This is a genomic window from Citrobacter sp. GW821-FHT07H02 (assembly GCF_059418505.1).
Genome location: NZ_JBWKPZ010000002.1, coordinates 1 through 57,671 on the forward strand (window position 1 = coordinate 1; position 57,671 = coordinate 57,671).

The 57,671-nt window shown below is 52.3% G+C and carries 56 protein-coding genes and 1 other annotated feature (1 of these 57 running past the window's edge); of the genes, 35 read left to right on the forward strand and 21 right to left on the reverse strand.

Features of this window, described 5'->3' with window-relative positions:
• From AC07NP_RS03145 to mdtD, 3 genes are all read left to right on the forward strand, one after another.
• Positions 1-284 (forward strand): hypothetical protein (locus AC07NP_RS03145; RefSeq protein ID WP_494659559.1); only part of this gene is annotated, 284 nt, incomplete at its 5' end.
• Positions 285-411: 127 nt separating this feature from the next.
• On the forward strand, positions 412-1,116 hold the full coding sequence (locus AC07NP_RS03150; protein ID WP_203359485.1) for a FadR/GntR family transcriptional regulator: 705 nt from the start codon (positions 412-414) through the stop codon (positions 1,114-1,116).
• Between the two features lie 11 nt (positions 1,117-1,127).
• Positions 1,128-2,555 (forward strand): multidrug transporter subunit MdtD, encoded by a 1,428-nt coding sequence (mdtD, locus tag AC07NP_RS03155; protein ID WP_494659560.1) that lies wholly within the window; start codon positions 1,128-1,130, stop codon positions 2,553-2,555.
• Here the strand turns inward: mdtD and rbsR are convergent.
• The 7 genes from rbsR to kup form a co-directional block, all read right to left on the reverse strand.
• Entirely contained in the window at positions 2,521-3,519 is a 999-nt protein-coding gene (gene rbsR / locus AC07NP_RS03160) for a ribose operon transcriptional repressor RbsR (protein ID WP_494659561.1), read from the reverse strand. The two genes, mdtD and rbsR, sit on opposite strands and share 35 nt — an antisense overlap.
• A 3-nt stretch (positions 3,520-3,522) precedes the next feature.
• A complete protein-coding gene (gene rbsK, locus AC07NP_RS03165; protein ID WP_494659562.1) occupies positions 3,523-4,452 on the reverse strand; it encodes a ribokinase in 930 nt (309 codons plus the stop codon).
• Between the two features lie 147 nt (positions 4,453-4,599).
• Positions 4,600-5,490, reverse strand: a complete 891-nt coding sequence (gene rbsB, locus AC07NP_RS03170; RefSeq protein WP_494659563.1) for a ribose ABC transporter substrate-binding protein RbsB — start codon at positions 5,488-5,490, stop codon at positions 4,600-4,602.
• A 24-nt stretch (positions 5,491-5,514) separates the two neighbouring features.
• Positions 5,515-6,480 carry a ribose ABC transporter permease gene (gene rbsC, locus AC07NP_RS03175; RefSeq protein WP_271445614.1) on the reverse strand — a complete coding sequence of 322 codons (966 nt, stop codon included), beginning with the start codon at positions 6,478-6,480 and terminating at the stop codon, positions 5,515-5,517.
• A 5-nt stretch (positions 6,481-6,485) separates the two neighbouring features.
• A complete protein-coding gene (gene rbsA / locus AC07NP_RS03180; RefSeq protein WP_494659564.1) occupies positions 6,486-7,991 on the reverse strand; it encodes a ribose ABC transporter ATP-binding protein RbsA in 1,506 nt (501 codons plus the stop codon).
• A 7-nt stretch (positions 7,992-7,998) separates the two neighbouring features.
• The gene (gene rbsD, locus AC07NP_RS03185; protein ID WP_192614005.1) at positions 7,999-8,418 is read right to left on the reverse strand and encodes a D-ribose pyranase; all 420 of its coding nucleotides are present in this window, start codon (positions 8,416-8,418) and stop codon (positions 7,999-8,001) included.
• A gap of 192 nt (positions 8,419-8,610) precedes the next feature.
• A complete protein-coding gene (kup, locus tag AC07NP_RS03190; RefSeq protein WP_494659565.1) occupies positions 8,611-10,479 on the reverse strand; it encodes a low affinity potassium transporter Kup in 1,869 nt (622 codons plus the stop codon).
• A gap of 221 nt (positions 10,480-10,700) precedes the next feature.
• On the opposite strand from kup, the gene ravA reads away from it, so the two are divergent.
• A complete protein-coding gene (ravA, locus tag AC07NP_RS03195; protein ID WP_494659566.1) occupies positions 10,701-12,197 on the forward strand; it encodes an ATPase RavA in 1,497 nt (498 codons plus the stop codon).
• Positions 12,191-13,642, forward strand: coding sequence for an ATPase RavA stimulator ViaA (viaA, locus tag AC07NP_RS03200; protein WP_203359492.1), 1,452 nt, complete (start codon positions 12,191-12,193; stop codon positions 13,640-13,642). The genes ravA and viaA overlap by 7 nt, the downstream gene beginning before the upstream one ends.
• A 4-nt stretch (positions 13,643-13,646) precedes the next feature.
• On the opposite strand, the gene asnA is transcribed toward viaA, so the two are convergent.
• A complete protein-coding gene (asnA, locus tag AC07NP_RS03205; RefSeq protein ID WP_203359493.1) occupies positions 13,647-14,639 on the reverse strand; it encodes an aspartate--ammonia ligase in 993 nt (330 codons plus the stop codon).
• 151 nt (positions 14,640-14,790) lie between these two features.
• Here asnA and asnC point away from each other — a divergent pair, with 151 nt between their 5' ends.
• From asnC to phoU, 20 genes are all read left to right on the forward strand, one after another.
• On the forward strand, positions 14,791-15,249 hold the full coding sequence (asnC, locus tag AC07NP_RS03210; protein ID WP_013368348.1) for a transcriptional regulator AsnC: 459 nt from the start codon (positions 14,791-14,793) through the stop codon (positions 15,247-15,249).
• A gap of 88 nt (positions 15,250-15,337) precedes the next feature.
• A complete protein-coding gene (mioC, locus tag AC07NP_RS03215; protein ID WP_203359494.1) occupies positions 15,338-15,787 on the forward strand; it encodes an FMN-binding protein MioC in 450 nt (149 codons plus the stop codon).
• A 374-nt stretch (positions 15,788-16,161) separates the two neighbouring features.
• Complete coding sequence (gene mnmG / locus AC07NP_RS03220; protein ID WP_494659567.1) at positions 16,162-18,051, forward strand: tRNA uridine-5-carboxymethylaminomethyl(34) synthesis enzyme MnmG; 1,890 nt, start codon at positions 16,162-16,164, stop codon at positions 18,049-18,051.
• A gap of 104 nt (positions 18,052-18,155) precedes the next feature.
• Positions 18,156-18,779 carry a 16S rRNA (guanine(527)-N(7))-methyltransferase RsmG gene (gene rsmG / locus AC07NP_RS03225; RefSeq protein WP_203359496.1) on the forward strand — a complete coding sequence of 208 codons (624 nt, stop codon included), beginning with the start codon at positions 18,156-18,158 and terminating at the stop codon, positions 18,777-18,779.
• A gap of 615 nt (positions 18,780-19,394) precedes the next feature.
• Positions 19,395-19,775 (forward strand): F0F1 ATP synthase subunit I, encoded by a 381-nt coding sequence (gene atpI, locus AC07NP_RS03230; RefSeq protein ID WP_192614013.1) that lies wholly within the window; start codon positions 19,395-19,397, stop codon positions 19,773-19,775.
• An 8-nt stretch (positions 19,776-19,783) separates the two neighbouring features.
• The gene (atpB, locus tag AC07NP_RS03235; protein WP_203359497.1) at positions 19,784-20,599 is read left to right on the forward strand and encodes a F0F1 ATP synthase subunit A; all 816 of its coding nucleotides are present in this window, start codon (positions 19,784-19,786) and stop codon (positions 20,597-20,599) included.
• Positions 20,600-20,645: 46 nt separating this feature from the next.
• Entirely contained in the window at positions 20,646-20,885 is a 240-nt protein-coding gene (atpE, locus tag AC07NP_RS03240; protein ID WP_003023794.1) for a F0F1 ATP synthase subunit C, read from the forward strand.
• A gap of 59 nt (positions 20,886-20,944) precedes the next feature.
• Positions 20,945-21,415: a F0F1 ATP synthase subunit B gene (gene atpF, locus AC07NP_RS03245; RefSeq protein WP_073511767.1), complete on the forward strand. Its 471-nt coding sequence runs from the start codon at positions 20,945-20,947 to the stop codon at positions 21,413-21,415.
• Between the two features lie 14 nt (positions 21,416-21,429).
• Entirely contained in the window at positions 21,430-21,963 is a 534-nt protein-coding gene (gene atpH / locus AC07NP_RS03250) for a F0F1 ATP synthase subunit delta (protein ID WP_203359498.1), read from the forward strand.
• Positions 21,964-21,975: 12 nt separating this feature from the next.
• Positions 21,976-23,517 carry a F0F1 ATP synthase subunit alpha gene (gene atpA, locus AC07NP_RS03255; RefSeq protein ID WP_301699930.1) on the forward strand — a complete coding sequence of 514 codons (1,542 nt, stop codon included), beginning with the start codon at positions 21,976-21,978 and terminating at the stop codon, positions 23,515-23,517.
• A 50-nt stretch (positions 23,518-23,567) separates the two neighbouring features.
• Complete coding sequence (gene atpG, locus AC07NP_RS03260; protein WP_192614017.1) at positions 23,568-24,431, forward strand: F0F1 ATP synthase subunit gamma; 864 nt, start codon at positions 23,568-23,570, stop codon at positions 24,429-24,431.
• 26 nt (positions 24,432-24,457) lie between these two features.
• Positions 24,458-25,840, forward strand: a complete 1,383-nt coding sequence (atpD, locus tag AC07NP_RS03265; protein ID WP_162382300.1) for a F0F1 ATP synthase subunit beta — start codon at positions 24,458-24,460, stop codon at positions 25,838-25,840.
• A 20-nt stretch (positions 25,841-25,860) separates the two neighbouring features.
• A complete protein-coding gene (locus tag AC07NP_RS03270; protein ID WP_162382301.1) occupies positions 25,861-26,280 on the forward strand; it encodes a F0F1 ATP synthase subunit epsilon in 420 nt (139 codons plus the stop codon).
• A 325-nt stretch (positions 26,281-26,605) separates the two neighbouring features.
• On the forward strand, positions 26,606-27,976 hold the full coding sequence (gene glmU, locus AC07NP_RS03275; protein ID WP_494659568.1) for a bifunctional UDP-N-acetylglucosamine diphosphorylase/glucosamine-1-phosphate N-acetyltransferase GlmU: 1,371 nt from the start codon (positions 26,606-26,608) through the stop codon (positions 27,974-27,976).
• Positions 27,977-28,175: 199 nt separating this feature from the next.
• The gene (gene glmS, locus AC07NP_RS03280) at positions 28,176-30,005 is read left to right on the forward strand and encodes a glutamine--fructose-6-phosphate transaminase (isomerizing) (RefSeq protein WP_494659569.1); all 1,830 of its coding nucleotides are present in this window, start codon (positions 28,176-28,178) and stop codon (positions 30,003-30,005) included.
• Positions 30,006-30,317: 312 nt separating this feature from the next.
• A complete protein-coding gene (gene pstS / locus AC07NP_RS03285) occupies positions 30,318-31,358 on the forward strand; it encodes a phosphate ABC transporter substrate-binding protein PstS (RefSeq protein ID WP_203359501.1) in 1,041 nt (346 codons plus the stop codon).
• A 144-nt stretch (positions 31,359-31,502) separates the two neighbouring features.
• Entirely contained in the window at positions 31,503-32,462 is a 960-nt protein-coding gene (gene pstC / locus AC07NP_RS03290; RefSeq protein WP_490469198.1) for a phosphate ABC transporter permease PstC, read from the forward strand.
• Positions 32,462-33,352 carry a phosphate ABC transporter permease PstA gene (pstA, locus tag AC07NP_RS03295; protein WP_192614023.1) on the forward strand — a complete coding sequence of 297 codons (891 nt, stop codon included), beginning with the start codon at positions 32,462-32,464 and terminating at the stop codon, positions 33,350-33,352. The genes pstC and pstA overlap by 1 nt, the downstream gene beginning before the upstream one ends.
• 124 nt (positions 33,353-33,476) lie before the next feature.
• Positions 33,477-34,250 carry a phosphate ABC transporter ATP-binding protein PstB gene (gene pstB / locus AC07NP_RS03300; RefSeq protein ID WP_162382307.1) on the forward strand — a complete coding sequence of 258 codons (774 nt, stop codon included), beginning with the start codon at positions 33,477-33,479 and terminating at the stop codon, positions 34,248-34,250.
• Positions 34,251-34,264: 14 nt separating this feature from the next.
• On the forward strand, positions 34,265-34,990 hold the full coding sequence (gene phoU / locus AC07NP_RS03305; RefSeq protein ID WP_162382308.1) for a phosphate signaling complex protein PhoU: 726 nt from the start codon (positions 34,265-34,267) through the stop codon (positions 34,988-34,990).
• 103 nt (positions 34,991-35,093) lie between these two features.
• Here the strand turns inward: phoU and yieH are convergent, their stop codons facing one another.
• A complete protein-coding gene (gene yieH / locus AC07NP_RS03310) occupies positions 35,094-35,759 on the reverse strand; it encodes a 6-phosphogluconate phosphatase (protein WP_494659570.1) in 666 nt (221 codons plus the stop codon).
• A 167-nt stretch (positions 35,760-35,926) separates the two neighbouring features.
• On the opposite strand from yieH, the gene adeP reads away from it, so the two are divergent.
• Positions 35,927-37,264, forward strand: coding sequence for an adenine permease AdeP (gene adeP / locus AC07NP_RS03315; RefSeq protein ID WP_203359504.1), 1,338 nt, complete (start codon positions 35,927-35,929; stop codon positions 37,262-37,264).
• 139 nt (positions 37,265-37,403) lie between these two features.
• Here the strand turns inward: adeP and AC07NP_RS03320 are convergent, their stop codons facing one another.
• The 10 genes from AC07NP_RS03320 to AC07NP_RS03365 form a co-directional block, all read right to left on the reverse strand.
• Positions 37,404-37,970 (reverse strand): NADPH-dependent FMN reductase, encoded by a 567-nt coding sequence (locus tag AC07NP_RS03320; protein WP_494659571.1) that lies wholly within the window; start codon positions 37,968-37,970, stop codon positions 37,404-37,406.
• Positions 37,971-38,011: 41 nt separating this feature from the next.
• Positions 38,012-38,761 carry a 4'-phosphopantetheinyl transferase family protein gene (locus AC07NP_RS03325; RefSeq protein WP_494659572.1) on the reverse strand — a complete coding sequence of 250 codons (750 nt, stop codon included), beginning with the start codon at positions 38,759-38,761 and terminating at the stop codon, positions 38,012-38,014.
• A 147-nt stretch (positions 38,762-38,908) separates the two neighbouring features.
• Positions 38,909-39,868, reverse strand: coding sequence for an HTH-type transcriptional regulator YidZ (gene yidZ / locus AC07NP_RS03330; RefSeq protein WP_494659573.1), 960 nt, complete (start codon positions 39,866-39,868; stop codon positions 38,909-38,911).
• Entirely contained in the window at positions 39,837-41,018 is a 1,182-nt protein-coding gene (locus tag AC07NP_RS03335) for an MFS transporter (RefSeq protein WP_494659574.1), read from the reverse strand. Before AC07NP_RS03335 ends, yidZ begins: the two co-directional genes overlap by 32 nt.
• Before the next feature lie 181 nt (positions 41,019-41,199).
• On the reverse strand, positions 41,200-42,564 hold the full coding sequence (mnmE, locus tag AC07NP_RS03340) for a tRNA uridine-5-carboxymethylaminomethyl(34) synthesis GTPase MnmE (RefSeq protein ID WP_494659575.1): 1,365 nt from the start codon (positions 42,562-42,564) through the stop codon (positions 41,200-41,202).
• Positions 42,565-42,634: 70 nt separating this feature from the next.
• Entirely contained in the window at positions 42,635-44,281 is a 1,647-nt protein-coding gene (gene yidC / locus AC07NP_RS03345) for a membrane protein insertase YidC (RefSeq protein WP_203359510.1), read from the reverse strand.
• A gap of 2 nt (positions 44,282-44,283) precedes the next feature.
• Positions 44,284-44,541: a membrane protein insertion efficiency factor YidD gene (gene yidD, locus AC07NP_RS03350; RefSeq protein WP_001307474.1), complete on the reverse strand. Its 258-nt coding sequence runs from the start codon at positions 44,539-44,541 to the stop codon at positions 44,284-44,286.
• Positions 44,505-44,864 carry a ribonuclease P protein component gene (gene rnpA / locus AC07NP_RS03355; protein ID WP_042287256.1) on the reverse strand — a complete coding sequence of 120 codons (360 nt, stop codon included), beginning with the start codon at positions 44,862-44,864 and terminating at the stop codon, positions 44,505-44,507. The genes yidD and rnpA overlap by 37 nt, the downstream gene beginning before the upstream one ends.
• Positions 44,865-44,880: 16 nt before the next feature.
• Positions 44,881-45,021: a 50S ribosomal protein L34 gene (rpmH, locus tag AC07NP_RS03360; RefSeq protein WP_003849659.1), complete on the reverse strand. Its 141-nt coding sequence runs from the start codon at positions 45,019-45,021 to the stop codon at positions 44,881-44,883.
• Positions 45,022-45,250: 229 nt separating this feature from the next.
• Positions 45,251-45,406 (reverse strand): hypothetical protein, encoded by a 156-nt coding sequence (locus AC07NP_RS03365; protein ID WP_494659576.1) that lies wholly within the window; start codon positions 45,404-45,406, stop codon positions 45,251-45,253.
• A gap of 272 nt (positions 45,407-45,678) precedes the next feature.
• Here AC07NP_RS03365 and dnaA point away from each other — a divergent pair, with 272 nt between their 5' ends.
• The 5 genes from dnaA (at position 45,679) to yidA (ending at position 52,870) form a co-directional block, all read left to right on the forward strand.
• Positions 45,679-47,079, forward strand: coding sequence for a chromosomal replication initiator protein DnaA (dnaA, locus tag AC07NP_RS03370; RefSeq protein ID WP_162382320.1), 1,401 nt, complete (start codon positions 45,679-45,681; stop codon positions 47,077-47,079).
• A gap of 4 nt (positions 47,080-47,083) precedes the next feature.
• The gene (dnaN, locus tag AC07NP_RS03375) at positions 47,084-48,184 is read left to right on the forward strand and encodes a DNA polymerase III subunit beta (RefSeq protein WP_494659577.1); all 1,101 of its coding nucleotides are present in this window, start codon (positions 47,084-47,086) and stop codon (positions 48,182-48,184) included.
• Between the two features lie 144 nt (positions 48,185-48,328).
• Positions 48,329-49,402 (forward strand): DNA replication/repair protein RecF, encoded by a 1,074-nt coding sequence (gene recF, locus AC07NP_RS03380; protein ID WP_494659578.1) that lies wholly within the window; start codon positions 48,329-48,331, stop codon positions 49,400-49,402.
• 28 nt (positions 49,403-49,430) lie between these two features.
• Positions 49,431-51,845 (forward strand): DNA topoisomerase (ATP-hydrolyzing) subunit B, encoded by a 2,415-nt coding sequence (gyrB, locus tag AC07NP_RS03385; RefSeq protein WP_494659579.1) that lies wholly within the window; start codon positions 49,431-49,433, stop codon positions 51,843-51,845.
• Between the two features lie 212 nt (positions 51,846-52,057).
• On the forward strand, positions 52,058-52,870 hold the full coding sequence (gene yidA / locus AC07NP_RS03390; RefSeq protein ID WP_494659580.1) for a sugar-phosphatase: 813 nt from the start codon (positions 52,058-52,060) through the stop codon (positions 52,868-52,870).
• Positions 52,871-53,011: 141 nt separating this feature from the next.
• On the opposite strand, the gene cbrA is transcribed toward yidA, so the two are convergent.
• Entirely contained in the window at positions 53,012-54,130 is a 1,119-nt protein-coding gene (gene cbrA, locus AC07NP_RS03395; RefSeq protein WP_494659581.1) for a colicin M resistance lipid reductase CbrA, read from the reverse strand.
• A gap of 102 nt (positions 54,131-54,232) precedes the next feature.
• Between cbrA and AC07NP_RS03400 the strand changes: the two genes are divergently transcribed.
• The gene (locus AC07NP_RS03400) at positions 54,233-55,459 is read left to right on the forward strand and encodes a YidR family protein (RefSeq protein ID WP_494659582.1); all 1,227 of its coding nucleotides are present in this window, start codon (positions 54,233-54,235) and stop codon (positions 55,457-55,459) included.
• A gap of 1 nt (position 55,460) precedes the next feature.
• Here AC07NP_RS03400 and AC07NP_RS03405 read toward each other — a convergent pair whose 3' ends face one another.
• Positions 55,461-55,793, reverse strand: a complete 333-nt coding sequence (locus AC07NP_RS03405; RefSeq protein ID WP_494659583.1) for a YceK/YidQ family lipoprotein — start codon at positions 55,791-55,793, stop codon at positions 55,461-55,463.
• 240 nt (positions 55,794-56,033) lie between these two features.
• Positions 56,034-56,106: a sequence feature (ROSE (Repression Of Heat Shock gene Expression) occurs in the 5'-region of heat shock genes and acts as an RNA thermometer to modulate expression.), on the forward strand.
• Here AC07NP_RS03405 and ibpA point away from each other — a divergent pair.
• From ibpA to AC07NP_RS03420, 3 genes are all read left to right on the forward strand, one after another.
• Positions 56,100-56,513, forward strand: a complete 414-nt coding sequence (gene ibpA, locus AC07NP_RS03410; RefSeq protein WP_001532742.1) for a small heat shock chaperone IbpA — start codon at positions 56,100-56,102, stop codon at positions 56,511-56,513. Its footprint overlaps the feature before it by 7 nt.
• 112 nt (positions 56,514-56,625) lie before the next feature.
• Positions 56,626-57,054, forward strand: a complete 429-nt coding sequence (gene ibpB, locus AC07NP_RS03415) for a small heat shock chaperone IbpB (protein ID WP_276293415.1) — start codon at positions 56,626-56,628, stop codon at positions 57,052-57,054.
• 124 nt (positions 57,055-57,178) lie between these two features.
• A protein-coding gene (locus tag AC07NP_RS03420; RefSeq protein WP_494659584.1) for a putative transporter crosses the window boundary here: on the forward strand, positions 57,179-57,671 show its beginning. The gene runs 1,169 nt beyond the window's last position; only the first 493 of its 1,662 coding nucleotides appear in the window; its start codon is at positions 57,179-57,181; its stop codon lies off the right edge, out of view.

Consider the following 57,671-nt stretch of genomic DNA (forward strand, 5'->3'; position numbering starts at 1 on the left):
TTTTTCGTCTTGCGACGTTAAGAATCCGTATCTTCGAGTGCCCACACAGATTGTCTGATAAATTGTTAAAGAGCAGTGCCGCTTCGCTTTTTCTCAGCGGCGCGGGGTGTGCATATTACGCCATCCCGCTACAGAGTCAAGCATTTATTTTTGCTTTCTCTGCCGGCGTTCTCAGTGGAACCCCGCTGACCCGGCGGCTTGCGTGCCGTTGTTCCGTGTCAGTGGAGGCGCATTATAGGGAGTTATTTCAGGCTGACAAGCGGAAATTTAAAATAACTTTCTGACTGTCTCTTTTTTCACCAAAATGGCCATTAAGATGCCACAAAATAAGCAAATTGTCGTTTTTGCAGCCGCAATCACACTTCCTGGTGGCATACTAAAGAGTGAGAATTCGAGAAAGGAAGACCATTCATGCCTTTAAGCGCACAACAGTTAGCCGCACAGAAAAATCTTTCCTATGTTCTGGCCGAAAAGCTGGCGCAGCGGATATTAAAAGGTGAATACGCCCCCGGCACCATTCTGCCCGGTGAAATAGAGTTAGGTTCACAATTTGGCGTAAGTCGTACCGCAGTGCGTGAAGCCGTGAAAACGTTAACCGCCAAAGGCATGGTTTTACCACGTCCGCGAATTGGTACGCGGGTGATGCCGCAGGCGAACTGGAATTTTCTCGATCAGGAGTTGCTCACCTGGTGGATGACAGAAGAAAACGTCCATCAGGTCATCGAACATTTTCTGGTGATGCGCATTAGCCTGGAGCCTCAGGCATGTTTACTGGCAGCAACGATAGGTACAGCTGAACAGAAGGCATATCTGAACGCATTAATGGAAGAGATGGTCGCGCTGAAAAAGAACTTTAAGCGTGAGCGCTGGGTTGAAGTCGATATGGCCTGGCATGAGCACATCTATAAGATGAGTGCTAATCCCTTTCTTATCTCTTTTGCGACCTTATTCCATTCTGTCTACCACACCTACTTTACCTCTATTACCTATAACGACGTGGTGAAGCTTGATTTGCACCAGGCCATTGTCGATGCGATAGAAAAAAGCGATGGCGATCTCGCCTTTAAGGCTTGTCAGGCATTACTCATTGCGCCAAACGAGCAACCAGACAAATAACGAGATACTGAATGTCAGAAAAAAAAGCGCGCAGTATGGCTGGGTTGCCGTGGATAGCAGCCATGGCCTTTTTTATGCAGGCCCTGGATGCCACAATCCTTAATACTGCCCTCCCCGCCATTGCGCAGAGCCTTAACCGTTCCCCGCTGGCGATGCAGTCTGCCATTATCAGCTACACCCTAACAGTCGCAATGTTGATTCCGGTGAGTGGATGGTTGGCAGACCGTTTTGGCACCCGCCGCATTTTTATGATTGCCGTCAGTTTATTTACGATAGGCTCTCTGGCATGCGCGCTTTCGGGATCGTTAACCGAATTAGTCATTTTTCGCGTGATACAAGGGATCGGCGGCGCAATGATGATGCCGGTCGCCCGTCTGGCATTATTGCGGGCATATCCTCGCAGTGAACTGCTCCCGGTACTCAACTTTGTTACGATGCCAGGCCTGGTCGGTCCAATCCTCGGTCCCGTGCTGGGGGGAGTACTGGTAACCTGGGCAAGCTGGCACTGGATCTTCCTGATTAATATTCCTATTGGCGTGGCCGGTATTTTGTATGCACGCAAATACATGCCTAACTTTACGACGCCACGTCGCCGCTTCGATATGACCGGTTTCTTTCTTTTTGGCTTGAGCCTGGTGTTATTTTCCAGCGGAATGGAGTTGTTTGGCGAGAAGATTGTCGCAAGCTGGATCGCGCTGAGCATTATTGCCTGCAGTGTTGTATTGCTACTGACGTATATCCGTCATGCTCGCCGCCACCCTACTCCTTTAATCGCCCTACCTATTTTCAAAACGCGAACCTTTTCTGTCGGTATTGCAGGAAATCTCGCAACGCGCCTGGGTACAGGCTGTGTTCCTTTCTTAATGCCGCTCATGCTGCAGGTGGGGTTCGGTTATCCGGCGCTGATTGCCGGTTGTATGATGGCGCCGACGGCGTTGGGGTCCATTCTGGCTAAATCTACCGTTACGCAGGTGCTGCGTCGCCTTGGATACCGGAAAACACTGGTCGGTATTACCGTATTTATCGGCCTGATGATTGCTCAGTTTTCTCTGCAATCCCCCGCGATGCCAGTGTGGATGCTGATTCTGCCGCTGTTTGTGCTGGGGATGGCGATGTCTACCCAGTTTACCGCCATGAACACTATCACGCTTGCCGACCTGACCGATGACAATGCCAGTAGCGGGAATAGCGTACTGGCTGTCACACAACAACTGTCGATCAGTTTAGGCGTCGCTATCAGCGCCGCCGTGCTGCGCATTTATGAAGGAATGGAAGGCACCAACACGGTTGAGCAGTTCCATTATACCTTTATGACGATGGGCGCGATTACCGTGGTATCCGCACTCATGTTCATGCTGCTAAAAACCAAAGACGGTCGCAATCTGATCAAAGAGCGGCATACGTCTAAACCGACCCCCGCGCCATCAAAACCGGAGTAAGCTGCAAACGCTGCTGTTGCAATGCGGGCTGAGCCATACGATGAATTAACACATCGATGGCCAGTTCGCCCAACTCATCTTTGGCTTGATGAATCGTGGTGAGCGGTGGCGTCATATAACGCGCCAGTTCAATGTCGTCATAACCAATCACCGCCATATCCTGTGGAATACGCAATCCAGCCTGATATAACGCCTGATAAGCACCAACGGCCATTGCATCATTACCCGTGAAGACCGCTTGCGGTCGTTCCTGATGTGACAGTAGTGTTTGCATCGCTTCAAACCCACCGCCAAACTCAAAATCACCGGTGATCTCGTAACCTTCCGGGATAGCCAGTCCGGCACGGTTCATCGCCGCCCGGTAGCCTTCCAGTCGCAAACGCGCCGGCGTTTTATCCAACGGCCCGGTAATACACGCGATACGTGTAAAGCCTTTATCGATCAGGTACTGCGTCGCTAAATCCCCGCCTAACAGCGAGTTATCCTGAATTAGATCGCTTTCGCCTTCACCATCAAAGGGGGACCAGTCCATCATGACTGTCGGAATGGAAGGGTAGCGCTGCATGATATCCCTGGAGGGTTGATGTGTTTCGGTACAAAGCAGCAGTAAACCATCGACCCGCTTTTGCATCAGCGTTTCCAGATTACGGTTCATACGTTGCTCATCGCCTTCGGTATTGCATAACACCAGGCTATAGCCCCGCTCAAAGCAGCTACGCTCAACGCCGCGAACAAGTTCTGAATAAAAAGGGTTGGTACTGGCGGTGATCAGCATACCTATCGTGCGGGTCTGATTTAACTTCAGGCTACGCGCCAGGGCAGAAGGCGCGTAGTTTAATTCTTTAATTGCTGCTTCGACTTTCCCGGTAATGGTCTCGCTAACAAAGCGATCCTTATTAATTACGTGAGAGACTGTCGAAGTAGAAACGCCCGCCAGGCGGGCAACATCCTTCATTGTAGCCAAGCGTTACCTCTGCTGACCCAAAAACGCCTCAATCTCTTCGCGCCACGGAACAGAGGGCTGCGCACCTTTACGCGTTACCGCAATGGCTGCAGCGGCATGCGCAAAGCGAATGGCTTCAGGCAACGGAGTCTCTTCCAGTAACGCGGTAATCAGTGCGCCGTTAAAGGTATCTCCGGCTGCAATCGTGTCAACAGCGTCGACTTTAAAACCAGGAACCCGCTGACCTTCTCCATCCACACTGGCCCAGACGCCACGGCTTCCTAATGTTATCAATACGGTATGAATACCTTTGGCATGCAACGCCTGAGCAGCCTTCGCCGCATCTACATCGTTTTCCACCCGAATACCGGTCAGCTTCTCAGCTTCCGTTTCGTTCGGCGTAATAATGTCCACCAGCGCCAGCAGTTCGTCTGAAAGTTCACGGGCAGGCGCCGGGTTAAGCGCCACCGTGGTTTTATGCTGATGGGCAATTTTGGCCGCCGCCAACACGCTTTCAATGGGAGACTCCAGCTGCATCAATAATGCAGAGGCTTGGGCAATTCGCTCGTGTTGCGCTTCCACCAGCTCGGGCGACAGCGCCGCATTTGCACCAGCATGGATGCCAATAACGTTTTCACCTTCACCATTGACGAAAATCAGCGCCACACCAGTAGCTTCATCCTTGATCACGCTAATTGGCGTGATATCGATATTGTCGCTGGCTAGCTGTTTGCGAACGCTTTCGCCAATATCGTCATCGCCCGTACAGGCAATAAACGCAATATTTGCACCACTACGGCCCGCAGCAACCGCCTGATTGGCGCCTTTTCCACCAAACGCCACCTGATAGTGGTTCCCTGTTACGGTTTCGCCTGGGGTTGGAAAGGATTTTAGATTAAGGATGTGATCGGCATTAATGCTGCCAAGAACAACGAGGTTGCCTGCGGTTTTCATGTTGGGTATGTCCAGTAAAGTGCGCCACCGTATTAGGGTGGCGCGTGCCCTGCTTTTCTTTTTACGCTTTCATCTTCAGAATGTTTGTACCTTCTGAGGATGGCGTATTTATGTCGCCATCAGGCAGTAAACTGCCTGAATCGCTTATTACTGCTTGATGACCAGCTTCAGGTCAACCGGATATTTAGCCTGAACCTTCTCACCTTTCAGCACTTTATCAGCGGTCTCAACACCTTTAGCACCGATTTGATCCGGCAACTGAGCAATGGTCGCAGCCAGTTTGCCATCATTTACTGCTTTTTCGCCATCCGGCGTGCCGTCAAATCCAACCACCATCACATCAGATTTACCTGCGGTTTGCAGAGCGCGCAGCGCACCGAGCGCCATTTCGTCGTTCTGAGCAAATACGGCCTGTACATCCGGATGCGCGGTCAGCAGGTTCTGCATCACGTTCAGACCTTTGGTACGGTCAAAGTCAGCAGGCTGGCTGGCAAGCACATTGAATTTGTGAGCAGCAACGGCCTGCTGGAAGCCTTCACCACGCTCGCGCGCGGCAGAAGTCCCCGCAATCCCCTGCAGTTCAATAACTTTCGCACCTTCACCCGCTTTCTTCGCGATGTAATCACCCGCAATCTTACCGCCCAGTACGTTATCTGAAGCGATATGGCTGACCACTTCGCCTTTAGACGCTACACGGTCCAGGGTGATGACCGGGATTTTGGCCTGATTCGCCATCTTCACAGCGTTACCTACCGCGTCGGAATCGGTTGGGTTGATCAACAGAATTTTGGTGCCGCGTACCGTTAAATCCTGCACGTTCGCCAGCTCTTTAGCCGGGTTATTCTGCGAATCCAGTACCACCAGGTTATAGCCCAGTTTATCGGCTTCTTTCTGAGCCCCCTCTTTCAGGGTGACAAAGAACGGGTTGTTCAAAGTGGAGATAACCAACGCAATGGTGTCTTTTGCCATCGCAATCGCGCTCACGGTGGCGCTAAGCGCAACAGCAGAAACCAGGGTAGCCAGTTTTTTCATATTCATATTTAAGATGTCCTGTAGTCGTTGTTACTGCTTTTTGTTGTCTACCAGTACCGCCAGCAAAATCACCACCGCTTTGACGATCATCTGGTAATAGGAGGAAACACCTAACAAATTCAAACCATTATTAAGGAAGCCAAGGATCAGTGCGCCGATCAATGTCCCCACAATACGTCCTTTGCCACCAGCAAGGCTGGTACCGCCCAGAACGACTGCAGCGATGGCATCCAGCTCATATCCCGTACCTGCCGTGGGTTGCGCTGATGAAAGACGAGCCACTTCGATAATGCCCGCTAGTGATGCCAGTAGCCCACATAATGAATAGACGATAATTTTGACTTTGCTGACGCTGATACCGGACAAGCGCGTTGCCGCTTCGTTGCCGCCCAACGCGTAGATATAGCGACCCAGGCGGGTATGGTGCAGCATGTACCACGCCGCAAGGAAGACAATCCCCATAATCCAGACCGGCGTTGGGACGCCCAACGGACGACCAATCCCGAACCAGCCGAACAGATCCGCATTATCCGTAAATCCGGTATTTACCGGGCTACCGTTGGTATACACCATCGTGACACCACGCAGCAGCAGCATCATCACCAGCGTGGCGATAAACGCCTGAACGCGACCTTTCGCGACAATTACCCCGGTCACCGCGCCAATGGCGGCACCTAACGCCAGGGCCGCGGCAACGGCCACCAGCGCGTTAACTTCAATTCCGACAATCGACGCCGCAACAGCACCGGTGAGCGCCAACAGAGAACCGACAGACAAATCGATACCCGATGTCAGAATGACCAGCGTCATCCCCACCGCCATAATGGCGTTGACTGAGGTTTGCTGAAGAATGTTAAACAGGTTATTAACGGTAAAAAAGTTAGGACTCATCGTGGAAACAATCGCGATCAGCACCAGCAGGGCTATGAGCGACTTCTGCTCCATCAGCCACGCTTTGGTGAAATAACGGCGACCAGAAACAGCCTGGGTAGTCATCTTTTTTACTCCTGATTCACGCGATTAAGCTTGCCCACTGCGGCAGCCATTAATACTTCCTGGGTGGCCTGCTCGCGAGTGAATTCACCGCCGAGATGCCCTTCATGCATGACGATGATGCGATCGCTCATGCCTAATACTTCTGGCATCTCAGATGAGACCAGAATGATGCTCAGCCCATCGGCCTTAAACTGGTTAATAAGCTGATAAATCTCTTTTTTAGCGCCCACATCCACGCCACGGGTCGGCTCATCGAGGATCAGCACTTTTGGACGCGTCATTAAACCGCGGGCAATCGCCACCTTCTGTTGGTTTCCTCCGGAGAGTAAGCCAATCGCCTGTTCCATTGACGGCGTTTTCACGTTGAACAGGCGGATGAAATCACTGACCGCCTGTTGTTCATCTTTGTGTTTAAGGCTACCGCCAGTACGACTGAAGTAACCTAACGCGGTCAACGACATGTTCTCTTTCACCGACATACCAAGCACTAAGCCGTCACGCTTACGGTCTTCAGAAATGTAGACGATACCGTTCGCCAGGCCATCCTGCGGTGAGCGCACCACCACTTCATGACCGTCGAGAGTGACATAGCCACTGGTGCGAGGAAGCGCACCATACAGCACCTTCATCAGTTCGGTACGCCCGGCGCCCATCAAGCCCGAAATCCCCAGGATCTCGCCCTTGCGCAGCGTAAAGGAAACATCATTAACGCCGGGACCGCACAGATTATCCACTTTCAGGCGGACTTCTCCCGGCGCGTTATTCAGGCGCGGGTATTGATCCTCAAGCTTACGACCGACCATCATTTCGATGAGTGAATCTTCGGTCAAAGAGGCCACTTCACGCTCGGCAATAAATTGCCCGTCACGAAAAACGGTCACGTCATCGCAAATGTCGAAGATCTCTTTCATACGATGAGAAATATAGACAATCCCGCGCCCCTGCGACTTCAATTCGCGAATAACGCGGAACAGAGATTCCGTTTCGGTATCGGTAAGCGCATCCGTTGGTTCATCCATAATGATGACTCTGGATTCAAAGCTCAGCACTTTGGCGATTTCCACCATCTGCTGATCGCCAATCGACAGTTCGCCCACCAGCCTGTCGCTTTTAAAGCGCAGGTTGAGCTTTGAGAGCAGGACGTCGGCTTCGGCATACATCTTTTTCCAGTCGATTTTGCCAAAGCGATTCACAAACTCACGACCCAGAAAAATATTCTCGGCGATAGTGAGTTGCGGGATCAGGTTCAGTTCCTGGTGAATGATGCCGATCCCGGCTTCCTGAGAAGATTTAGGGCCGGTAAAGGTGGTCTCTTTTCCCAACCACAATAAAGAACCCGCATCACGTGAGTAGATGCCGGTTAACACTTTCATCATGGTGGATTTGCCCGCGCCGTTCTCGCCCACCAGCGCCATGACGCGACCTGGATAAACATTCAACGCGGCGCCGGATAGCGCTTTTACGCCCGGGAACGCTTTATCGATCCCTTTGAGTTGCAGTAATGCGTCCATGATGGCCTCAGAACGTGACGCCAGCACAGAGAATAATATTCGCGTACGGAGAACACTCTCCGCTGCGAATGACCGCCTGACTGTCTGCGGTTTGTTTTTTGAATTGTTCGTGCGTGGTGTAACGAATTTCTATGGTATTTCCCTGGTGTTGTTGCAGTTGCTCAATGTGTTTGAGCAACGTTTCGTGGAGCTGCGGATTATGTTGTTTGATTTCCGTCGCGAGAATAGCTGACTCGACCTGCATTTCACGGGTGACGACATCCAGTACCTGCATAAACGAAGGCACTCCCTGGGTTAATGCCATATCAATACGCGATGTGCTGCCCGGAATGGGTAAACCCGCATCACACACCACCAGCGTATCGGTATGCCCCAGACGGGAAATCACCGATGAAATTTCAGAATTGAGTACCGTGCCTTTCTTCATTTTCTTACCCCACTAGCGAAACGTTTCGCTGACGATAAGTTTAGTCGCAATAATGCTCAGATAACCACCTTGAGGTTACTGAAATGTGATCGGCATCGAAACGTTTCGCAAACCGCGTCATGGAGAAGAATAAAATCTGAGAAGGGATATACAAAACGCCCCCTTTCATCATAAAAGAGGGCGTTGTGAGGTTTAAATCTCGACCTGGGTACCCAGTTCAATAACCCGGTTAGGCGGGATCTCAAACTGATCCGGCGCGCGTAGCGCATTACGCTGCAACAGCAGATACAGTTTGCCGCGCAAACGGAGATACCACGGGCGTTTTCCGACGATTAACGATTCGTGTGACATAAAGAAAGAGGTTTCCATCATTCGGCAGCTTAACCCTTCCAGACCGCAGCGATGGAAAACTTCCTCAACGTTCGGCGTTTCGCGCCAGCCGTAACTGGCCACCACACGCCAGAAGGTTGGCGACAGTTGCTCAATCTGCACACGACGCACGTTGTGCACGTAAGGCGCATCTTCCGTACGCAGCGTCAGCAGGATCACCCGCTCATGCAGTACCTTGTTATGTTTGAGGTTATGCATCAAGGCAAACGGAATAACGTTCAGTGCCCGCGACATATACACCGCGGTGCCTGGCACACGGACCGGCGGTGATTTCTCCAGTGAGGCGATCATCGCTTCCAGAGAGTTACCGTGCTCATGCATGCGACGCAGCAGACGGAAACGCTCACTTTTCCAGGTCGTCATAATAGTAAACATCACCAGACCCAGGGTTAATGGCAACCAACCGCCTGAAAGCAGTTTATCGAGGTTCGCCGAGAACAGCGGAATATCAATGCACAGGAACGCCACCAGAATCAGCGCGACGAAGTATTTGTTCCAGTGCCAGTTTTTACGAGCAACGGTGGTCGAGAGGATTGACGTCAATACCATTGTTCCCGTCACCGCAATACCGTACGCCGCCGCCAGATTGCTGGAGTGCTCGAAGCTGATAATCACAATCACCACAGCGACGTAGAGCATCCAGTTTACAAAAGGAATGTAGATCTGACCCGACTCCATCTCTGAAGTGTGGATGATGCGCATTGGCGACAAATAGCCAAGGCGTACAGCCTGGCGCGTCAGAGAGAAAACGCCAGAGATGACGGCCTGCGAAGCGATAACCGTCGCCAGTGCGGCGAGAATCAGCAGCGGAATCAACGCCCAATCCGGCGCCAACAGGAAGAACGGGTTTTTGATGGCTTCCGGGTGTTTGAGCAACAACGCCCCCTGACCGAAATAGTTCAGCACCAGCGAAGGCAATACCACGGAGAACCACGCCAGGCGGATAGGCAGCTTGCCAAAATGGCCCATATCGGCGTACAGCGCTTCAACACCGGTAATAGACAGCACCACAGCGCCTAATGCGATAAAGGATAGAGTTTTAAATTCCAGAAAGAAATGCACAGCCCACAGCGGATTTAAAGCTTGTAACACTTCTGGGTTGGCGATAATGCTGCGCACACCCAGCCCGGCAAGCACCAGGAACCAAATCAGCATGATTGGTGCAAACAGCTTACCCACCATCCCGGTACCATGCTTCTGAATCATAAACAGCAGGGTGAGGACGATAATAGAAAGCGGGACAATCCAGGTATCGAGCTGCGGCGCAATGATTTCCAAACCTTCAATCGCCGACATGACCGAGATTGCTGGAGTGATCACCACTTCACCATAGAAAAAACTCCCCCCGATCAGTCCGATAATGACCAACGCGGAAGTTGTTCTTGCCGATGTATTCCGCCCGGCTAGCGACATGAGTGTCAGGATCCCGCCTTCACCGGCGTTATCTGCACGCATGACAAACGTCAAATACTTGATGGAGACAACAAAAATCAACAGCCAAAAAATCAGCGACAGAAAGCCAAACACAGCGTCGCGCTCAACGCCAAAGCCGAACTGACCGGACAAACATTCGCGAAGCGTATATAGCGGGCTGGTGCCAATATCACCATAGACAACCCCAATCGCCGCGAGGGTAATCGCAGACAATGATTGCTTATTATCAGTGCTCATAGACTAGTCTTTCGTTTATATATGAAATGTGTGCGTAGTCCCTTGGCCCACAAAAAAGCGCAAGTATGCACGATTAATCGCAAAATCGTACCCCTAAATTGCGGCAGATTAATCTGGCGCAAAGAAAATGAAACAGCACTTCAGTCTATTAATGCCCCTGGAGCGAAACGTCTATACTCGCTGTTTACATGGTACAACTGATGAAAGGACGCCACTCTATTATGGCTCACCCACATTTATTAGCGGAAAGAATTTCCCGTCTGAGCAGTGCTTTGGAAAAGGGACTTTATGAACGCAGCCATGCCGTACGCTTGTGTCTGTTGGCCGCGTTGAGCGGAGAGAGCGTTTTTTTACTCGGCCCCCCTGGTATTGCCAAAAGCCTGATTGCCCGTCGACTCAAATATGCTTTTCAGCACGCCAGAGCCTTTGAATATCTGATGACCCGTTTTTCCACGCCCGAAGAAGTCTTTGGCCCACTCTCCATTCAGGCCTTAAAAGATGAAGGGCGCTATGAGCGATTAACCGCCGGATATCTGCCCGAAGCTGAAATCGTCTTTCTGGACGAAATATGGAAAGCCGGTCCGGCAATCCTCAATACATTGCTGACGGCCATCAACGAACGTCATTTTCGCAACGGCGCGTACGAAGAAAAAATCCCCATGCGCCTGCTGGTGGCAGCATCAAACGAACTGCCGGAAGCAGACAGCAGTCTTGAAGCGCTATATGACCGTATGCTGATCCGCCTGTGGCTGGATAAAGTGCAGGACAAAGCCAATTTCCGCTCAATGCTGATAAGCCAGCTGGATGAAAGCGAAAACCCCGTTCCGGCCACGCTACAGGTCACCGATGACGAATATAACCAATGGCAAAAAACCATTGGCACTATTTCGTTGCCCGATCACGTATTTGAACTGATTTTTACCCTGCGCCAACAGCTTGATGCGCTGCCAAATGCGCCCTATGTCTCGGACCGACGCTGGAAAAAAGCCATTCGCCTGTTACAGGCCAGTGCCTTCTTCAGCGGCCGCGAAGCCGTCGCGCCTATCGACCTGATTCTGCTGAAGGATTGCCTGTGGTACGACGTACAAAGCCTGAATCTGATGCAGCAACAGTTGGAAATATTGATGACCAGTCACGCCTGGCAGCAGCAGGCGATGCTGACTCGACTGGGGGGCATCACTCAACGCCGTATTCAGATACAACAACAGCAAAGTGACCAAACCGCGTTCACCGTTGTGCGTCTGGGGGGCATGTTCAGCCGTCGTCCGCATTACGATTTGCCGCCAGACGTCAGTGCCACCACCCTGACACTGCTTCTGCAAAAACCGTTGAAGCTGCACGATATGGAAGTGATCCATATTACGTTTGATCGTGGCGCCCTGGAGCTATGGCTTTCGAAAGGCGGGGAGATCCGGGGCAAACTTAATGGGATCGGTTTTGCCCAAACGCTGAATATGGAAGTCGACAGCTCCCAGCATTTGGTTGTTCGCGATGTCAGCTTGCAGGGCACTCGCCTGGCACTTCCAGGTTTATCCGAAGACAATATGCCCAGCGAAATCAAACAACAGCTGGAAGCGCTGGACAATGACTGGCACCAGCAGCACAACCTGTTTAGCGAACAACAAAAATGTCTCTTTATCCATAGCGACTGGTTAGGTCGTATCGAAGCCAGTCTGCAGGATGTAGGCACTCAAATTCGTCAGGCACTGCAATGCTAACCCTTGATATGCTCAATATCATGCTGGCTGTCAGCGAAGAGTGGATCATCGAAGAGATGATCCTCGCGCTGCTTGCATCGCCAAAACTGGCGGTATTTTTTGAACGATACCCCCGGTTAAAAAATGCGATTACTGATGATTTGCCGCGCTGGCGCGAAGCGCTACGCAGCCGAATTAAGGAAACGCTTGTTCCCCCTGAATTGACGGAAGAGGTGATGAGCTATCAGCAAAGCCAGCTTCTCTCTACACCGCAATTTATTGTACAGCTCCCGCAAATATTAGCGCTGCTGCACCGGTTACACTCGCCCTACGCCGGACAGGCGCAACAGCTGGTGGACAGCAATAGCGTCTTTACCCCCTCTTTGCACACCCTTTTTCTACAACGCTGGCGTTTGAGCCTCGTGGTTCAGGCCACCAGCCTAAACCAGCAGATGCTGGAGGAAGAACGCGAACAATTGCTGAGTGAAGTCCAGGAACGCTTGACGCTGAGTGGACAACTGGAACCAGTACTGGCGGAAAACGACACCGCAGCGGGTCGCCTGTGGGACATGAGCGCAGGTCAGCTCAAACGCGGGGATTATCAGTTAATTGTTAAGTACGGCGATTTTCTGACTGAACAGCCCGAGCTCAAAAAACTGGCGGAACAATTAGGCCGATCGCGGGAAGCCAAATCCGTGCCGCGCAAAGATGCGCCGATGGAAACGTTCCGCACACTGGTTCGCGAACCCGCCACGGTGCCAGAGCAGGTGGACGGCATACAGCAAAGCGACGACATCCTGCGCTTACTCCCGCCAGAACTGGCAACGCTCGGCATCACCGAACTGGAATATGAGTTCTACCGGCGACTGGTGGAAAAACAGTTGCTCACCTATCGACTGCACGGTGAAGCATGGCGCGAGAAAATCACTGAACGTCCGGTGGTGCATCAGGATTTCGACGAACAACCCCGCGGCCCGTTTATCGTCTGTGTAGATACCTCCGGTTCAATGGGCGGGTTTAATGAGCAGTGCGCCAAGGCATTCTGTCTGGCGCTAATGCGTATTGCGCTCGCCGATAACCGTCGCTGCTTCATCATGTTGTTTTCCACCGAAGTGGTGCGCTACGAGTTGTCTGGCCGGGAAGGCATTGAGCAGGCTATTCGTTTTTTGAGCCAGAGTTTTCGTGGCGGTACGGATATTGCCAGTTGTTTTCGCGCCATTATTGAGCGCATGCAAGGCAGGGAATGGTTTGACGCAGATGCGGTGGTGATTTCCGATTTCATCGCTCAGCGGCTGCCAGACGATGTAGTGAGTAAAGTGGGAGAGTTACAACGGGTGCATCAACATCGCTTTCATGCGGTGGCGATGTCAGAACATGGAAAGCCCGGTATCATGCGTATTTTCGATCATATCTGGCGCTTTGATACCGGGATGCGTAGCCGCCTGCTGCGACGCTGGCGGCGTTAAATTCTTAGAGCAGAGAAGAGACGCTTTCACGCACCTGCGCTGGCCATACGCCGCATTGTACCTGACCAATGTGCGGCAGTTGCAGCAGTAGCATAGTCAGGCGTGACTGACCGATACCACCGCCGATCGTTTGCGGCATCTCGCCACGCAGCAGCGCCTGGTGCCACTCCAGACTCAATCGGTCTTCGTCACCGGTCAGCGCCAACTGATGTTTCAGCGCATCGGCGTCGACACGAATCCCCATCGAAGAAAGTTCAAACGCATCTTCCAGTACCGGGTTCCAGACCAGGATATCGCCGTTCAGACCGGCATAGCCCAGTTCGGAGGCGGAACTCCAGTCATCATAATCCGGCGCACGAACGTCATGACGGTGTCCGTCGCTCAGTTTACCGCCGATCCCCACCAGGAAAACGGCACCCAACTCTTTAGCGATTGCACGTTCACGGCCTTTCGCATCCAGATCAGGATAACGGGAAAGCAGATCCTGGCTATGAACAAAGTGGATCTGATCCGGCAGGAACGGTGCCAGGCCAAATTCTTTGCTTACTGCAGCTTCAGTGGCTTTAATTCCTGCCCAGATCGCCTCTACTGTGCTTTTCAGGGTAGAAAATTGGCGCTCACCGTCGCCCATTACGCGTTCCCAGTCCCACTGATCAACGTAGACCGAATGGAGCGGAGAAAGACGGTCTTCATCGGGGCGAAGGGCTTTCATGTGCGTGTACAGCCCTTCGCCCGCGCTGAAGTCGTGTTGTCCCAGAGTTTGCCGTTTCCACTTTGCCAGAGAATGCACCACTTCGAACTGGGCATCTGGCAATGCTTTCACTTTTACCTGTACCGCTTTTTCACAGCCCGACAAGTTATCTTGCGTGCCATCCCCAACACGGCTGAGGATCGGTGCCTGAACTTCAATCAGACCCAGACGCTCCTCCAGTTGACGAGAAAAGTGAGATTTCACGAAGCTAATTTGACGTTGTTTGGCAATGTAAGCGGTTTTCATTATTTATACTCCTGCGTCCTGTTGGTTATGATTAAGCAACAGAATGCAGGTGATTTTCAATAATCATCAAACAAAAAGGCCGCTTAGGTTTTGATTCATTAATATAAGAGGCTAAAATAGAGTGAATCTCTAATCTATATAAGAAAAACCAATGGAAAATTATCAGATCGACAATCTGGACCGCGGCATCCTTGAGGCATTAATGGCAAATGCGCGTACGGCATACGCGGAACTGGCCAAACAATTTGGCGTCAGCCCTGGCACCATTCACGTTCGCGTAGAAAAAATGAAACAAGCGGGGATCATTACCGGAGCGCGTATTGACGTCAGCCCGAAACAGCTGGGATACGACGTCTGCTGTTTTATCGGCATTATTTTAAAAAGCGCGAAAGACTATCCTTCGGCATTAGCCAAACTGGAAAGTCTGGATGAAGTGACGGAGGCGTATTACACCACCGGTCACTACAGTATCTTTATTAAGGTCATGTGCCGCTCGATCGACGCGCTGCAGCAGGTACTTATCAACAAGATCCAAACAATTGATGAAATTCAGTCCACTGAAACGCTGATCTCTTTGCAGAACCCGATCATGCGGACTATCCGCCCATGATCATTTTTTTAAATCCCCTGCTTTTCCACAGGTAGATCCCAGCTCGCTCACAGCGTACAATAGCCCATCTTTATCAGGATGGGCTCGTATGGCGGACATAACTCTTATTAGCGGCAGCACCCTTGGCGGTGCCGAATACGTTGCAGAACATCTGGCTGAAAAGCTGGAAGATGCGGGTTTTTCAACAGAAACCCTACACGGTCCGCTGGTAGAGGATCTCCCCACTTCAGGGATCTGGCTGGTAATAAGCTCTACGCACGGCGCGGGAGACATTCCAGACAACCTTCTTCCTTTCTATGAAGATCTCCAGTCTCAAAAAACCGATCTGTCCCAGGTGCGTTTCGGCGCCATTGGCATTGGTAGTCGCGAATACGACACCTTCTGTGGTGCTATCGATAAAATAGAGGCAGAACTGAAGCGTTCCGGAGCAAAACAGATAGGCGAGACACTCAAGATCAACATCCTTGAACACGATATTCCGGAAGATCCGGCAGAGGTTTGGCTGGGATCCTGGATTAATTTACTCAAAATAGTGTAAAGATCGTGCGATCAACTGTGGGTAAGTCTGGTGAAAAGCTTGGATCAACCCGTAGTTATCCAAAGAATAACTCTTGTTCAGTTTTTGAGTTGTGTATAACCCTTCATTCTGATCCCAGCTTATACGGACCAGGATCACCGATCATTCACAGCTAATGATCCTCTGCAATGTGTTGATCTTAATGACCGGATCCTGGTTATCCACAGATACTGGCGATCCTAATAAGAGATCACAATAAAACAGATCTCTAAATAAAAAGATCTTCTTTTTAATACCCAGGATCCCGGGGTCTTTCTCAAGCCGACAAAGTTGAGTAGAATCCACGGCCCGGGCTTCAATCCATTTTCACACCGCCGTAATGCGAGGCAATTACCATGTTTTATCCGGATCCTTTTGACGTCATCATCATTGGCGGGGGTCATGCAGGCACTGAGGCCGCTATGGCCGCAGCGCGTATGGGTCAACAAACCCTGCTTTTGACACACAATATCGACACGTTGGGGCAAATGAGTTGCAACCCCGCTATTGGCGGTATTGGGAAGGGACATCTGGTAAAAGAGGTGGATGCGCTCGGTGGGCTGATGGCCAAAGCAATCGACCATGCTGGCATTCAGTTTAGGATACTAAACGCAAGCAAAGGTCCAGCCGTTCGTGCAACCCGGGCACAGGCGGATCGTGTGCTCTATCGTCAGGCGGTACGCACCGCACTGGAGAACCAACCGAACCTGATGATCTTCCAGCAGGCGGTTGAAGATCTGATTGTCGAAAACGATCGTGTTGTTGGCGCAGTGACTCAAATGGGTCTGAAATTCCGCGCGAAAGCCGTCGTACTGACTGTCGGAACCTTTCTGGATGGCAAAATTCATATCGGGCTGGACAACTACAGCGGTGGCCGTGCTGGCGATCCGCCGTCGATCCCGCTCTCCCGACGTCTGCGTGAATTACCTTTGCGTGTGAGCCGTCTGAAAACCGGTACACCGCCACGTATCGATGCGCGCACTATCGATTTCAGCGTGTTGGGTCAGCAAAATAGCGACAATCCGCTGCCGGTCTTCTCATTCCTGGGCAACGCGTCTCAGCATCCACGTCAGATGCCGTGCTACGTCACCCACACCAATGAGAAAACCCATGACGTGATCCGTAATAACCTCGATCGTAGCCCGATGTATGCCGGTGTGATCGAAGGGATCGGCCCACGTTACTGCCCATCGATCGAAGACAAAGTGATGCGCTTTGCCGACAGAAACCAGCACCAGATCTTCCTGGAGCCGGAAGGGCTGACGTCTAACGAAATTTACCCGAACGGTATTTCCACCAGCCTGCCCTTCGATGTACAGATGCAGATCGTCCGCTCCATGCAGGGGATGGAAAACGCGAAGATCGTTCGCCCGGGTTATGCTATCGAGTATGACTTCTTCGATCCGCGTGACCTGAAACCAACGCTGGAAAGCAAATTTATCCACGGTCTGTTCTTCGCCGGGCAAATCAACGGTACGACTGGTTACGAAGAAGCTGCCGCGCAGGGTCTGCTGGCCGGTCTGAATGCTGCCCGTCTGTCTGCGGACAAAGAAGGCTGGGCGCCAGCGCGTTCCCAGGCGTATCTGGGGGTATTGGTGGACGATCTGTGCACCCTGGGTACCAAAGAACCGTATCGCATGTTTACCTCCCGCGCGGAATACCGTTTGATGCTGCGTGAAGATAACGCCGATCTCCGCCTGACCGAAATGGGCCGCGAACTGGGCCTGGTGGATGATGAGCGCTGGGCTCGTTTCAATGAGAAGCTGGAAAACATTGAGCGTGAACGTCAGCGTCTGAAATCAACCTGGGTGGCCCCTTCCTCCGAATCTGCGGGCGAAGTGAATGCTCACCTAAGCGCGCCGCTCTCGCGTGAAGCGAGTGGTGAAGATCTGCTGCGCCGCCCTGAAATGACCTATGAACAACTGACCGCGCTGACGCCGTTTGCTCCATCTCTGGACGATGTTCAGGCAGCTGAGCAGGTTGAGATTCAGGTGAAGTACGAAGGGTACATCGCCCGTCAGCAGGATGAGATCGAAAAACAGCAGCGCAACGAAAATACCATTCTGCCCGCGACGCTGGATTACCGTCAGGTTTCGGGTTTGTCGAATGAAGTTATCGCCAAGTTGAACGATCATAAACCGGTCTCAATTGGCCAGGCATCGCGCATCTCCGGCGTTACGCCTGCGGCGATTTCTATTCTGCTGGTCTGGTTGAAAAAACAAGGCATGTTGCGCCGTAGTGCGTAAATGCGCAGCTTTGGCGGGTGACGCTTCGCTTACCCGCTCTACAGGTTCGTAAGGCCCGGTACGCGCTAGCGCCACCGGGCAAATTTTATAGACAGGTAATCACCGTGCTCAACAAACTCTCTCGTCTGCTGGATCAAGCAGGTATTTCGCTCACCGATCACCAGAAAAATCAGTTGGTCGCGTATGTTGATATGCTGAACAAGTGGAACAAGGCCTATAACCTGACCTCTGTCAGAGATCCCGGTGAGATGCTGGTCCGCCATATTCTGGACAGTATTGTTGTCGCACCGCATCTGCAAGGGCAACGTTTTATCGATGTTGGTACAGGACCGGGTTTGCCGGGAATTCCTTTGTCGATTGTACGCCCTGAGTCGCATTTCACCCTGCTGGACAGTTTGGGCAAGCGCGTGCGTTTTCTGCGCCAGGTTCAACATGAGCTTAAACTGGATAACATCACGCCCGTTCAGAGCAGGGTTGAGGAGTTTCCTTCCGAGCCGCCGTTTGATGGTGTGATCAGCCGTGCGTTCGCCTCACTCAATGATATGGTCAGTTGGTGTCATCATCTGCCGGGTGAGAATGGTCGCTTTTACGCGCTGAAAGGACTGTTACCAGAGGATGAAATTGCCTCGTTGCCTGCTGAATTTAGTGTGGAATCGGTCGTTAAACTGCGGGTTCCACAACTGGAAGGTGAACGTCACCTGGTCGTCGTTAAGGCAAACAAAATTTAATATTTGTCAAAAAAAATAGAAAAAAAACGGGACCTCACGTGTTAAAAATCGTGGGGTATCGTGCCGTTATAACTGGTTACACTTAACGACAGCGTCACTATTTGTTTTCATTTCGACAAAGACCCTTTTTTTGTTAATGACAAAAGTAGTCAACATTGAAAATATCAGTCTGCTAAAAATCGGGTTTGCAAATCACTCTTTGATGTTAAATATTTATTATGAATGTCAATGGTGTGTTTTTATGTTGTAGTTCGATGTTTTTAAAATGGTGAGTGACTTTACTCTTAAATATCAAAAAGTTGAAAAGGCACCATTTGCCAAGTAAATAAATACTGCCAGGGCGAATATGCTCAATATGTGATCTGAAGCACGCTTTATCGCCAGTGTTTTCGCGCTATTTGCAGTTTTGCACGATCGTTCACACTTTGACTAAAAGTTAAAAATGCGGGGCAGAGAGAAATATTTAAACATTTATTCACCTTTTAGCTACTTATTGTTTGAAATCACGAGGACGCACCGTATAATTTGACCGCTTTTTGATGCTTGACTCCAGGTCTTAAAGAACGTTTTATACGACACGCGGCATACCTCGATGGTAGCAGGAGTAAAAACGTGATGTCTGTGTCGCTCTTGAGTCGAAACGTTGCTCGTAAGCTTCTGTTCATTCAGCTACTGGCTGTAATGGCAAGTGGATTGCTGTTTAGCTTCAAAGACCCCTTCTGGGGCATCTCCGCGATATGTGGAGGGATGGCAGTGTTTCTGCCTAATATGTTGTTTATGATATTTGCCTGGCGTCACCAGGCGCAGATTCCAGCAAAAGGCCGTGTGGCCTGGTCGTTCGCCTTCGGCGAAGCGTTTAAGGTGTTAGCGATGCTGGTTTTACTGGTGGTGGCGTTGGCGGTTTTGAAGGCGGTGTTTTTACCGCTGATCGTTACGTGGGTTTTGGTGCTGGTGGTTCAGATACTGGCGCCGGCTGTAATTAACAACAAAGGGTAAAAGGCATCATGGCTTCTGAAAATATGACGCCGCAGGATTACATAGGACACCATCTGAATAACCTTCAGTTGGACCTGCGTACATTCTCGCTGGTGGATCCGCATAACCCCCCAGCCACCTTCTGGACGCTCAATATTGACTCCATTTTCTTCTCGGTGGTGCTGGGTCTGTTGTTCCTGCTTATGTTCCGTAGTGTTGCGAAAAAGGCAACCAGCGGCGTACCAGGTAAATTTCAGACCGCGATTGAGCTGGTGATCGGCTTTGTGCATGGTAGCGTGAAAGACATGTACCATGGTAAAAGCAAGCTGATCGCACCGCTGGCCCTGACGATCTTCGTCTGGGTGTTCCTGATGAACATGATGGATTTACTGCCTATCGACCTGCTGCCGTACATCGGTGAGCATGTTCTCGGCTTGCCTGCACTGCGTGTGGTTCCGTCTGCTGACGTGAACATCACCCTGTCTATGGCTCTGGGCGTATTTATCCTCATTCTGTTCTACAGCATCAAAATGAAAGGCCTCGGCGGCTTCGCGAAAGAGCTGACGCTGCAGCCGTTCAATCACTGGGCGTTCATCCCTGTCAACTTAATCCTTGAAGGGGTAAGCCTGCTGTCCAAACCGATTTCTCTCGGTCTGCGACTGTTCGGCAACATGTATGCCGGTGAGCTGATTTTCATTCTGATTGCTGGCCTGTTGCCGTGGTGGTCACAGTGGATCCTGAATGTGCCCTGGGCCATTTTCCACATACTGATTATTACGTTGCAAGCCTTCATCTTCATGGTTCTGACGATTGTCTATCTGTCGATGGCGTCTGAAGAGCATTAATTTACCAACACTACTACGTTTTAACTGAAACAAACTGGAGACTGTCATGGAAAACCTGAATATGGATCTGCTGTACATCGCTGCCGCTGTGATGATGGGTCTGGCGGCGATCGGTGCTGCGATCGGTATCGGCATCCTCGGGGGTAAATTCCTGGAAGGCGCAGCGCGTCAGCCTGATCTGATTCCTCTGCTGCGTACTCAGTTCTTTATCGTTATGGGTCTGGTGGATGCTATCCCGATGATCGCTGTAGGTCTGGGTCTGTACGTGATGTTCGCTGTCGCGTAGTAAGCGTTGCTTGAATTAAGAGCAATATCAGAACGTTAACTAGATAGAGGCATTGTGCTGTGAATCTTAACGCAACAATCCTCGGCCAGGCCATCGCGTTTGTCCTGTTCGTTCTGTTCTGCATGAAGTACGTATGGCCGCCGTTAATGGCTGCCATCGAAAAACGTCAAAAAGAAATTGCTGACGGTCTTGCTTCCGCAGAACGAGCACATAAGGACCTTGACCTTGCAAAGGCCAGCGCGACCGACCAGCTGAAAAAAGCGAAGGCGGAAGCTCAGGTTATCATTGAGCAGGCGAACAAACGCCGCTCTCAGATCCTGGACGAAGCCAAAACTGAAGCAGAGCAGGAACGTACTAAAATCGTGGCGCAGGCGCAGGCGGAAATTGAAGCCGAGCGTAAACGTGCCCGTGAAGAGCTGCGTAAGCAAGTTGCTATCCTGGCTGTTGCTGGCGCCGAGAAGATCATCGAACGTTCCGTGGATGAAGCTGCTAACAGCGACATCGTGGATAAACTTGTCGCTGAACTGTAAGGAGGGAGGGGCTGATGTCTGAATTTATCACGGTAGCTCGCCCCTACGCCAAAGCAGCTTTTGACTTTGCCGTCGAACACCAAAGTGTAGAACGTTGGCAGGACATGCTGGCGTTTGCAGCCGAGGTAACCAAGAACGAACAAATGGCAGAGCTTCTCTCTGGCGCGCTGGCGCCGGAAACGCTCGCTGAGTCGTTTATCGCAGTCTGCGGTGAGCAGTTGGACGAAAACGGCCAAAACCTGATTAAGGTGATGGCTGAAAATAATCGTCTGAACGCGCTCCCGGATGTTCTGGAGCAGTATATTCAACTGCGTGCAGCCAGTGAGTCTACCTCTGAGGTAGAAGTCACTTCTGCGACCACGCTGAGTGAAGCACAGCTTGCGAAGATCAGCGCTGCGATGGAAAAACGTCTGTCACGCAAAGTTAAGCTGAATTGCAAAATCGATAAGTCTGTAATGGCAGGCGTTATCATCCGTGCGGGTGATATGGTCATTGACGGTAGCGTACGCGGCCGTCTTGAACGCCTTGCAGACGTCTTGCAGTCTTAAGGGGACTGGAGCATGCAACTGAATTCCACCGAAATCAGCGAACTGATCAAGCAGCGCATTGCTCAGTTCAGTGTTGTGAGCGAAGCTCACAACGAAGGTACTATTGTTTCTGTAAGTGACGGTGTTATCCGCATCCACGGCCTTGCCGATTGTATGCAGGGTGAGATGATATCCCTGCCGGGTAACCGTTACGCTATCGCACTGAACCTGGAGCGCGACTCCGTAGGTGCTGTTGTGATGGGTCCGTACGCTGACCTTGCCGAAGGCATGAAAGTTAAGTGTACAGGTCGTATTCTGGAAGTTCCGGTTGGCCGTGGCCTGCTGGGTCGTGTGGTGAACACTCTGGGTTCCCCTATCGACGGTAAAGGTCCTGTTGATAACGATGGCTTCTCGCCAATCGAAGTTATCGCACCGGGCGTAATCGAACGTCAATCCGTCGATCAGCCGGTCCAGACCGGTTATAAATCCGTTGATGCCATGATCCCAATCGGTCGTGGTCAGCGTGAATTGATCATCGGTGACCGTCAGACCGGTAAAACCGCGATGGCAGTCGATGCGATCATCAACCAGCGCGATTCCGGCATCAAGTGTGTGTACGTAGCTATCGGCCAGAAAGCGTCCACCATTTCTAACGTGGTGCGTAAACTGGAAGAGCATAATGCTCTGTCCAACACCATCGTTGTTGTGGCGACCGCGTCTGAATCCGCTGCTCTGCAATACCTGGCGCCATATGCTGGTTGCGCAATGGGCGAATACTTCCGTGACCGCGGCGAAGATGCACTGATCGTTTACGATGACCTGTCCAAACAGGCTGTTGCTTATCGTCAGGTTTCCCTGTTGCTCCGTCGTCCGCCAGGACGTGAAGCATTCCCGGGCGACGTATTTTACCTCCACTCCCGTCTGCTGGAGCGCGCATCCCGCGTTAACGCGGAATACGTTGAGAAATTCACCAACGGTGAAGTTAAAGGTAAAACCGGCTCCCTGACCGCTCTGCCGATTATCGAAACCCAGGCGGGTGACGTTTCTGCGTTCGTTCCGACCAACGTAATTTCCATTACCGATGGTCAGATCTTCCTGGAAACTAACCTGTTTAACTCCGGTATTCGTCCGGCGGTTAACCCGGGTATCTCCGTATCTCGTGTAGGTGGCGCAGCGCAGACCAAGATCATCAAGAAACTGTCCGGTGGTATTCGTACCGCACTGGCACAGTATCGTGAACTGGCTGCGTTCTCTCAGTTCGCTTCCGACCTGGATGACGCTACGCGTAAGCAGCTGAGCCACGGTCAGAAAGTAACTGAACTGCTGAAGCAGAAACAGTATGCCCCAATGTCTGTTGCACAACAGGGTGTGGTGCTGTTTGCGGCTGAACGCGGTTACCTCGAAGATGTGGAACTGGCGAAAATCGGTAGTTTCGAAGCTGCTCTGCTGGCTTACGTCGACCGTGACCACGCTCCGCTGATGCAAGAGATTAACCAGTCCGGTGGCTATAACGATGAAATCGAAGGCAAGCTGAAAGCTATCCTCGATTCCTTCAAAGCAACCCAGTCCTGGTAACGTCTGGCGGTCTGTCTTAGGGCAGACCGCAAGGCATTGAGGAGAAGCTCATGGCCGGCGCAAAAGAGATACGTAGTAAGATCGCAAGCGTCCAGAACACGCAGAAGATCACTAAAGCGATGGAGATGGTCGCCGCTTCCAAAATGCGTAAATCGCAGGAGCGCATGGCGGCCAGCCGTCCTTATGCAGAGACCATGCGCAAAGTGATTGGTCACCTTGCGAACGGTAATCTGGAATATAAGCACCCTTACCTGGAAGAACGCGACGTTAAACGTGTGGGCTACCTGGTGGTGTCGACCGATCGTGGTCTGTGTGGCGGCTTGAACACTAACCTGTTCAAAAAACTGCTGGCAGATATGAAAGCATGGTCCGAAAAAGGCGTTCAGTGCGAACTCGCAATGATCGGCTCTAAGGGCGTGTCTTTCTTTAGCTCCGTTGGCGGTAATGTGGTTGCTCAGGTAACCGGTATGGGGGATAACCCTTCCCTGTCCGAACTGATCGGTCCGGTTAAAGTGATGCTGCAGGCCTATGATGAAGGCCGTCTGGACAGACTGTACGTTGTCAGCAACAAATTTATTAACACCATGTCTCAGGTGCCTACTCTCACTCAACTGCTGCCATTACCGGCATCGGAAGATGAAGAGTTAAAACAAAAAGCCTGGGATTACCTGTATGAACCCGACCCGAAACCGCTGCTGGATACCCTGCTGCGTCGTTACGTTGAATCTCAGGTTTATCAGGGTGTGGTAGAAAACCTGGCCAGCGAGCAGGCCGCACGTATGGTGGCGATGAAAGCCGCGACCGACAATGGCGGCAGCCTGATTAAAGAGCTGCAGTTGGTATACAACAAAGCTCGTCAGGCCAGCATTACTCAGGAACTCACCGAGATCGTCGGTGGTGCATCCGCGGTATAACCAGGTTAATTCGTAGAGGATTCAAGATGGCTACTGGAAAAATTGTCCAGGTAATCGGCGCCGTGGTTGACGTCGAATTCCCTCAGGATGCCGTACCGCGCGTGTACGATGCTCTTGAGGTTATGAATGGTAATGAGAGCCTGGTGCTGGAAGTTCAGCAGCAGCTCGGTGGTGGTATCGTACGTACTATCGCCATGGGTTCTTCCGACGGTCTGCGTCGTGGTCTGGAAGTTAAAGACCTCGAACACCCGATCGAAGTCCCGGTAGGTAAAGCAACCCTGGGTCGTATCATGAACGTCCTGGGTCAGCCGATCGACATGAAAGGCGACATCGGCGAAGAAGAACGTTGGGCGATTCACCGTGCAGCACCTTCTTATGAAGAGCTGTCCAGCTCTCAGGAATTGCTGGAAACCGGTATCAAAGTAATGGACCTTATCTGCCCGTTTGCGAAAGGCGGTAAAGTTGGTCTGTTCGGTGGTGCGGGTGTAGGTAAAACCGTAAACATGATGGAGCTGATCCGTAACATCGCGATCGAGCACTCCGGTTATTCCGTGTTTGCAGGCGTAGGTGAACGTACTCGTGAGGGTAACGACTTCTACCACGAAATGACCGACTCTAACGTTCTGGATAAAGTATCCCTGGTTTATGGCCAGATGAACGAGCCACCGGGAAACCGTCTGCGCGTTGCGCTGACCGGCCTGACCATGGCTGAGAAGTTCCGTGACGAAGGTCGTGACGTTCTGCTGTTCGTTGATAACATCTATCGTTATACCCTGGCCGGTACTGAAGTATCCGCACTGCTGGGCCGTATGCCTTCAGCGGTAGGTTATCAGCCGACCCTGGCGGAAGAGATGGGTGTTCTGCAGGAACGTATCACCTCCACCAAAACCGGTTCTATCACTTCCGTTCAGGCGGTATACGTACCTGCGGATGACTTGACTGACCCGTCACCAGCCACCACCTTTGCTCACTTAGATGCAACCGTGGTACTGAGCCGTCAGATCGCGTCTCTCGGTATCTACCCGGCCGTTGACCCGCTGGACTCCACCAGCCGTCAGCTGGATCCGCTGGTCGTTGGTCAGGAACACTACGACACCGCGCGTGGCGTTCAGTCCATCCTGCAGCGTTACCAGGAACTGAAAGACATCATCGCGATCCTGGGTATGGACGAACTGTCCGAAGAAGACAAACTGGTGGTAGCACGTGCGCGTAAAATTCAGCGCTTCCTGTCCCAGCCATTCTTCGTTGCTGAAGTCTTTACCGGTTCTCCAGGTAAATTCGTATCGCTGAAAGATACTATCCGTGGCTTTAAAGGCATCATGGATGGCGAATACGATCACCTGCCAGAGCAGGCGTTCTATATGGTTGGCACCATCGAAGAAGCTGTCGAGAAAGCCAAAAAACTTTAACGCCTTAATCGGAGGGTGATATGGCAATGACTTACCACCTGGACGTCGTCAGCGCAGAGCAACAAATGTTCTCTGGTCTGGTCGAAAAAATCCAGGTAACGGGTAGTGAAGGTGAACTGGGTATTTACCCGGGCCACGCCCCGCTGCTCACCGCCATTAAGCCTGGTATGATCCGCATCGTTAAACAGTTCGGTCATGAAGAGTTTATCTACCTGTCCGGCGGCATTCTTGAAGTGCAGCCTGGCAACGTGACCGTACTGGCTGATACCGCGATTCGCGGACAGGATCTCGATGAAGCGAGAGCCCTGGAAGCGAAACGTAAGGCTGAAGAGCACATTAAGAGCTCTCATGGTGACGTGGATTACGCTCAGGCATCTGCGGAACTGGCCAAAGCGATCGCGAAACTGCGCGTTATCGAGTTGACCAAAAAAGCGATGTAACACCGGCTTGAAAGCATAAAAACCAGTCTGAATTCAGGCTGGTTTTTTTTTGCCTTTTCTTCGGTTTCCCGCTTTTTAAGCCCTTTCTTATCCTTTATTCATGGATCAAAAAAAGAGCAAAAACATTAGCCTAAAGACTTAATGAGAGGTATGTCTTACTTTTCAGAAGACAAAAGGCGCGACGATGGACGAAAATGTCTCATTATCTTGTGGGGAAAGTCCCCTGATGAGCATTTTATCTACACCCCATTTCACGGCGAAAAAAATGTAGTATTTTCAATGTGAAACGGTATAAATTCGTTCTCTTATCACAGTCAGGATGCGTATGTTGAACAGTGCTATGAGCGTAGTGATCCTTGCCGCAGGTAAAGGCACACGCATGTATTCCGATCTTCCTAAAGTGCTACATACTCTCGCGGGAAAAGCGATGGTTCAGCATGTCATTGATGCAGCTAATGAAGTTGGCGCATCTCACGTTCATCTGGTCTATGGCCACGGTGGCGATCTGCTTAAGCAGACACTGAAAGAAGACAACCTGAATTGGGTTCTGCAGGCCGAGCAGTTGGGTACAGGTCATGCGATGCAGCAGGCTGCGCCATTCTTTGGCGACGACGAAGACATTTTAATGCTCTATGGCGACGTACCGCTGATTTCGATCGACACATTGCAGCGTCTGCGTGATGCAAAACCGCAGGGCGGCATTGGTTTGCTGACGGTGAAGCTGGATGATCCAAGCGGCTATGGTCGTATTACGCGTGAGAACGGTAAGGTCACCGGCATTGTTGAGCACAAAGATGCAAGCGACGAGCAACGTCAGATCCAGGAAATTAATACTGGCATCCTGATTGCCAACGGCGCAGATATGAAACGTTGGCTGTCAAAACTGACCAATAACAATGCTCAGGGCGAGTATTACATCACCGACATTATTGCGCTGGCATATCAGGAAGGTCGCGAAATCGCGGCCGTTCACCCTGACAGACTCAGTGAAGTGGAAGGTGTGAACAACCGCCTGCAACTCTCTCGTCTGGAACGCGTTTACCAGTCTGAGCAGGCTGAAAAGCTGCTGCTGGCGGGCGTTATGCTGCGTGACCCTTCGCGTTTTGATCTGCGCGGTACGTTAACGCACGGGCGAGATGTCGAAATTGATACTAACGTTATCATCGAAGGCAACGTTACGCTCGGTCATCGTGTGAAGATTGGCGCGGGCTGCGTTATCAAAAACAGTGTGATTGGCGATGATTGTGAAATCAGCCCATACAGCGTAGTGGAAGATGCACATCTGGCAACGGCGTGTACAATTGGCCCGTTCGCGCGTCTGCGCCCTGGTGCCGAACTGCTGGAAGGCGCACACGTCGGTAACTTTGTCGAGATGAAAAAAGCGCGTCTGGGTAAAGGCTCGAAAGCCGGTCATCTGAGTTACCTGGGGGATGCTGAAATTGGCGACAACGTGAACATTGGTGCAGGAACGATCACCTGTAACTACGATGGCGCGAACAAGTTTAAAACCATTATTGGCGATGATGTGTTTGTCGGCTCTGATACCCAACTGGTGGCGCCAGTGACGGTGGGTAACGGTGTGACAATCGCGGCGGGTACCACCGTTACCCGTGACGTTGCTGATAACGAACTGGTGATAAGCCGTGTACCGCAGGTCCATAAGCAGGGCTGGAAGCGTCCGGTGAAGAAGAAGTAAATTCAATTTTTGTAGGCCGGACAACGCGTTTACGCTGCCTTCCGGCAAACAGGGATGAGGGGATAACATAATCCCCCGCCCAAAAAGCAGTACTTATAAAAATAACCCCACTCTCTACAAGGCTCGGGGCGCCCGAAAATACGGGCATACAGGTTGACCGACAACGACTGGCATATCGCCAAAATCGGAATTAAAAACTATGTGTGGAATTGTTGGCGCTATCGCGCAACGTGATGTAGCAGAAATCCTTCTCGAAGGTTTACGTCGTCTGGAATACCGCGGCTATGACTCTGCGGGCATGGCTGTGGTCGACAACGAAGGGCACATGACCCGTCTGCGTCGCCTCGGTAAAGTTCAGATGCTGGCACAGGCAGCGGAAGAACACCCGTTGCACGGCGGTACAGGTATTGCTCATACCCGTTGGGCAACCCACGGCGAACCTTCAGAAGCGAATGCGCATCCGCATGTTTCTGAGCACATTGTGGTGGTGCATAACGGCATCATCGAAAACCATGAACCGCTGCGCGAAGAACTGAAAGCGCGTGGTTATACGTTTGTTTCTGAAACTGACACCGAAGTGATTGCTCACCTGGTGCATTGGGAACTGGAACAAGGCGGCACTCTGCGTGAAGCAGTGCTGCGTACTATCCCACAACTGCGCGGCGCGTACGGTACGGTGATCATGGATACCCGTAAACCGGATACTCTGCTGGCGGCGCGCTCTGGTAGCCCGCTGGTGATTGGTCTGGGTATGGGTGAGAACTTTATCGCTTCCGATCAACTGGCGCTGCTGCCAGTCACCCGTCGCTTCATCTTCCTGGAAGAAGGTGATATTGCGGAAGTGACCCGTCGTTCCGTCTCTATTTTCGATAAAACGGGCGCGGAAGTGAAACGTCAGGATATCGAATCCAATCTGAAATACGACGCTGGTGATAAAGGTATTTATCGCCACTACATGCAGAAAGAGATCTACGAACAGCCTAACGCTATCAAAAACACCCTGACCGGACGTATTACTCACGGTGAAGTGGATCTGAGCGAGCTGGGTCCGAAGGCGAACGAACTGCTGGCTCAGGTTGAGCACATTCAGATTATCGCCTGCGGTACTTCCTACAACTCCGGTATGGTATCCCGCTATTGGTTTGAATCTCTGGCAGGGATCCCGTGTGACGTGGAAATCGCGTCTGAATTCCGCTATCGCAAATCCGCCGTGCGTCGCAACAGCCTGATGATCACCCTTTCGCAGTCTGGCGAAACGGCAGATACGCTGGCTGGTCTGCGTTTATCGAAAGAGTTGGGTTATCTGGGTTCCCTGGCGATTTGTAACGTTCCAGGCTCTTCCCTGGTTCGTGAATCTGACCTGGCGATGATGACCAATGCCGGTACCGAAATCGGTGTTGCCTCCACGAAAGCGTTTACCACTCAGTTGACCGTTCTGCTGATGCTGGTGGCGAAACTGGCGCGTCTGAAAGGTCTGGATGCCTCTATTGAGCACGACATCGTTCACGGCCTGCAGGCGCTGCCGAGCCGTATTGAGCAGATGCTGTCTCAGGATAAACGCATTGAAGCGCTTGCTGAAGATTTCTCTGACAAACACCACGCGCTGTTCCTGGGGCGTGGCGATCAGTATCCGATTGCGCTGGAAGGCGCGCTGAAACTGAAAGAGATCTCTTATATTCACGCAGAAGCCTATGCCGCAGGTGAACTGAAGCATGGCCCGCTGGCGCTGATTGATGCAGACATGCCGGTTATTGTGGTGGCTCCGAACAACGAACTGTTGGAAAAACTGAAATCCAACATTGAGGAAGTTCGCGCGCGCGGTGGTCAGCTGTATGTCTTCGCCGATCAGGATGCCGGATTCACCAGTAGCGATAACATGCACATTATTGAAATGCCGCATGTGGAAGAGGCCATTGCGCCAATCTTCTACACAGTACCGCTGCAATTGCTGGCGTATCACGTGGCGCTGATCAAAGGCACCGACGTGGATCAGCCGCGTAACCTGGCAAAATCGGTTACGGTTGAATAATCTGTGTAATGCCCTGCGAAAGCGGGGCATTTTTTATCCCCGTTTTTTTGAACAATTCCCCCTCCGTTTTTATGTGACAAAGCGTCATATTCAGCTACTGTTTCAGTGTCATAAAAAGAAAATCTCTGCGAAATATTAGTGCCATAAAAACACGTAACGCATTGTTTCTTTATGATGTTTTTTAGAAACTGAACACCATTTCTTTCTCTGTCATAAAACTGTCATATTTCGTACATTTAACTGTCACCTGTTTGTCCTATTTTGCTTATCGTAGCCACTTAACAATGATTTACGAATCTTGCAGGAGACATTATGAAAGTTATGCGTACCACTGTCGCAACTGTTGTCGCCGCGACCTTATCCATGAGCGCTTTCGCTGTAAACGCAGCGGCAAGCCTGACAGGTGCAGGTGCAACTTTCCCTGCGCCAGTGTATGCCAAATGGGCAGATACCTATCAGAAAGAAACCGGTAATAAAGTCAATTACCAGGGTATCGGCTCCTCCGGTGGTGTTAAACAAATTACTGCAAATACGGTTGATTTCGGCGCATCCGATGCCCCGCTGTCTGATGAAAAGCTGGCTCAGGAAGATCTGTTCCAGTTCCCGACCGTGATTGGTGGTGTGGTGCTGGCGGTGAATATCCCTGGTCTGAAGTCTGGTGAGCTGGTGTTGGATGGTAAAACACTGGGTGACATCTATCTCGGCAAAATCAAAAAGTGGGACGATGAAGCCATCACCAAACTGAACCCAGGTCTGAAACTGCCTTCCCAGAATATTGCCGTTGTGCGTCGTGCTGATGGCTCCGGTACTTCCTTCGTCTTTACCAGCTATCTGGCGAAAGTGAACGAAGAGTGGAAATCGAAAGTCGGTTCCGGCTCGACAGTAAACTGGCCGACCGGTCTGGGTGGTAAAGGCAACGACGGTATCGCTGCGTTCGTACAGCGTCTGCCGGGTTCCATTGGTTACGTTGAATACGCGTATGCCAAGCAGAACAGCCTGGCCTACACCAAATTGATCTCCGCCGATGGTAAGCCGGTAAGCCCGACTGAAGAGAACTTCGCCAACGCGGCAAAAGGCGCTGACTGGAGCAAATCGTTCGCGCAGGACCTGACGAACCAGAAAGGTGAAGAAGCGTGGCCAATCACCTCCACGACCTTCATCCTCGTGCACAAAGTGCAGAAAAAACCTGAGCAGGGTGCTGAAGTGCTGAAATTCTTCGACTGGGCATACAAAAATGGCGGCAAACAGGCTAATGACCTGGATTATGCCAGCCTGCCAGACAGCGTGGTTGAGCAGGTTCGCGCTGCATGGAAAACCAACGTGAAAGACAGCAACGGTAAAGCGCTGTATTAATAGAATATCTTTGACGAAATGGCGGATGGCGCTACGCTTATCCGCCCTACGGTTCAGACTGTAGGCCCGATAGGTAAGCCGGATAAGCGTAGCGCCATCCGGCTTGGGCAACTTCGTAAACGCGTTCAACGGAAAGAGTAATTTATGGCTGCAACTAAGCCTGCTTTTAACCCACCGGGTAAAAAGGGTGACATGATATTCAGCGCGCTGGTAAAACTGGCTGCGCTGCTTGTGCTATTGATGCTGGGGGGCATTATTGTCTCTCTGATCATCTCCTCCTGGCCAAGTATCCAGAAGTTTGGCTTTTCGTTCCTGTGGACCAAAGAGTGGGACGCGCCAAACGATATCTACGGTGCGCTGGTCCCCATTTATGGCACGCTGGTGACCTCTTTTATCGCATTGCTGATCGCCGTTCCGGTGAGTTTCGGCATTGCCTTATTTTTAACGGAGCTGGCGCCAAACTGGCTGAGACGTCCGCTGGGGATCGCGATTGAACTGCTGGCCGCGATTCCAAGTATCGTTTATGGCATGTGGGGCTTGTTCATTTTCGCCCCGTTGTTTGCGACCTGGTTTCAGGAGCCGGTAGGGAACGTCCTTTCCAACATTCCATTTGTTGGTGCACTGTTCTCGGGTCCGGCTTTTGGTATCGGTATTTTAGCCGCTGGCGTGATCCTCGCCATCATGATCATCCCGTACATTGCGGCGGTAATGCGTGATGTATTCGAACAGACCCCTGTGATGATGAAAGAGTCGGCCTACGGTATCGGCTGCACCACCTGGGAAGTTATCTGGCGTATTGTTCTGCCCTACACCAAAAATGGGGTGATTGGCGGCATTATGCTGGGCTTAGGTCGTGCGCTGGGCGAAACCATGGCGGTAACCTTTATCATCGGTAACACCTACCAGCTCGACAGTGCCTCGCTGTATATGCCGGGCAACAGTATTACCTCTGCGCTGGCGAACGAGTTTGCCGAAGCAGAATCGGGTCTGCATGTTGCCGCGTTGATGGAACTGGGCCTGATCCTGTTCGTCATCACCTTTATCGTCCTGGCGGCGTCTAAATTTATGATCATGCGCCTTGCTAAGAACGAGGGGGCACGTTAATGGCTACGATCGAAATGCAATCTACCGCCGCACTGGCGGAATCCCGCCGCAAAATGCAGGCGCGTCGTCGCATGAAAAACCGCATCGCGCTGACGCTCTCCATGGCGACAATGGCGTTCGGGTTGTTCTGGCTCATTTGGATCCTGTTCTCTACTGTGGTACGCGGTATCGACGGAATGTCGCTGGCGCTGTTTACCGAAATGACGCCGCCGCCTAATACAGCGGGTGGTGGTCTGGCAAACGCCCTGGCCGGTAGTGGTTTACTCATTCTGTGGGCGACCGTATTGGGTACGCCGCTGGGCATTATGGCGGGGATTTATCTGGCGGAATATGGCCGCAAATCCTGGCTGTCTGAAGTCATTCGCTTTATCAACGACATTCTGCTTTCTGCGCCGTCGATTGTGGTCGGTCTGTTCGTCTACACCATTGTGGTCGCGCAGATGGAACAATTCTCCGGCTGGGCAGGTGTGATTGCGCTGGCGTTGCTGCAGGTGCCTATCGTTATTCGAACTACAGAGAACATGTTGAAACTGGTGCCGGATAGCCTGCGTGAAGCGGCGTATGCGCTGGGTACGCCAAAGTGGAAGATGATCTCTGCGATTACCCTGAAGGCGTCAGTCTCCGGCATCATGACCGGTATCCTGCTGGCGATTGCGCGTATCGCGGGTGAAACCGCCCCGCTGTTGTTTACCGCGCTCTCGAACCAGTTCTGGAGCACCGACATGATGCAGCCGATCGCCAACTTGCCGGTGACCATCTTTAAATTTGCGATGAGTCCGTTTGCTGAATGGCAGCAACTGGCCTGGGCTGGGGTGTTGATTATCACCCTTTGCGTTCTGCTGCTGAATATTCTGGCGCGCGTCATTTTTGCGAAGAATAAACACGGTTAATTATTTACGCATTGCCGGATGGCGGCGTACGGATTGTACATATTTGTAGGCCTGATATGCGTAGCGCCATCAGGCACAATTTTGCGGCGCGGCGAATGCGGCGTCGAATGAGGAAGAGATTGAAATGAGTATGGTTGAGACAGCCCCAGGTAAGATTCAGGTTCGTGATTTGAACTTCTACTATGGCAAATTCCATGCCCTGAAGAACATCAACCTGGATATCGCGAAGAACCAGGTTACGGCATTCATCGGTCCGTCTGGCTGTGGTAAATCCACGTTGCTGCGCACCTTTAACAAAATGTATTCGCTGTACCCCGATCAACGTGCGGAAGGCGAAATTCTGCTGGATGGCGACAATATTCTCACCAATACCCAGGATATCGCGCTGCTGCGCGCTAAAGTGGGCATGGTGTTTCAGAAGCCGACACCGTTCCCGATGTCCATTTACGACAATATCGCGTTTGGCGTGCGCCTGTTTGAGAAGCTCTCCCGTGCCGACATGGATGAGCGTGTTCAGTGGGCTTTGACCAAGGCCGCATTGTGGAACGAAACCAAAGATAAATTGCACCAGAGCGGGTACTCTCTCTCCGGTGGTCAGCAACAGCGTCTGTGCATCGCGCGCGGTATCGCTATTCGTCCGGAAGTGTTGCTGCTGGATGAGCCATGTTCAGCGCTGGACCCTATTTCCACTGGGCGCATTGAAGAGCTGATCACCGAGCTGAAGCAGGATTACACCGTGGTTATCGTAACGCACAACATGCAGCAGGCGGCGCGTTGTTCCGACCACACGGCGTTTATGTATTTGGGCGAGTTGATTGAGTTCAGCAACACGGACGATCTGTTCACCAAGCCCGCTAAAAAGCAAACAGAAGACTACATCACCGGTCGCTACGGCTGATTCAGGAGTGCAACATGGATAACCTCAATCTCAATAAACACATTTCCGGCCAGTTCAACGCTGAACTGGAGAGCATTCGCACTCAGGTGATGACCATGGGCGGAATGGTGGAACAGCAACTGTCTGACGCCATTACCGCCATGCACAACCAGGACGGTGAACTGGCAAAGCGCGTGATTGAAGGCGACAAACAGGTCAACATGATGGAAGTCGCGATTGATGAAGCCTGCGTGCGCATCATCGCCAAGCGTCAGCCAACGGCCAGCGACCTGCGTCTGGTGATGGCGATCATCAAAACCATCGCGGAGCTGGAACGCATTGGCGACGTTGCCGATAAAATCTGTCGTACCGCGCTGGAGAAGTTCTCTTCTCAGCATCAGCCGCTGTTGGTGAGCCTGGAATCGTTGGGTCGCCATACCGTACAGATGCTGCATGATGTTCTGGATGCGTTTGCGCGTATGGATCTGGACGAAGCGGTACGTATCTACCGTGAAGACAAAAAAGTCGACCAGGAATATGAAGGCATCGTGCGTCAGCTGATGACGTACATGATGGAAGATCCGCGAACCATTCCGAGCGTGCTGACGGCGCTGTTCTGCGCACGATCGATTGAACGTATCGGCGACCGCTGCCAGAACATTTGTGAATACATCTTCTACTTCGTGAAAGGGCAGGATTTCCGTCACGTCGGGGGGGATGAGCTGGATAAACTGCTGGCGGGTAAAGACCCAAAAGAGTGATATTTGTGCTTTCTGTAGGCCCGGTAAGCATGCGCCACCGGGCAATTAGCCGGATGGTGCTAACGCTTATCCGGCCTACACTGAATTGACCATTCCGACGAAATTAACGCGTAATATCCCATCCGCGCGCCTTCCACAATTCCGGCAATTGCGCCAAATCGGTAAAGGTCGTTACTTTTGGATGATCGATCGGTTTGTTGTGCGGATCGGCGCAGAAGTAAAACACCTCCATACCCGCATCAATTCCTGACTGTGCGCCAGCTGAAGAGTCATCCACCAGAATGCAGTTCTCCACATTGACGTTCATCGCTTTCGCTGCGTGGAACATCAGCGCCGGATCAGGCTTCCAGCGTTGAATATCGTAGCCGCTGAACAGTTTTTCCGGGAAGTGGTGCAACATGCCCAGTTTTCCCAGCGAATGCTGCATTTTGCTGACCGGCCCGTTAGAGACTACGCAGATTGGCACCGCCATGCTGTCCAGCAATGCGTTTGCACCCGCGATCACCTCTAGTTCCGTGTCGAACAGGCGTGCGACCTCGGCGCGGAAGACGCGTTCCAGCTCAGTTTTCGCCAACTGAATATGATGCTCTTCGTTGATGATGTCGATGATCTCGTAGAGTTTTATGCCCTTAAAGCGTTCAAACACCTCTTCAAGATCGAGCTTTATGCCAAACTCCTGGAACATGGCGACATACGCACGGGAACAGATCACTTCGCTGTCGACCAGCGTACCGTCGCAGTCGAAAAATACCGCTTCAATCTGGGACATGCCTTTCCTTTTTTACAAGTTTAACGTTTACGTAATGCTGAATTGAGAGACGCAATCGTTGACGTATTAGTAAAATCAAAGAAAAAAAGTATCTCGCAACCGCCCCTATTGTCGCATTTTGGTATAGGATAGCGACGGATTTTTCCCTCCTTGTTCGGAAATTGATTATGAGTCAACAACACACAACCCAGGCTTCTGGTCAGGGTATGCTGGAACGCGTGTTTAAACTGCGCGAACACGGCACGACGGCCCGCACCGAAGTGATCGCCGGTTTCACGACCTTCCTGACGATGGTCTATATCGTTTTTGTTAACCCACAAATTCTTGGCGTTGCTGGCATGGATACCAGTGCTGTCTTCGTCACCACCTGTTTGATTGCTGCATTTGGTAGCATCCTGATGGGCCTGTTCGCCAACCTGCCGGTCGCGCTGGCGCCTGCAATGGGTCTGAACGCCTTCTTCGCGTTTGTTGTGGTTCAGGCAATGGGCCTGCCGTGGCAGGTGGGAATGGGCGCCATTTTCTGGGGCGCTGTTGGTCTGCTGTTGTTGACCATCTTCCGCGTACGTTATTGGATGATCGCCAATATTCCGGTTAGTCTGCGTGTAGGTATCACCAGCGGTATAGGCCTGTTCATTGGTATGATGGGGCTGAAAAATGCCGGTGTCATTGTCGCGAATAAAGACACGCTGGTGGCGATTGGAAATCTGACGTCGCACAGCGTTCTGCTGGGCGTGCTGGGGTTCTTTATCATCGCTATTCTGGCATCGCGCAACATTCACGCTGCGGTGCTGGTGTCTATCGTGGTCACAACGTTGCTGGGCTGGATGTTGGGTGATGTGCACTACAACGGTATCGTCTCTGCGCCGCCAAGCGTCACTACTGTAATTGGCCATGTGGATCTGGCTGGTTCGTTGAATCTGGGCCTGGCCGGCGTCATTTTCTCTTTCATGTTGGTTAACCTGTTTGACTCCTCCGGTACGCTGATTGGCGTGACCGACAAAGCGGGTCTGGCCGATGAGAAAGGGAAGTTCCCACGCATGAAGCAGGCGCTGTTTGTCGACAGCGTATCATCGGTGGCGGGTTCGTTTATCGGTACCTCTTCCGTGACGGCGTATATTGAATCTTCTTCCGGTGTTTCTGTCGGTGGACGTACCGGTCTGACGGCAGTAGTCGTGGGTTTGCTGTTCCTGCTGGTTATCTTCCTGTCGCCGCTGGCGGGAATGGTGCCGGGTTATGCGGCCGCGGGTGCGCTGATTTATGTCGGTGTATTGATGACCTCCAGCCTTGCACGCGTGAAGTGGGACGACTTGACGGAGTCAGTGCCCGCCTTTATCACCGCCGTGATGATGCCGTTCAGTTTCTCTATTACTGAAGGTATCGCGCTGGGCTTTATCTCTTACTGTGTGATGAAAATCGGCACCGGCCGCTTGCGCGATCTCAGCCCTTGCGTGGTCGTTGTGGCGTTGCTGTTCATTCTGAAGATTGTGTTTATCGACGCGCACTAAGGTGCGGCTTGTGGTGTCAGGTGGCGCTAACGCTTACCTGACCTACAGAAGAACGTAGGCCTGATAAGCGAAGCGCCATCAGTCATAACCACATTAATCATTTCAAATCAAAGCCCGGCAGTGTGCCGGGCTTTTTCTTTTACGCTTTCACGCGCTGAATGTAATCGCCAAACGCGGTCAGTTGACCGGTCAGATGATCCAGGGTGCTTTGGTCAATCACTTCACCGTTTTGCGGGTCCACTTTGTTTTGAATCACGCCGCCCATAAATTCAGGCTTATTCATTACCATGGCATCGAGGAAGACCAGAATCTGACGCAGATGATACTGACAGCGCGCGCCGCCGATAGCTCCCATTGAACTGGTCTGGATCAGCACGGGTTTTCCGGACAGTGGCTGGTCGGGTAGGCGGGACAGCCAGTCGATGGCGTTTTTCAGGCCACCCGGCACGGAGTAGTTATATTCCGGCGTCACAATGACCACCCCATCCGCTTGACGAATTTGATCCGCCAGCGCTTCTACGCTCTGCGGAAAACCTTCCTCTTGTTGCAGATCGGCGTCATACAATGGGATGTTGCCAATGGACGGTAATGCGTTGACTTCCATGCCTGTAGGGGCAATTTTTGGCAGGGTACGGGCAACCATCCCATTAAATGAGCCTTTGCGCAGGCTTCCCAGTAACGTAACAACCTTCAACGTTTCAGACATGATTACTCCTTTTTCATCATGATGGCCGGGATGTGGCCGGGTCAGTTATGTGTACAAGATTTAACGGTGGATAATTGGGCGAATCGCATCAGGCGACCGGTGGGGGCATTGGCGCGAGTCTGGATATCGGGCAGGCTTTTCCACCCCTGATGACTATCAAACTCCCAAACCTTCAGCTTTTCAATGGAGGGCGAGACGGCAACCGACCATACCAGCACATCTTCCGCATCACAGAGGGCTTCGATCTGCGCAACATGGGCACACTTAAGACGACCGGCAACGGGGATCAACTGGAGCTCTCGTGGGTCATCGTTGAGGACATCGCCAGTGAGTTTCAGTACGCTCTGGCGCAAGGTGATGAGCTGCGCACGTGCTTCATTAGGATCGTTTTGATTGTTGATCCACAGGGTTTCATTGCTGGAGAACACCGGGTTTCCTGCTGAATGTGGGCTGTGAAAGCCACGGGTTGCGCGTTGCAACTCCATGTCCAGACCGCATTCGCCTTCGGTTGTCAGCGCAATGCCGACCATATTTCCGGCGTACGCGATGGAGAAATCGGGCAGGTTGCGATCGCGAAACGTGGGTTTGCCTTTCGCCTGGATAGTGATCTCTGGTAGTTCGCTGATGCCATAAAGCATAAACATCAGTTCAGCGAGTAAGGCCCGGGAGGCAAGGAACCGCGTGCGGCGATGAGTGGGAAGATTGCTGGCCTCAATATGACATTGAGAAGGGAGCCGGACTGAAACCAGATGTCCCTCCGTAAGAATCCCTCTGGCAAAATGTGTCGCCATTTTTCGCTCCGTGATTAATGGTCCGTGATTATTACGAGAGTAACATTTACATGAATTATGGACAGACTTAACAGCTCAAAAGTTCGACTGAATCAGAATACCTTACGCGACATTTACATTTCCCTTACCTAAGTGGTGAATTTAGCGTCAGGAAAGGGGGCTGTAGAGGGCTTTAAGAGTTTCTCTTAACCAGACAATTTTCGGGTTATGGCTGTTGCGTTTATGCCAGAGGAGGGTGAACGGCACCATGAGTTTTTCCCGCTGTGCGGCGTCAAAAGGCAAGGGACGCGCAACTAACGGGAGTTGGTGGAGTTGGTTATAACGCTGGCAATAAAGCGGCGCGGTCGCCAGAAGCGAGTGATCGGGTTGTGCCGCCATAAACAACGATTGTTCAAATCCAGGCAGACTTAAGGCGATGTTGCGTTTACGCCCCATCTCCTGCAGCACGTCATCGAGCGCCCAGGTATCGCTTTGTTCCCAGCAGATGCTGATATGCGGATAGCGCAGGAAGGTCTCAAGATTCCACTCTTCCCGCAGCGCCGGATGATCTTCCCGCAACCATACCCACGGTAAGTCGGTGAACAGCACTTCAAAATCGATCGATAAAGGCAGCAGACTCAGTAACTCTCGCGAACGTGGATGGCTCTCACGCCCGGTAAAACCAATATCTACCTCACCGCGCGTGATGGCGTCCAGCGAGTCGTAATCCCAGTTGCGTACTTTAATGGAGGCCTGCGGATAGCGCTGATAGATCTGCTGCGACAACGTATTGAACATGATCATCATCAGGGGCGTCTCGGCGACCAGATCGAACTTCAGCCCTCGTGGCGTTTCGTTATGCGGCTTATCCAGCAGCTGATTGCCCATCTGCATCCAGTCTGCCAGATTCTGCTCCATACTCAGCATCAGCGGCGTTGGCGTCAGCCCGAGCGGCGTATTCACGAACAGCGGGTCGTCGAACCATGCCCGCAACTTCGACAGCGATTTGCTCACCGCCGAAGGGGTAACGCTCATCCGTTTCGCCGCTTTGGTTACGCTGCGCTCCTGCATCAGAAGCTGCAGGCATAACAACAAATTAAGATCGAGACTGGTGATGGATTTCTTCATGGTCGGGTGCAGACCTGTTGGGTGCGACGAGCATAATCAGCAAGAGGCTGACTATGCTACAACCAATCAGAATCCCGATCAGCATATTCAACGCATTGATGCCGACAATGGCTGCCAGCCAAATCCACAGCGACGAACCGCAGACCTGTGCAATACCCAGCGCTGAACTGGCGACACCAGCCCGCAAAGAAAAGGGACCCAGCGCCTGGCTCATTGCCACGCCAAAGCCGACCGAGAAACCCGCGCAGATAAGCGTCAGACCAAACAGTGTCACCGCGTTGCTGGTGGCGAGGCTGAGCACCACGCCTGCCGCCAGAAACAGCCCCTGTGAGGTAACCATTAATGTACGTGGCTTAAACACGCCTAACGCAAATGGCGTTGAGAACGAAACGGCCATACTGACACCTGCGGTCAGTGCCATGGTGGTGGCATATTCACCGCGATCAAACCCCATCACTTCCATCAGCAGAACCGGTGAGGTATTCACAAAAGTGAGGATCACGGAGACGCTCAGTGTGGTGATCGCCAGACGGCTGAGGAAAAAACGATTGATTAGCGACTCGGCACTCTGTGGCGAACATGAAGACGATGAATGTGTGGCTGGACGCGTTTCCCGCAGGATGAACAGCGACAGCAGACACACCGCGATGCCCATCGCAATCATGGTGTAAAACAGACTTTGCCATGGAAATCTGAGCATGATCAGATGTCCCAGAACCGGCGCCAGCACCGGGACAATACAGGTGATCCCGTTAAGCAGTGACAGCACTTTCGCCCGGCGGCGGTCGTCCAGGGTATCGCGCAAGATGGCAAAAGCCACCACATAACAGCTACCTGCGCCAATGCCCTGAATAAAGCGTCCGGTTAAAAACATCGAACCGTCCTGCGCGAACGAACAAAGCGTTGAGGCAAAAATGAATATCACCGCGCCGACAATAGCCACAGGTTTACGCCCGGAGCGGTCGGCCACTTTCCCGGCAAACAGCATGGCGGTTGCCATCCCGGCCAGATAGACGGAAAACGCAATATGCAACTGCGCTTCACTGGCATTCAGATCGGCGGCAATTCGCGGTAAACCCACCAGATACATATCAATACCGGCGGGATAGAGTAAAACCAGGGCAAAACTGCAGATTAGAAAGCGGGTCATAGCGTCCTCACGATAAGCGTGACGCTAAGCATACGGGGAGGTGTTCTGTGAGACGAGTTGCCATTTGGACAACAGTGATTTCCTGTAAGGAAATCGCCTATTGCCAGGTAACGCTTCGATTACTGAGCAATAGGCGTAGGGGAGGCCGGATAAGGCGTTAGCCGCCATCCGGCAATACTGCTTACTTGCCGATACAGAAGCTGGAGAAGATCCGCCCCAGCAGATCGTCGGAGGTAAACTCCCCGGTAATCTCACTCAACGCCTGCTGCGCCAGGCGCAGTTCTTCTGCCAGCAGTTCGCCAGCCCATGCGCCTAACAGTTGCGCTTTACCCTGCTGGAGATGCTCAGCGGCTTCGGCCAGCGCCTGCAAATGACGACGACGCGCCAGGAAGCCGCCTTCCATGTTGGTTTCAAAGCCCATGCTTTGCTTGAGATGGTTACGCAGTACGTCCACGCCTTCACCTGTCCGTGCAGAGAGGCGAACCAGTGAGTGCTCGTTCACTTCGCTAATACCCAGCGTCTCGCCGGTAATATCCGCTTTGTTGCGCACGACAGTGATCGGCAGCTTAGCAGGCAGACGAGCGATAAAGTCCGGCCAGATCTCTGTCGGGTCAGTCGCGGCGGTCGTTGTGCCGTCCACCATAAACAGCACGCGGTCGGCTTGTTCAATCTCCTGCCACGCGCGCTCAATACCGATACGTTCTACCTCATCATTAGCATCGCGCAGACCGGCGGTATCGATGATGTGCAGCGGCATACCGTCAATGTGAATATGCTCGCGCAGTACGTCGCGCGTTGTCCCGGCTATATCGGTCACAATCGCGGCTTCACGCCCCGCCAGCGCATTCAGCAGGCTCGATTTACCCGCGTTAGGGCGACCAGCAATAACCACCTTCATCCCTTCACGCAGCAGGCTGCCCTGACGCGCTTCAGCACGCACGGCATCGAGATCGGCGATAACGCCATTTAGCTGCGCTTCAATTTTGCCGTCCGACAGGAAATCGATCTCCTCATCCGGGAAATCGATCGCCGCTTCCACGTAGATGCGCAGGTGAGTGAGTGCTTCCACAAGATGATTTACACGCGCGGAAAACGCCCCTTGCAGAGAGTTCAACGCTGAACGCGCCGCTTGCTCTGAGCTGGCGTCAATCAGGTCGGCAATCGCCTCTGCCTGGGCCAGATCGAGCTTATCGTTGAGGAACGCCCGTTCGGAGAATTCACCGGGTTTTGCAATGCGCAGACCAGGGATCGTCAGAATGCGTTTTAACAGCAGGTCGAGAATCACCGGGCCGCCGTGCCCTTGCAGTTCCAGTACGTCTTCACCCGTGAACGAGTTCGGACCGGGGAACCACAGCGCGATCCCCTGGTCGAGCGCGGTGCCATCAGCATCTTTAAACGGCAGATAGTCGGCATAACGCGGTTTTGGCAGCTTGCCCAGTACAACTTCGGCAACCTCACGCGCCTTGAGGCCGGAGATACGCAGGATGCCGACGCCACCGCGTCCCGGTGGGGTAGCCTGGGCGACGATAGTGTCGTTGTGGCTCATGATATGTCTCGTTGAATACAAATAAAAAAGGCGGTCATTTGACCGCCTTCCATAGAGCTATGACTTACTGTCAGGAGCTTTTCTTCTCGCGGCTATGCAGGCCACGTTTCTCCAGACCACGGTAAATCAGCTGCTGCTGGATAATGGTCACCAGGTTGCTGACGATATAGTACAGCACCAGACCTGACGGGAACCACAGGAAGAACACGGTGAAGATGACCGGCATAAAGGTCATGATCTTCTGCTGCATCGGGTCGGTCACTGTGGTCGGCGACATCTTCTGGATGAAGAACATCGTCACGCCCATCAGGATCGGCAGGATGTAGTACGGGTCTTGTGCAGACAAGTCGTGGATCCACAGGGCGAACGGCGCATGACGCAGTTCAATGGAGCCCATCAGCATGTAGTACAGCGCAAGGAAGATTGGCATCTGGATGATCAGCGGGAAGCAGCCGCCCAGCGGGTTAACCTTCTCAGCTTTGTACAGTGCCATCATTTCCTGGCTCTGACGCTGTTTGTCATCGCCCAGACGCTCGCGCATTGCCGCAATTTTCGGCTGCAGCATACGCATCTTCGCCATGGAGGTGTACTGCGCTTTGGTCAGCGGGTACATGATGCCACGAACGATAAAGGTGATAACGATGATGGAGAAGCCCCAGTTACCCAGGAAGCTATGGATCCATTTCAGCAGCTTAAACAGCGGCTGAGAGATGAACCACAACCAGCCGTAATCCACGGTCAGATCCAGGTGCGGTGCAACGGCCGCCATTTTATCCTGAATTTCCGGGCCGACCCACAGGGTGCTGGTCATCGCGCCAGTCTGACCTGGCTGTACCAGCACCGGCTGAGATTTATAGCCGATGGCAGCAATGCCGTTACCCAGATTAGCGGTATAGAAGTTGTTGGTGCCGTCATTACGCGGAACCCATGCCGTTGCGAAATACTGTTGCAACATTGCCACCCAGCCGTTGTGTGCGCTGACGTTCAGGTTTTCGTTTTCGGCAATGGTCTCGAATTTGTATTTCTCATACTTCTCATCAGGCGTGGAGTACGCTGCGCCACGGAAAGTATGCAGCGCAAAGTTGCTGCTACCGGTGTCGCGATGAGATGGCAGATTGATGGATTGCTTCAGCTGACCAAAGGTGGAAATCTCCAGCGGTTTCTCGCCGGCGTTCTGCACGCTGTAGTTCACATTGACAGCATACTCACCGCGCTTCAGAACAAACGTTTTAGTAAACGTGTTGCCAGCGGAGTCAGTGTAGGTCATCGGGATCTGCAGTTCGTTCTGACCATCCGCCAGTACAAAGGCGTCTTTTTCGACGTTGTACTGTGGACGTGGGCCGTTAGCCGGGTTATCCGGACCGTCACGACCTGTCAGGCCGCTTTGTGCCTGATAAATGAACTGCGGAGTTGTTTCCAGTAACTGGAACGGCTCTTTAGAACCGAGCTCTTTCGGGTAAGCCGGCAGCTGGGCCTGCTCAACATCACCACCACGGGTGTTGATGGTCAGATCAAGCACGTCGGTTTTAACCGTAATCAGTTTCCCCTGGCCACTGGCCGGTACGCCCTGGTCTGCGGCGCTACCCGCTGCGGTGGTCGTTGTCTGCGTGGTCTGTTGAGTCTGAGGTTGCGGATTTTTATCCTGCTCCCAGGCTTGCCAGATCATGAAAGACACGAACAGCAAAGCGATGACTAAAAGATTGCGTTGCGAATCCATCGTTAGTGTTCTCTGGTATCAAATGGTCCGGGTGGGACGGGATCGTCACCACCAGGGTGTAAAGGGTGGCATTTTAATACGCGTTTCACCGTCAACCAACTGCCTTTTATCACTCCAAACCTGCGCAATGCCTCAATTCCGTAGCTTGAACAGGTTGGCGTGAAACGACAATGCGGCCCAAGCAGCGGACTGATCAGGCGTTGATAGACCCTAATAAGGGCTATCAGGACCCGCGAGCCAGGCGACAGTGGCGGCGCCATAATTTTTCCAACGCTTCCGAGAGAGCACGGTTATCGAGGTCAGCAACCCCTTTTTTCGCCACGACCACGAAATCCATTGCTGGAAGCTCGTGCTGACGCAGACGGAAGCTTTCACGCGTCAGACGTTTAATCCGATTGCGTTCATGGGCGCGTCGAACGTTTTTCTTGGCGACGGTAAGACCGATACGGGGATGCCCCAGCGAATTCAGGCGGCCGAGGATGGTGATTTGCGGCGTGCCAGCCCGTTGTGGCTGCTGGAAGACGAATGTGAAATGATTGGGAGTTAACAAACGTAACTCCCTGGGAAATGCGAGCTTAACCACTCAGGGGTTAGCTTTATTACTTGGAAACGGTCAGACGAGAACGGCCTTTAGCACGACGACGTGCCAGAACCTGACGACCATTTTTAGTAGCCATACGAGCACGGAAGCCGTGAGAACGGTTGCGCTTCAGTACAGACGGTTGAAAAGTGCGTTTCATGGCGATTTCTACCTAAACTTGAATAAATTCAATGGCTTTTACAGATATCCGAGCAAACATCGAACGACGGACGTCGAAGCCATGGGTGATTAAAGAGGCCGGATTGTAATAATTGTACACTCCGGAGTCAATTCTCTTTCCTTAAATCCCTGCGTTTTTCGCACGTTTTCGCGTGGAAAATGAGCAGCGTTAACGCCGTGATTACGGGCATTACGCGCCGGGGGGAAGATTATAAAGGCTGCCGGGCAAAGCGCAAGGATCGAGCGGGATCTTTATTAGATCGTTTAAGCAGTAAAGTGGCTTTACTCATTAATTTTTCCAATATGCGTGCGAAATCCTGCAGCACTTCCCCAGGATCGTTTACACTTACCCGCTTCTGGATCATCCTGTGGATAAATCGGGAAGAATCTGTGAGAAACAGAAGATCTCTCGCGCAGTTTAGGCTATGATCCGCGGTCCTGATCGTTTCAAAGGATCCTGGTCAGGCTTTAACGCGACATTCTTCAGGTGCGCCATGGTGTCGCCTTTAGGATCCCGTGTATAACCGCAGAAAGCGGTTCGTGCGTCACCCTCATGCAGGGTCTTTTCGACGTGCGCCAACAATCATGAATGTTTCAGCCTTTGTCATTATCGACTTTTGTTCGAGTGGAGTCCGCCGTGTCACTTTCGCTTTGGCAGCAGTGTCTTGCCCGATTGCAGGATGAGTTACCAGCCACAGAGTTCAGTATGTGGATACGCCCGTTGCAGGCGGAACTGAGCGATAACACGCTGGCTTTGTATGCGCCAAACCGTTTTGTGCTCGACTGGGTAAGGGATAAATACCTCAATAACATCAATGGACTGTTGAATAATTTTTGCGGCGCAGATGCCCCGCAACTGCGTTTTGAAGTGGGAACAAAACCCGTTACTCAGACGCTAAAGACGCCTGTTAATCATGTTGTTGCGCCGGCGCATGTTGCGCAAGTACAGCCACAACGCGCAGCGCCTGCGGCGCGCCCGGGTTGGGACAACGTACCGGCCCCGGCGGAGCCAACCTATCGCTCCAACGTCAACGTTAAACATACCTTTGATAACTTCGTGGAAGGTAAATCCAACCAGTTGGCGCGCGCGGCGGCACGTCAGGTCGCGGACAACCCAGGCGGCGCCTATAACCCGTTATTCCTTTATGGCGGTACTGGTTTAGGTAAAACGCACCTGTTACATGCAGTGGGTAACGGCATTATGGCGCGCAAGCCTAATGCAAAAGTGGTGTATATGCACTCCGAGCGTTTTGTACAGGACATGGTAAAAGCCCTGCAAAACAATGCGATCGAAGAGTTTAAACGCTACTACCGCTCCGTTGACGCGTTGCTGATTGACGATATTCAATTTTTCGCCAATAAAGAACGATCCCAGGAAGAGTTTTTCCACACCTTTAACGCCTTGCTGGAAGGTAATCAGCAGATCATTTTGACGTCAGATCGTTATCCAAAAGAGATCAATGGCGTTGAAGATCGTCTGAAATCCCGCTTCGGTTGGGGGTTAACGGTCGCGATCGAACCGCCGGAACTGGAAACGCGCGTCGCGATCCTGATGAAAAAAGCGGACGAAAACGACATTCGTTTGCCTGGCGAAGTGGCGTTCTTTATCGCCAAGCGTCTACGCTCTAACGTACGTGAACTGGAAGGCGCGCTGAACCGGGTTATCGCCAACGCGAACTTTACCGGCCGCGCTATCACCATCGATTTTGTGCGAGAAGCGCTGCGCGATCTGCTGGCGTTGCAGGAAAAACTGGTCACCATCGACAATATTCAGAAGACGGTGGCGGAGTATTACAAAATCAAAATTGCGGATCTGCTTTCTAAGCGTCGATCTCGCTCGGTAGCGCGTCCGCGTCAGATGGCTATGGCGCTGGCAAAAGAGCTTACTAACCACAGTCTGCCGGAAATTGGCGACGCGTTTGGTGGGCGTGACCACACTACCGTTCTTCATGCCTGCCGTAAGATTGAGCAGTTGCGTGAAGAAAGCCATGATATTAAAGAAGATTTCTCCAATTTAATCAGAACATTATCTTCGTGACGCTATGAAATTTACCGTTGAACGTGAACATTTATTAAAACCGCTTCAGCAGGTCAGCGGCCCGCTAGGTGGTCGTCCTACGCTGCCAATTCTCGGTAACCTGTTGCTGCAGGTTGCAGACGGTACGCTTTCTCTGACCGGCACCGACCTTGAAATGGAAATGGTGGCGCGCGTTGCGTTAATTCAGCCTCATGAAACAGGCGCAACCACCGTCCCGGCGCGGAAATTCTTTGATATCTGCCGTGGTTTGCCGGAAGGGGCTGAAATTGCCGTTCAGCTGGAAGGCGATCGGATGCTGGTGCGTTCAGGCCGCAGCCGCTTCTCGCTTTCCACATTGCCTGCCGCCGACTTCCCGAACCTGGATGACTGGCAGAGCGAAGTCGAATTCACCTTGCCGCAGGCGACGATGAAGCGTCTGATTGAAGCGACCCAGTTTTCCATGGCGCATCAGGACGTTCGCTATTACTTAAACGGTATGCTGTTTGAGACTGAAGGCGAAGAGCTGCGCACCGTGGCCACTGATGGTCACCGTCTGGCGGTCTGTTCCATGCCGGTCGGACAATCTCTGCCGAACCATTCGGTGATCGTGCCGCGTAAAGGCGTGATTGAACTGATGCGTATGCTTGATGGCGGCGATAACCCGCTGCGCGTGCAAATTGGCAGCAACAACATCCGTGCGCACGTCGGCGATTTTATCTTTACATCCAAGCTGGTTGATGGCCGTTTCCCTGATTATCGCCGCGTATTGCCGAAAAATCCGGACAAACATCTGGAAGCGGGCTGCGATATTCTGAAACAGGCGTTCGCCCGTGCGGCGATCCTCTCGAATGAGAAGTTCCGCGGCGTGCGTCTGTATGTGAGCGAAAACCAGCTCAAAATCACCGCCAATAACCCGGAACAGGAAGAAGCGGAAGAGATTCTGGACGTCACTTATCCGGGCACCGAAATGGAGATCGGTTTTAACGTCAGCTATGTGCTGGATGTTCTGAATGCGCTGAAGTGCGAAAACGTGCGCATTATGCTGACCGACTCGGTTTCCAGTGTGCAAATTGAAGATGCGGCGTCTCAAAGCGCAGCCTATGTTGTTATGCCAATGCGCTTGTAGTGTTGAAAGGGGCTGGTTTACTTGCCATTTCGCCTCCCGGCAGTGCTCAAAATGCTCACGTACTTCGTGTACGCTCCGCTTTTTGCGCGCTGGCGGCAGACGAACTGCCTGCGACACCGACGCCCCTGGAAAACGTACTGATATATGTCACTGACGCGATTACTCATCAAAGATTTCCGCAATATCGAAAACGCGGATCTCGCTTTATCTCCCGGCTTTAATTTTCTGGTGGGCGCGAACGGCAGCGGCAAAACCAGTGTGCTGGAAGCCATCTATACACTCGGCCATGGCCGGGCGTTTCGCAGTTTGCAGATTGGCCGCGTGATTCGCCACGAGCAGGAATCGTTTGTTCTTCATGGTCGTTTGCAGGGTGAAGAGCGCGAGACCGCCATCGGTCTGACCAAAGACAAGCAGGGCGACAGCAAAGTCCGTATTGACGGCACTGACGGCCACAAGGTCGCTGAACTGGCGCATCTGATGCCGATGCAGTTGATTACGCCAGAGGGGTTTACTTTACTCAATGGCGGCCCCAAATACAGAAGAGCGTTCCTGGACTGGGGATGCTTTCATAATGAGACCGGATTCTTCACCGCCTGGAGCAATCTCAAGCGTTTGCTTAAACAACGCAATGCGGCGTTGCGCCAGGTGAGTCGATATGAACAACTGCGTCCGTGGGATAAAGAGCTGATCCCGCTGGCGGAACAAATCAGCACCTGGCGCGCGGAGTACAGCGCCGGTATCGCTGCCGATATGGCGGATACCTGCCAGCAATTTTTACCCGAATTTTCACTCTCTTTCTCTTTTCAGCGAGGCTGGGAAAAAGAGACGGATTATGCCGAGGTGCTGGAGCGGAGCTTTGAACGCGACCGCATGTTGACCTATACCGCGCACGGGCCGCATAAAGCGGACTTCCGCATTCGCGCCGACGGTGCGCCGGTTGAAGATACCTTATCGCGTGGGCAGCTAAAGCTGCTGATGTGCGCCTTACGTCTGGCGCAAGGGGAGTTTCTGACTCGTGAAAGCGGGCGGCGCTGCCTCTACCTGATAGATGATTTTGCCTCTGAACTTGATGATGCGCGTCGTGGGCTGCTGGCCAGCCGCTTAAAAGCGACGCAATCTCAGGTCTTTGTCAGCGCAATCAGCGCTGAACACGTTCTTGACATGTCGGACAAAAATTCGAAGATGTTCACCGTGGAAAAGGGTAAAATAACGGATTAACCCAAGATAAAATGAGCGAGAAACGTTGATGTCGAATTCTTATGACTCCTCCAGTATCAAAGTCCTGAAAGGACTGGATGCGGTGCGTAAGCGCCCGGGTATGTATATCGGCGACACGGATGACGGCACCGGTCTGCACCACATGGTATTCGAGGTGGTAGATAACGCTATCGACGAAGCGCTCGCGGGTCACTGTAAAGATATCGTGGTGACGATTCACGCTGACAACTCCGTGTCCGTTACCGATGATGGCCGTGGTATCCCAACCGGTATTCACCCGGAAGAGGGCGTATCTGCAGCGGAAGTTATCATGACCGTTCTGCACGCAGGCGGTAAATTCGATGATAACTCGTATAAAGTGTCCGGCGGTCTGCACGGCGTAGGGGTTTCCGTAGTAAACGCCCTGTCGCAGAAACTGGAACTGGTGATTCGCCGTGAAGGTAAAGTCCATCAGCAAACTTACGTGCACGGTGTACCGCAAGCACCGCTGGCGGTGACCGGTGAGACTGAAGTGACCGGAACCCAGGTCCGTTTCTGGCCAAGCCATGAAACCTTTACCAACGTCGTTGAATTTGAATACGACATTCTGGCTAAGCGTCTGCGTGAACTCTCCTTCCTGAACTCCGGCGTTTCTATTCGTCTGCGCGATAAGCGCGACGGTAAAGAAGATCATTTCCACTATGAAGGCGGCATCAAGGCGTTTGTTGAGTATCTCAACAAAAACAAAACGCCGATCCACCCGAATATCTTCTACTTCTCCACCGAAAAAGACGGTATCGGCGTTGAAGTGGCGCTGCAGTGGAACGATGGCTTCCAGGAAAACATCTACTGCTTCACCAACAACATTCCGCAGCGTGATGGCGGTACTCACCTTGCAGGCTTCCGTGCGGCGATGACCCGTACCCTGAACGCCTACATGGACAAAGAAGGTTACAGCAAGAAAGCGAAAGTCAGCGCCACCGGCGACGATGCCCGTGAAGGTCTGATTGCCGTCGTTTCCGTGAAAGTACCGGATCCGAAATTCTCCTCCCAGACCAAAGACAAGCTGGTCTCTTCTGAGGTGAAATCGGCGGTTGAACAGCAGATGAACGAACTGTTGGCTGAATATCTGCTGGAAAACCCTTCCGACGCCAAAATTGTGGTTGGCAAGATTATCGACGCAGCCCGTGCGCGTGAAGCGGCACGCCGTGCCCGTGAAATGACCCGTCGTAAAGGCGCGCTGGACTTAGCTGGTCTACCGGGCAAACTGGCGGACTGTCAGGAACGCGACCCAGCCCACTCTGAACTGTACCTGGTGGAAGGGGACTCGGCGGGCGGCTCTGCGAAGCAGGGGCGTAACCGTAAGAACCAGGCAATTCTGCCGCTGAAGGGTAAAATCCTTAACGTTGAGAAAGCGCGTTTCGACAAGATGCTCTCTTCTCAGGAAGTGGCGACGCTGATCACCGCGCTCGGTTGCGGCATCGGTCGCGACGAGTACAACCCGGATAAACTGCGCTATCACAGCATCATCATCATGACGGATGCGGACGTCGATGGTTCACACATCCGTACGCTGCTGCTGACGTTCTTCTACCGTCAGATGCCGGAAATCGTTGAGCGCGGTCACGTCTACATTGCACAGCCACCGCTGTACAAAGTGAAGAAAGGCAAGCAGGAACAGTACATTAAAGACGATGAAGCAATGGATCAGTACCAGATCTCTATTGCTCTGGATGGCGCGACTCTGCACACCAACGCCCACGCTCCGGCGCTGGCGGGCGAAGCACTGGAAAAACTGGTTTCTGAGTACAACGCCACACAGAAAATGATTGGTCGTATGGAGCGCCGCTACCCACGCTCACTGCTGAAAGAGCTGGTCTACCAACCGACGCTGGCCGAAGCCGATCTGGCTGACGAAGCTAAAGTTACAGCCTGGGTTTCCCAGCTGGTTAACGTGCTGAATGAAAACGAAATGCACGGTAGCACCTGGAATAGCCTGGTTCGTAAAGACGCTGAGCTGAACCTGTTCGAACCGATCATTCGCGTGCGTACCCACGGCGTCGATACCGACTATCCGCTGGATCACGAGTTTGTGACCGGTGGTGAATACCGTCGTATCTGTACCCTTGGTGAAAAACTGCGTGGTCTGATCGAAGACGACGCGTTTATCGAACGTGGCGAGCGCCGTCAGCCGATTGCCAGCTTCGAGCAGGCGCTGGACTGGTTGGTGAAAGAGTCCCGTCGTGGCCTGTCTATTCAGCGCTATAAAGGTCTGGGCGAAATGAACCCGGAACAGTTGTGGGAAACCACGATGGATCCAGAGAGCCGTCGTATGCTGCGTGTAACGGTAAAAGATGCGATTGCTGCTGACCAACTGTTCACTACGCTGATGGGCGACGCCGTTGAACCGCGTCGTGCGTTTATCGAAGAAAACGCCCTGAAAGCAGCGAACATCGATATTTAACGTGTACCCAGGCCTGCTCCTGTAGGCCTGATAAGCGAAGCGCCATCAGGCAGTTCGTTAACGTTTGCCGGATGGCGGCTTAGGCCTTATCCGGCCTACAACCGATCTACAAAAGGGGAATCCCGATTCCCCTTTCCATCCCCCTTTTCGTTGCTGTTTTTTGAGCGGAATCGCGTTAGCATGAGGACAGACTCATCTAATCCGGGGAACTCATGGCTATCAAACTCATTGCTATCGATATGGATGGCACACTTCTGCTGCCCGATCACACCATTTCACCCGCGGTCAAAACGGCAATTGCCGCTGCACGCGCGCGAGGCGTTAACGTGGTACTGACCACAGGCCGACCGTTTGCGGGCGTTCACAGCTACCTGAAAGAGCTTCACATGGAACAGCCCGGTGATTACTGCATTACCTATAACGGTGCGCTGGTACAGAAAGCGAGTGATGGTAGTACTGTTGCGCAAACAGCGTTGAGCTATGACGACTATCGCTATCTTGAGCAACTCTCCCGTGACGTCGGTTCCCACTTCCATGCACTGGATCGCAACACGCTGTATACCGCAAACCGCGACATCAGCTATTACACGGTTCATGAATCTTTTGTCGCGACCATCCCGCTGGTGTTCTGTGAAGCGGAGAAAATGGATCCGGCAACGCAGTTCCTGAAAGTGATGATGATTGATGAACCCGCCATCCTCGATAAAGCCATCGCCCGCATTCCGGCAGAGGTAAAAGAGAAATACACCGTGCTGAAAAGTGCGCCGTACTTCCTCGAAATTCTGGATAAACGCGTGAATAAAGGCACGGGTGTGAAATCGCTGGCCGATGCTCTGGGTATTAAACGCGATGAGATCATGGCCATTGGCGATCAGGAAAACGACATTGCGATGATCGAATTTGCTGGCATGGGCGTGGCGATGGACAACGCAATTTCGTCGGTAAAAGAGGTTGCCAACTTCGTCACCAAATCTAACCTGGACGATGGCGTGGCGTACGCTATTGAGAAGTTTGTGCTGAACTAATCATTCATTGCCTGATGGCGCTACGCTTATCAGGCCTACCCAACAGTGTCATTATCGTCCAGATAAGGCGCAGTCACCCTCCGGCAAAAACACGCTTCCTGACCCGCATCTGCTGCGGGTTTTTTTATCCTGGGCGCAGGTCTACATCTCCGCTGCTGTATTGGCTGTCTGCTTGCATGGATTTCTGACGGGCTGCTGCCCGTGATTCTGCGGGATATGTGCGACACCGCTTTGCATAATCCATTTTCTGGTCAATGCCGAGGTTAACATCCGACTCTTGATAATCTTACCGTAGAGCTTCACGCGCAGTTTTCGGGTGGCGCTTCGATAGGCGTCATTCAGATTCTCCGTATCCCGCATAAAGACGGATTTCAGGATCTCCGCGCTGTCCAGAGCGTAGCTGATTCCCTCCAGCGAACTGGCGCTGATAAATCCCGCCGCTTCACCAATCAGAAACGCATTGTCTTTTCCGCAAACAAAATCCGCCCAGCGCGAAGGGAACAGCACGGTGCATTTTTCGCTTTTTAGCGGTTTGCCAAACTGAAAATGGAAGGCTTCCATTTTTGCTTTTAGCGCGTCAAAGCGCGCCTGCCCGTCTTTCATCGGGTAGGCACCGCCAAAGATAAAATAACCGTCTTTGCTGATACTCCATGAGTAGCAGTCCGTGACATCGTTATCAAAAATGCAGGAGTAAAATGGCTGAGGATGTTTTTCAGCGAACCATTGCTGAAGCGCGACGTATTTACGGATCTGATGCTCAGGATACAGATGGCGGCGAACCAGCGAATTTGCCCCGTCGGCGCCAACCAGATAGCGCGCGGTAATGTGTTGCTCCCAGCCGTCAGCGCGAAAAATCACGTGCCACATGTCGCCTTCTCGCCAGATTTTCCTGCACAGACTGTCGTGGTAAACCGCGACCTCATCAGGGATGAGTGATTTCATCCATAAATCAAACGCGTGGCGGTTGATATTGATGTAACTGCGTTGATAGTTACGCGTCAGCGCTGCTGCCACATCTACTGTTTTAACGCTGAAAATCTGCGGGTTCGCGATCACATCGACCGGTAAGGTGATGCCATCGCGAATAAACGAACGCTGGGCATCCGGAGCCAGCAGGCCGCCGCAGGGTTTGGTGAAGCCTTCCGTTCCGCACTGGCGCTTTTTATCCAGCGCAATGACACGCCTCTTTCCACTCAAATGCCGTGCCAGCGCCGCTCCTGCCGGGCCTAAACCGATAATTGCCACGTCAAAGTGTTCCATCTTTTTTACCCGCCGTCATTGAGATGGAGGCATGCTAAAACCTGAAAGTGAAGCCCTTGTGAAGTATGATGGCCGGAATTGTCTCGCATCAGGGTTCTTGCAATGAAACAAATCACCTTTGCGCCACGTCATCACCAGCTTACCAATATCAATACCTGGACTCCGGATAGCCAGTGGCTGGTGTTCGATGTACGCCCGTCGGGGGCCTCTTTTACCGGGGAAACCATTGAGCGGGTAAACGTTGAAACTGGGGCCGTCGAGGTGATTTATCGCGCCACGCAGGGTGCGAATGTGGGTGTGGTGACCGTTCATCCACGAGAGAATAAATATGTGTTTATTCATGGGCCTGAGAATCCAGATGCTGCGTGGTACTACGATTTTCACCATCGTCGGGGGGTCATTGCGCATCAGGGGAACGTTGCCAACCTGGACGCGATGGATATCACCGCCCCATACACACCCGGCGCGCTGCGCGGTGGTAGCCATGTGCATGTCTTCAGCCCGAACGGCGAGTTTGTCAGCTTCACCTATAACGATCACGTCCTGCATGAGCGAGACCCGGCGCAGGATTTGCGCAACGTCGGTGTCGCGGCACCATGGGGACCGGTCACGGTGTCGGGTCAGAATCCCCGTGAATACAGTGGTAGCCACTGGTGTGTGCTGGCCAGTCAAACGACACCCACCCCGAGGCCTGGCAGCGATGAGATTAATCGTGCCTATGAAGAGGGCTGGGTTGGGGATCATGCGCTGGCCTTTATCGGCGATACGTTGTCGGTGAAAGGCGAAAAGGTGCCGGAGCTGTTTCTCGTCGACCTGCCGCGTGAAGAAAGCGACTGGAAACAGGCGGGAGAAACGCCTCTGGCAGGAACAGAATCATTGATGCCCGCACCGCCAGTCGGCGTGACCCAGCGTCGTCTGACGTTTACTCAGGGTCGCGCTTACCCCGGACTGGTGAATGCGCCGCGTCACTGGGTGCGTAGCAATCCGCAGGCCACGGAGATTGCATTTTTGATGCGTGACGAGCGCGGTGTTGTTCAGCTCTGGCTGATCGCTGCGCAGGGGGGAGAGCCGCGTCAGCTTACCCATCACGCAACGGATATTCAGTCGGCGTTTAACTGGCATCCATCGGGAAAATGGTTGGGGTATGTGCTGGAGAACCGAATTGCCTGCTGTGACGCACACAGCGGAGATGTCTGTTTCCTGACGTCGGAGCATAGTAATCCGCCTTCTGCGGATGCTGTTGTTTTCTCACCGGATGGGCGACAAATTGCGTGGATGGAAGACGTACAGGGTTTCCGTCAGCTGTGGGTGACGGAAACCGGGCGTTAAATCAGGGCGTGGACATTTCTGCCGGGGGGATAACGGCGTTCGTTATCTGCGTTCTCTCCTCGCTTCTTTCGACGCGGGATCTGACGGAGTTATCTTTGCGGAAGAGATCCCATGGCAGGAGTAGGGTGTCCATTACGGCGGTGAACGGCATGTCGAGTATTGCCAGAGACTTTGTACCCCAGTTTGTATCACTCTCACTGATCATCGTAGCGCTGGCGCGTGTGCCAGGATAAGTCCCTTCTTTGCCGCCAGTATGTGACATTACGCTTGAGCAACCACCCAGTAAAACCATTCCGCCGCACATCACTAGCGGTAACAACACATTTTTTATCATGATTCATTCATCTGTTGATCAACGGTGTTTGCATGATGAGTTATAGCGTTCCATTGCCCGGAAGAATACCCTCAGCATGTCGCACTGTGGTGCTTATCGCACTTTAACGATCTGTGCTTCCCCCCCAGTCTATGCCATAGACAGCAAACTGCAAAAAAAGTCCCCATTAAACGCTTGAAAAGTTCATATCAGGACCCATTTTTAGGGTAAGGACAAATGAAGAACATGCCTGAGGGGTGTTCTGTCCGCCTGGCCTGTCCATGATGGAAGGTCTCATATTCTCGCTGATTTCAGGAGCTATTGATTATGCGTAATTTTGATTTATCCCCGCTGTACCGTTCCGCTATTGGTTTTGACCGTTTGTTTAACCTGCTTGAAAACAACCAGAGCCAGAGTAATGGCGGCTACCCTCCGTATAACGTTGAGCTGGTGGATGAAAACCATTACCGCATTGCGATTGCCGTGGCGGGGTTTGCGGAAAGCGAGCTGGAAATTACTGCCCAGGATAATCTGCTGGTGGTGAAAGGCGCTCATGCTGATGAGCAAAAAGAACGTACTTACCTTTATCAGGGCATTGCCGAGCGCAACTTTGAACGCAAGTTCCAGTTAGCAGAGAACATTCATGTTCGTGGCGCAAACCTGGTGAACGGTCTGCTGTATATCGAACTTGAGCGTGTGATTCCGGAAGCGAATAAACCACGCCGTATCGAAATCAATTAATTCTGTCGGGCCGCGCTGCGCGGCCTGTTATCCCCATGCTCGCCGTCAGGGAGCATATGCAAATCTGCGGATTTGCAGGTACTCACTCGCTTCTTAGAAGGAGATTATGATTATGCGTAACTACGATTTATCCCCGCTGCTGCGTCAATGGATCGGTTTTGACAAACTGGCCAACGCCTTGCAAAACACCGGTGAAAGCCAGAGCTTCCCACCCTATAACATCGAAAAAAGCGACGATAACCACTATCGCATTACCCTTGCGTTGGCCGGTTTCCGTCAGGAAGATCTGGATATTCAACTGGAAGGCACGCGTCTGACGGTGAAAGGTAGCCCGGAGCAGCCGGAAAAAGAGACCAAATGGTTGCATCAGGGGCTGGTCACTCAGCCGTTCAGTTTGAGCTTCACCCTCGCTGAACATATGGAAGTCTCTGGCGCGACGTTCACCAACGGATTACTGCACATTGATTTAACACGCAATGTGCCAGAAACCCTCGCCCCGCAGCGTATCGAGATTCAGGAACGACCTGCGTTAAATAGCTAATTTGCTGTTTGCCCTTGCCCCGCCAGAAATGACGGGGCTTTTTTGTGCTTTACCACCCATACATACCGCCTGTTCTCTGCGAAAATCCGGTTAAAATAATAATGTTATTCACAGGGAACTGAAGATGAGTGAGATAGCATTAACGGTTAGCGTTCTGGCGTTGGCGGCGGTTGTTGGATTATGGATCGGCAACATCAAGGTTCGTGGGGTAGGGCTGGGCATTGGAGGCGTGCTGTTTGGCGGGATTCTTGTCGGACATTATGCTGACCTGCTAGGCATCTCCCTTAGCGGCGAGATGCTGCATTTTATTCAGGAATTTGGCCTGATCCTCTTCGTTTACACCATTGGTATTCAGGTCGGTCCTGGTTTTTTTGCGTCGCTGCGCGTTTCAGGTTTACGTCTGAATCTCTTTGCTGTTCTGATCGTCATCATCGGCGGTCTGATCACCGCTATTCTGCATAAAGTGTTTGCGATTCCGTTACCGGTGGTATTGGGAATATTCTCCGGTGCGGTGACCAATACCCCGGCATTGGGGGCTGGCCAGCAAATTCTGCGCGATCTGGGCACTCCTGTAGAGGTGGTTGACCAGATGGGGATGAGCTATGCCATGGCGTATC

What these genes read in the sequence shown, in the direction of transcription:
- AC07NP_RS03150 (WP_203359485.1), top strand. Translation starts at nt 412, where the DNA reads ATGCCTTTAAGCGCACAACAGTTAGCCGCACAGAAAAATCTTTCCTAT.
- mdtD (WP_494659560.1), top strand. Translation starts at nt 1,128, where the DNA reads ATGTCAGAAAAAAAAGCGCGCAGTATGGCTGGGTTGCCGTGGATAGCA.
- rbsK (WP_494659562.1), bottom strand. Translation starts at nt 4,452, where the DNA reads ATGAAAACCGCAGGCAACCTCGTTGTTCTTGGCAGCATTAATGCCGAT.
- rbsB (WP_494659563.1), bottom strand. Translation starts at nt 5,490, where the DNA reads ATGAATATGAAAAAACTGGCTACCCTGGTTTCTGCTGTTGCGCTTAGC.
- rbsC (WP_271445614.1), bottom strand. Translation starts at nt 6,480, where the DNA reads ATGACTACCCAGGCTGTTTCTGGTCGCCGTTATTTCACCAAAGCGTGG.
- rbsA (WP_494659564.1), bottom strand. Translation starts at nt 7,991, where the DNA reads ATGGACGCATTACTGCAACTCAAAGGGATCGATAAAGCGTTCCCGGGC.
- rbsD (WP_192614005.1), bottom strand. Translation starts at nt 8,418, where the DNA reads ATGAAGAAAGGCACGGTACTCAATTCTGAAATTTCATCGGTGATTTCC.
- kup (WP_494659565.1), bottom strand. Translation starts at nt 10,479, where the DNA reads ATGAGCACTGATAATAAGCAATCATTGTCTGCGATTACCCTCGCGGCG.
- ravA (WP_494659566.1), top strand. Translation starts at nt 10,701, where the DNA reads ATGGCTCACCCACATTTATTAGCGGAAAGAATTTCCCGTCTGAGCAGT.
- viaA (WP_203359492.1), top strand. Translation starts at nt 12,191, where the DNA reads ATGCTAACCCTTGATATGCTCAATATCATGCTGGCTGTCAGCGAAGAG.
- asnA (WP_203359493.1), bottom strand. Translation starts at nt 14,639, where the DNA reads ATGAAAACCGCTTACATTGCCAAACAACGTCAAATTAGCTTCGTGAAA.
- asnC (WP_013368348.1), top strand. Translation starts at nt 14,791, where the DNA reads ATGGAAAATTATCAGATCGACAATCTGGACCGCGGCATCCTTGAGGCA.
- mioC (WP_203359494.1), top strand. Translation starts at nt 15,338, where the DNA reads ATGGCGGACATAACTCTTATTAGCGGCAGCACCCTTGGCGGTGCCGAA.
- mnmG (WP_494659567.1), top strand. Translation starts at nt 16,162, where the DNA reads ATGTTTTATCCGGATCCTTTTGACGTCATCATCATTGGCGGGGGTCAT.
- atpI (WP_192614013.1), top strand. Translation starts at nt 19,395, where the DNA reads ATGTCTGTGTCGCTCTTGAGTCGAAACGTTGCTCGTAAGCTTCTGTTC.
- atpB (WP_203359497.1), top strand. Translation starts at nt 19,784, where the DNA reads ATGGCTTCTGAAAATATGACGCCGCAGGATTACATAGGACACCATCTG.
- atpE (WP_003023794.1), top strand. Translation starts at nt 20,646, where the DNA reads ATGGAAAACCTGAATATGGATCTGCTGTACATCGCTGCCGCTGTGATG.
- atpH (WP_203359498.1), top strand. Translation starts at nt 21,430, where the DNA reads ATGTCTGAATTTATCACGGTAGCTCGCCCCTACGCCAAAGCAGCTTTT.
- atpA (WP_301699930.1), top strand. Translation starts at nt 21,976, where the DNA reads ATGCAACTGAATTCCACCGAAATCAGCGAACTGATCAAGCAGCGCATT.
- atpG (WP_192614017.1), top strand. Translation starts at nt 23,568, where the DNA reads ATGGCCGGCGCAAAAGAGATACGTAGTAAGATCGCAAGCGTCCAGAAC.
- atpD (WP_162382300.1), top strand. Translation starts at nt 24,458, where the DNA reads ATGGCTACTGGAAAAATTGTCCAGGTAATCGGCGCCGTGGTTGACGTC.
- AC07NP_RS03270 (WP_162382301.1), top strand. Translation starts at nt 25,861, where the DNA reads ATGGCAATGACTTACCACCTGGACGTCGTCAGCGCAGAGCAACAAATG.
- glmU (WP_494659568.1), top strand. Translation starts at nt 26,606, where the DNA reads ATGTTGAACAGTGCTATGAGCGTAGTGATCCTTGCCGCAGGTAAAGGC.
- glmS (WP_494659569.1), top strand. Translation starts at nt 28,176, where the DNA reads ATGTGTGGAATTGTTGGCGCTATCGCGCAACGTGATGTAGCAGAAATC.
- pstS (WP_203359501.1), top strand. Translation starts at nt 30,318, where the DNA reads ATGAAAGTTATGCGTACCACTGTCGCAACTGTTGTCGCCGCGACCTTA.
- pstC (WP_490469198.1), top strand. Translation starts at nt 31,503, where the DNA reads ATGGCTGCAACTAAGCCTGCTTTTAACCCACCGGGTAAAAAGGGTGAC.
- pstA (WP_192614023.1), top strand. Translation starts at nt 32,462, where the DNA reads ATGGCTACGATCGAAATGCAATCTACCGCCGCACTGGCGGAATCCCGC.
- pstB (WP_162382307.1), top strand. Translation starts at nt 33,477, where the DNA reads ATGAGTATGGTTGAGACAGCCCCAGGTAAGATTCAGGTTCGTGATTTG.
- phoU (WP_162382308.1), top strand. Translation starts at nt 34,265, where the DNA reads ATGGATAACCTCAATCTCAATAAACACATTTCCGGCCAGTTCAACGCT.
- yieH (WP_494659570.1), bottom strand. Translation starts at nt 35,759, where the DNA reads ATGTCCCAGATTGAAGCGGTATTTTTCGACTGCGACGGTACGCTGGTC.
- adeP (WP_203359504.1), top strand. Translation starts at nt 35,927, where the DNA reads ATGAGTCAACAACACACAACCCAGGCTTCTGGTCAGGGTATGCTGGAA.
- AC07NP_RS03320 (WP_494659571.1), bottom strand. Translation starts at nt 37,970, where the DNA reads ATGTCTGAAACGTTGAAGGTTGTTACGTTACTGGGAAGCCTGCGCAAA.
- AC07NP_RS03325 (WP_494659572.1), bottom strand. Translation starts at nt 38,761, where the DNA reads ATGGCGACACATTTTGCCAGAGGGATTCTTACGGAGGGACATCTGGTT.
- yidZ (WP_494659573.1), bottom strand. Translation starts at nt 39,868, where the DNA reads ATGAAGAAATCCATCACCAGTCTCGATCTTAATTTGTTGTTATGCCTG.
- AC07NP_RS03335 (WP_494659574.1), bottom strand. Translation starts at nt 41,018, where the DNA reads ATGACCCGCTTTCTAATCTGCAGTTTTGCCCTGGTTTTACTCTATCCC.
- mnmE (WP_494659575.1), bottom strand. Translation starts at nt 42,564, where the DNA reads ATGAGCCACAACGACACTATCGTCGCCCAGGCTACCCCACCGGGACGC.
- yidC (WP_203359510.1), bottom strand. Translation starts at nt 44,281, where the DNA reads ATGGATTCGCAACGCAATCTTTTAGTCATCGCTTTGCTGTTCGTGTCT.
- yidD (WP_001307474.1), bottom strand. Translation starts at nt 44,541, where the DNA reads ATGGCGCCGCCACTGTCGCCTGGCTCGCGGGTCCTGATAGCCCTTATT.
- rpmH (WP_003849659.1), bottom strand. Translation starts at nt 45,021, where the DNA reads ATGAAACGCACTTTTCAACCGTCTGTACTGAAGCGCAACCGTTCTCAC.
- AC07NP_RS03365 (WP_494659576.1), bottom strand. Translation starts at nt 45,406, where the DNA reads ATGATCCAGAAGCGGGTAAGTGTAAACGATCCTGGGGAAGTGCTGCAG.
- dnaN (WP_494659577.1), top strand. Translation starts at nt 47,084, where the DNA reads ATGAAATTTACCGTTGAACGTGAACATTTATTAAAACCGCTTCAGCAG.
- recF (WP_494659578.1), top strand. Translation starts at nt 48,329, where the DNA reads ATGTCACTGACGCGATTACTCATCAAAGATTTCCGCAATATCGAAAAC.
- gyrB (WP_494659579.1), top strand. Translation starts at nt 49,431, where the DNA reads ATGTCGAATTCTTATGACTCCTCCAGTATCAAAGTCCTGAAAGGACTG.
- yidA (WP_494659580.1), top strand. Translation starts at nt 52,058, where the DNA reads ATGGCTATCAAACTCATTGCTATCGATATGGATGGCACACTTCTGCTG.
- cbrA (WP_494659581.1), bottom strand. Translation starts at nt 54,130, where the DNA reads ATGGAACACTTTGACGTGGCAATTATCGGTTTAGGCCCGGCAGGAGCG.
- AC07NP_RS03400 (WP_494659582.1), top strand. Translation starts at nt 54,233, where the DNA reads ATGAAACAAATCACCTTTGCGCCACGTCATCACCAGCTTACCAATATC.
- AC07NP_RS03405 (WP_494659583.1), bottom strand. Translation starts at nt 55,793, where the DNA reads ATGATAAAAAATGTGTTGTTACCGCTAGTGATGTGCGGCGGAATGGTT.
- ibpA (WP_001532742.1), top strand. Translation starts at nt 56,100, where the DNA reads ATGCGTAATTTTGATTTATCCCCGCTGTACCGTTCCGCTATTGGTTTT.
- ibpB (WP_276293415.1), top strand. Translation starts at nt 56,626, where the DNA reads ATGCGTAACTACGATTTATCCCCGCTGCTGCGTCAATGGATCGGTTTT.